The sequence below is a fragment of the Burkholderia sp. KJ006 genome (genome assembly GCF_000262695.1).
Classification (GTDB): Bacteria; Pseudomonadota; Gammaproteobacteria; order Burkholderiales; family Burkholderiaceae; genus Burkholderia; species Burkholderia vietnamiensis.
Window position 1 is genome coordinate 2,505,814 of sequence record NC_017920.1, and the last position, 56,047, is coordinate 2,561,860.

The following is a 56,047-nucleotide window of genomic DNA, read 5'->3' on the forward strand; positions in this document are numbered from 1 at the left end:
ATGGCAGCGCCGCGGCGCGCTCGCGTGGGCGCTCACGCCGTTCGCGTGCGTATTCGGCCTGTGCGCGGCGCTGCGCCGGACCGCGTACACGCAGGGCTGGAAGCAGCCGGTCGACGTCGGCGTGCCGGTCGTCGTGGTCGGCAACGTGACCGTCGGCGGCACCGGCAAGACGCCGACCGTGATCGCGCTCGTCGATGCCCTGCGCGCGGCCGGCTTCACGCCGGGCGTCGTATCGCGCGGCTACGGCGCGAACGTGCAGGCGCCGACCGCCGTCACCGCCGCGTCGCGCGCGAGCGCGGCCGGCGACGAGCCGTTGCTGATCGCCCGCCGCACCGGCGCGCCCGTGTGGGTGTGCCCCGACCGCGTGGCGGCCGCGCAGGCGCTGCGCGCCGCGCATCCGGAGGTCGACGTGATCGTCAGCGACGACGGGCTGCAGCACTACCGTCTCGCCCGCACGGTCGAACTGGTCGTGTTCGACCACCGGCTCGGCGGCAACGGCTTCCTGCTGCCGGCCGGGCCGTTGCGCGAGCCGCTGTCGCGCCATCGCGACGCGACGCTCGTCAACGATCCGTACAGCGGCGCGCTGCCGCCGTGGCCCGACACCTACGCGCTCGCGCTCACGCCGGGCGCCGCATGGCATCTAGACCAGCCGACGCTGCGCCGTCCGCTGTCGCAGTTCGCGAACGAGCGCGTGCTCGCCGCGGCCGGCATCGGCGCGCCCGAGCGCTTCTTCGCGACGCTGCGCGCGGCCGGCCTCGCGCCGGCGACGCGCGCGCTGCCCGACCATTACGCGTTCGCCGACAATCCGTTCGTCGACGACGCCGTCGACGCGATCCTGATCACCGAGAAGGATGCAGTAAAATTGGGCGCTTCCTGGCGCGACGCTCGGCTGTGGGTCGTCCCCGTCGAAGCCGCGCTCGATCCTCGCCTCATTGCCCTCGTTGTGGAGAAACTCCGTGGACGCTCGCCTGCTTGAAATTCTTGTGTGCCCTATCTGCAAAGGCCCGCTCCACTATGACCGTGCCGCGCAGGAGCTGATCTGCAACGCGGACAAGCTCGCCTACCCGATCCGCGACGGCATCCCCGTGATGCTCGTCGACGAAGCGCGCCAGACCGTCGAAGGCACGCCGGTCGATCCGGCCGGCCCCGCCGGCAGCTGAACGCCGCTACGGCGCACGACCGCGGCCCTCCGCGGTCGTACGCGCCGAACCCTGCCGGGCCGCCCGCATTCGACGCGCCGCCCGCCCCGCTCTTCTCTTCGCCCCGTTCCGATGACTCATCCGCAGCCCTTCATCGCCGTCATTCCTGCCCGGCTCGCGTCGACGCGCCTGCCGAACAAGCCGCTCGCCGACGTCGGCGGCAAGCCGATGGTCGTGCGCGTCGCCGAGCGGGCCCGCGAAGCCGGCGCCCAGCAGGTGCTCGTCGCGTCCGACACGCAGGCCGTCCTCGACGCCGCGCGCGATCACGGTTTCGACGCGGTGCTCACGCGCGCCGACCATCCGTCCGGCACCGATCGGCTCGCGGAAGTCGCGGCGACGTTCGGATGGCGTGACGACACGGTCGTCGTCAACGTGCAGGGCGACGAACCGCTGATCGACCCGACGCTGGTGCGCGACGTAGCGTCGCACCTGGCCGCGCATCCGGACTGCGCGATCGCGACCGCCGCGCATCCGATCCACGATGCGGCCGACGTGTTCAACCCGAACGTCGTGAAGGTCGCGCTCGACGCGCGCAGCGTCGCGATGTACTTCTCGCGCGCGCCGATTCCGTGGAGCCGCGACGCATACCAGCCGCACTGGCCCGACGTCGCGGCGATGCCCGCACCGGCCTTTCCGGTGTATCGGCACATCGGTCTCTACGCGTATCGCGCGCGCTTTCTGCGCACCTATCCGTCGCTCGCGCAGGCGCCGATCGAGCAGGCCGAGCAGCTCGAACAGCTGCGCGCGATGTGGCACGGCGAACGCATCGCGGTGCTGATTACCGAGCGCGCACCCGAAGCCGGCGTCGATACGCCGGCCGATCTCGCACGCGTGCAGGCCCTTTTTCGGCCGAGTTCAAAATAACCCGTGGCATAATCAGGCGATTGTGCGAGCCGTCCGCGACCCGCGCGTCCTCGCTTGACCCCGCCGCGGCCCGTGCCGGCAGCCGCGCGTCGCCATCGCCGACGCGCCGCGTCAGACCGGTCCGCCGCGCGCCAGGCAAGCCCCGCGCACGTTATCGCCGACGCTTGAGCGTCTCGCCACACGAATCTACATACCGGAGATATCACCATGCGTTTGATCCTGTTGGGCGCGCCCGGCGCGGGAAAGGGCACCCAGGCAAACTTCATCAAGGAAAAATTCGGCATCCCGCAAATCTCGACGGGTGACATGCTGCGTGCGGCCGTCAAGGCCGGCTCGCCGCTCGGCGTCGAGGCGAAGGGCTACATGGATGCCGGCAAGCTCGTCCCCGACGCGCTGATCATCGGCCTCGTGAAGGAACGCCTGAAGGAATCCGATTGCGCCAACGGCTACCTGTTCGACGGCTTCCCGCGCACGATCGCGCAGGCCGACGCGATGAAGGAAGCCGGCGTCGCGATCGACTACGTGCTCGAAATCGACGTGCCGTTCTCGGAAATCGTCGAGCGCATGAGCGGTCGTCGCACGCACCCGGCATCGGGCCGCACCTACCACGTGAAGTTCAATCCGCCGAAGGTCGAAGGCCAGGACGACGTGACGGGCGAGCCGCTGATCCAGCGCGACGACGACAAGGAAGAAACCGTCAAGAAGCGCCTCGAAGTGTACGAAGCGCAGACCAAGCCGCTGATCACGTATTACGGCGACTGGGCGCAGCGCGGCGAGGAAAACGGCCTGAAGGCGCCGCAGTATCGGAAGATCTCGGGCCTCGGCAGCGTCGAGGAAATCCGCGAGCGTGCGTTCGAAGCGCTGAAGTAAGCAGCGCGATCGGCCGTGAGCCGCAAGCCGCCCCGTCGGGGCGGCTTTTTTTTGGTTCATCGTAGGAAACCGTGGAGGGTTTTAGAGCGATTGCGTAACCTGACGCCTGACTTTAAGGACGTCAGGAGAAGCAATTGCTCGATCGCAAGGCACTTCAGGCACTGGGCTGCTGGACGGGTTACCGGTTGGAGCGTGTGGAATGGCCGGAAGGCGACGGCCGCACGCTGTCGCTGTATTTGAAGCCGATCAGCAAGGTCATGTATTGCGAGCAATGTGGTGCACGCTGCCAGCAAATCCACGAGACAACGGTTCGCCGGGTGCGTGACCTGCCGTTGTTCGAATACCGGGTGGTGCTGCACGTTCCGCGCCGCCGAGTCTGGTGTGAACGCTGCGGCGGCCCGCGACTGGAGAAGCTGGCGTGGCTGGGCCGCTACCAGCGAGTGACGGAGCGCTTCGCCAAGGCCTGCGAGAAGCTGCTGCAAGCGGCCAGCGTGCAGGCCGTGGCGGCCTTCTACGACCTGGGCTGGCACACGGTCAAATCGATCGACAAGATGCGTCTGCGGGCGCGTGTGCGCGAGCCCGACTGGTCAACGATCCGCTATCTGGCGATGGACGAGTTCGCGCTGCATAAAGGCCATCGCTACGCCACGGTGGTGGTCGAGCCGATGAGCCGGCAGGTGCTCTGGATCGGACAGGGCCGCTCGCGCGAGACTGCCCGTGCCTTCTTCGAGCAGCTTCCCGAAGGCGTTGCCAAGCGTATTGAAGCGGTGGCGATCGACATGACCACGGCGTATGAACTCGAAATCAGGGAACAGTGTCCGCAGGCGGAGATCGTCTTCGACCTGTACCACGTCGTGGCCAAGTACGGCCGCGAAGTGATAGATCGGGTGCGAGTGGACCAGGCCAATCAACTCCGACATGACAAGCCGGCCCGCAAAGTTCTGAAGTCCAGCCGCTGGTTGTTGCTGCGCAACCGCCACAACCTCAAGCCAGATCAGGCCGTGCACCTGAAGGAGTTGCTGGCGGCCAATCAGTCGCTGTTATGCGTCTACGTGTTACGCGACGAGCTCAAGCGGCTCTGGTTCTATCAGAAGCCAGCCTGGGCGCAAAAGGCTTGGGAACAATGGTTCGAGCAGGCTCAGCAAAGCGGGATCGCCGCCCTGCAAAAGTTCGCCGAGCGCTTGCAGGGCTACTGGCACGGAATCGTGACTCGCTGCCGCCATCCGCTCAATACCAGCGTCGTCGAAGGCATCAACAACACCATCAAGGTCATCAAGCGTCGGGCTTACGGGTACCGTGACGATGAATACTTCTTCCTCAAGATCCGCGCCGCCTTCCCCGGTAATCCTCGATGAACCTTTTTTTTCGACCGCGGCGGCCGGCATCAGGCCGCGATGCGCGGCGTGCGGCGTGCCACGTTGTGCGCGCTACCGTTCTACGCAGCCGAGCGGGCGCGTGCAGCGTCAGTCTTCGCCGTCGCGCTGCATGCGCTGCCGCAGCTCGCTCACCTGCGATTCGACGACGGTCGCGTCGTCGGCATCGGGCCGTTCGCCGAGATACTGCTCGAGATCCTCGAGCGCCGGGCGCAGGTAATCGAGCCGCGCATACGCGAAACCGCGATCGCGCACCTCGTCGAGCTGTTCGGGCAGCAGGATCACGAGCCGCTGCTGCACCGCGAGCAGCCGCTGCCAGCGTTCGGTCTGCAGATAGATCGTCTTCAGGTTGCGCAGCATGCGCGCGATGATCTCGCGGCTCGTCGCCGGCTGCAGCAGCGCGCGCAACGCGCTGTCGACCGCGCCCGCCGCCCGCGCGACGTACGGCTCCAGCATCTCGACCATTTCGGCTTCCGACAGCGAATGGCCATTGGTCGGATCGATGATCAGGTCGCCGTCCGGCAGCGTCACGCGCAGCAGGAAATGGCCGGGAAACGATACGCCGCGCGCCGGCACGCCGATTTGCTCGGCGAGCTCGAGATACAGCACCGACAGCGAGATCGGAATCCCGCGGCGGCGTTTCAGCACCGCGTTCAGGTGGCTGTTATCGGGGTCGTAATAATCGTTGTGATTGCACGCAAAGCCGAGTTCGCGAAAGAAGAACTCGTTGAGCGCGGCGACACGGTCCTTCAGCCCCGTATCGTCGGTGAGCCGACGGCGCAGCCGCGCGGCGAGCATGTCGATCTCAGCCAGCGTGCCTTGCAGGTCGAGGTCCGGATACGCGTCCTGGGCGAGCGACAGCGCGGCTTCCGTGACGGGCAGACTGTCGTCGTCCGCCACGAGCGTGCTGAAGTAATCAAGGACGCGGGTCATTGCGGTGGTCACTTGGCGCGCCTTTTGAAGTAAGCGTATTTGAAGCCCATCACCCACAACATACCGAAATATAGTGCAGCGAACAGCACGAGGCACGCGGCCATCAGCGCGATGCGATCGAGTGGCTGCGCGCGCATGCCGGTCCAGTCGAAATTGATCGCGCACCAGTGCATGAGGCCCGCGAGCACGAGCGCGGCGCCCGTCAGTTGCACGAAGAACCGCAGCCAGCCCGGCGACGGCTGATAGATGCCGCGCTTGCGCAGCCCGAAAAACAGCAGCAGCGAATTCAGGCACGCGCCGACGCCGATGCTCAGCGTCAGACCCGCATGGCCGATCAGCGGCACGAACACGTAGTTCGAGATCTGCGTGACGATCAGCACGATGATCGCGATCTTCACCGGCGTCTTGATGTCCTGCTTCGCGTAGAAGCCCGGCGCGAGGATCTTGATCAGGATGATGCCGACGAGGCCGATCCCGTAGGTCGCAAGCGCGCGCGATACCATCGTGACCGTGTGCGCGTCGAACTTGCCGTAGTTGAACAGCGTCGCGGTGAGCGGCGTCGCGAAGAAGAACAGCGCGAGCGCGCTCGGCGCGGCGAGCAGGAACGTGACGCGCAGCCCCCAGTCGAGCAGCGCGGAATATTCGTGCGTATCGGCATCGACGTGCGCCTTCGACAGGCTCGGCAGCAGGATCGTGCCGAGCGCGACGCCGAGCAGCGCGGTCGGGAACTCCATCAGCCGGTCCGCGTAGTTGATCCACGACACCGCGCCCTGCCCGAGCCGCGATGCGATGTTGGTGTTGATGATCAGCGACAGCTGCGCGACCGACACGGCGAAGGTGGCGGGCACCATCTTCGCCAGCACGCGCTTCACGCCGCGGTGACGCAGCGCACGCACCGGGTTGAGACCGATCAGCGGCACCATGTCGATCTTCTTCAGGCCCGGCAGCTGCACGATGAACTGCAGCACGCCGCCCGCGATCACTGCCCACGCGAGCGCGAACACCGGCACCTTCAGGTGCGGCGCGACGAACAGCGCCGCCGCGATGAACGCGACGTTCAGCAGCACCGGCGCGAACGCGGGCAGCGAAAAGCTCTTGTAGGTGTTCAGCACGCCGGACGCGAGCGTCGTCAGCGAGATGAACACGATGTACGGGAACATGATCCGCGTCATCGTGACCGCGAGCGGGAACGCCTGCCCGTCGGCGTGCAGGCCGGACGCGACCGCGAACACGACCCACGACGCGCCGGCGATGCCGAGCACCGACAGCGCGGCGAGCGCCCACGCGAGCACGGTCGACATCGCGTCGACGAGCGCCTTGGTCGCGTCGTGCCCCTGCTGGTTCTTGAACTCGGCGAGGATCGGCACGAACGCCTGCGAGAACGCACCTTCGGCGGACAGGCGGCGCAGCAGGTTCGGAATGCGGAACGCGACGTAGAACGCGTCGGTGTATTGACTGGCGCCGAACGCACGGGCGATCAGCGTCTCGCGGGCCAGTCCGGTCACGCGCGACAGCAGCGTGAAGCCGCTGACCGTCAGCAGGGCTCGGAATAGATTCATGGGGCGCTTATTATACGGGGCTTGTGTGTGCCGGCACGGACGGATGCGGAAAAGCGCATGCCGCGCGCGGCCTCTCTCGGGCGGCAGTCACTTCCGGCTTGCCACGCGCTTGATTTTGTTGCTATAATCGCCGGTTTCTGAGCCTGTTACATGCACGGCGCCTGTCGTTTTCATGTCTCGGCCTCGGTTAAAATCACCGTTTTTTTATGCGCCCCTGGGCAATCGTTCTCAGGGGACGGATCGAAAAGCAGCGCTTGGCCGTCAGGCTCCAAGCTCTGGAAACAGGACAGGATAAGGAACCGTCATGGCTAACTCCGCACAAGCACGCAAGCGCGCCCGCCAGGCCGCGAAGGCAAATTCGCACAACTCGGCGCTGCGCTCGAAATTCCGCACCGCGATCAAGTCGGTTCGCAAGGCTGTTGAAGCCGGCGACCAGGCAAAGGCTGCCGAGCTGTTCAAGGCTGCCGTGAAGACGATCGACACGATCGCCGACAAGAAGATCGTTCACAAGAACAAGGCCGCTCGCAGCAAGAGCCGCCTCGCCGCAGCCGTCAAGGGCCTGCAGGCAGCAGCGTAAATCCGGTGTGCCCGCTTCGGCGGGCGCCCTGTTTCCTGCGATCGTGAAAAAGCCCGCCTAGGCGGGCTTTTTTGCTGTGCGCGCGCCGCGCGCGTCGGGCCGCATGGGCACCACGCGCAAGCAGGCGTCGCGCGCCTCGCTCACTTCTTGTCGTTGTAGTCCGGCAATTCGCAGGCTTCGGTCACGACGAGGTTGTTGTCCTTCGCGAAGTTGAGCACGAAATCGAATGCCATCGGCTCGATGTCGCGCAGCCGCGAATCGAGAATCACGCATTTCAGATCGCCGAGCATCGTCGGGCGCACGTACAGCGAGTACTTCAGCCGTGCATTCGGTCCGCTTGCACCGGGCCCGAAACAGGCCATCACGCCGGCCAGACGCTCCGACCAGTCGCTCGGGCGAAACTTTTTCCCGTCTTTCGTGATGCCCTGGATGAAGAATTCGGTCGGAGGGGTTTCAGCCATGTGGTTACCCAAGTGACGGCCCGGCAATGCCCAGGCGACGCTGCCTGGAGATGCGAACACGAGCTGGAGTGGACGGCGGCGCAGATGCTCCGACATCCCGAAAAGAGGCCGTCGCGCCATGCCGCCAGCGCGCCGCACCGGATTTGTGCAGCGCACCCGCTTGTGTCCGGCAGTACGCGAAGAGGCTTGTCTGCCGGGCTGGAGAAAACTTTTGAATTATACCGCAGCGCGCCATCGCGCGTCGTGCCGAACCCCACTGCCCGACTCGCGGCCCGTGCGCGCGACGATCGCTCCCCGCTTTTCGCCACGGCTCGTCAAAGCACAGAAAATCCATTATGCTGCTTTGAGTTATCCACATCCGACGGCGGCGCCGTCCGGCTCCGCTGCCGGGTGAGACCCGCCGTATTTCGTTTCATGACCGCCAAAACCATTCGTCACTACCTGCAGTTCAAGGATTTCTCGCTGGAAGACTACGAGTACGTGCTCGAACGCACGGGTATCCTGAAGCGCAAGTTCAAGAACTACGAGACCTACCATCCGCTGCACGATCGCACGCTCGCGATGATCTTCGAGAAGAGCTCGACGCGCACGCGGCTGTCGTTCGAAGCCGGCATCTTCCAGCTCGGCGGCCACGCGGTGTTCATGAGCACGCGCGACACGCAGCTCGGCCGCGGCGAGCCGGTCGAGGATTCCGCGCAGGTGATCTCGCGGATGGTCGACATCATCATGATCCGCACGTTCGAGCAGGACGTGATCACGCGCTTCGCGCAAAACTCGCGCGTGCCGGTGATCAACGGCCTGACCAACGAATACCATCCGTGTCAGGTCCTCGCCGACATCTTCACGTACTACGAACACCGCGGCCCGATCGCCGGCAAGACGGTCGCGTGGGTCGGCGATGCGAACAACATGCTGTACACGTGGATCGAAGCCGCGCAGATTCTCGGCTTCAAGCTGCGCCTGTCGACGCCGCCGGGCTATGCGCTCGACACGAAGCTCGTGTCGCCCGACAGCGCGCCGTTCTACGAAGTGTTCGACGATCCGAACGAAGCGTGCAAGGGCGCCGATCTCGTGACGACCGACGTGTGGACGAGCATGGGCTTCGAAGCGGAGAACGAAGCGCGCAAGCAGGCGTTCGCCGACTGGTGCGTCGACGAGGAAATGATGGGCTATGCGAACGCGGACGCGCTGTTCATGCACTGCCTGCCCGCGCACCGCGGCGAGGAAGTGACGGCCGGCGTGATCGACGGGCCGCAGAGCGTGGTGTGGGACGAGGCGGAAAACCGTTTGCACGTGCAGAAGGCGCTGATGGAGTTCCTGCTGCTGGGCCGCCTCAAGCACTGAACGCAGCCGCCGCATCGCCGCGCAATGCGGCACGTGCGAACGAAGAAGCGCCGATCGTCGATCGGCGCTTTTTTTCGCCGCGACAGCCCACGCGCCGCGCGACCCGAGGCCGCGCTACAGGCAGACGGGTTCGGGTTCCAACTCCACGCCGAAGCGCACGCGCACGTCGTGCTGGATCGCCCGCGCGAGCGCGAGCACGTCGGCGCCGGTCGCGCCGCCGCGATTCACCAGGACGAGCGCCTGCCGCTCGTGTACGGCCGCCGCGCCCAGCGCGCGCCCTTTCCAGCCGCACTGGTCGATCAACCAGCCGGCCGCGAGCTTCACCTGGCCGTCCGGCTGCGGATACGACACGACGTCCGGCGCACGCGCGCGCAATGCGTCGAATTGCGCGGCGTCGATCACCGGGTTCTTGAAGAAGCTGCCGGCATTGCCGAGTACGCCCGGATCGGGCAGCTTCGCGCGGCGAATCGCGACGACCGCATCGAACACGTCGCGCGGCGTGGCCGCGCCGGGGGCGATGCCGCGCGCGTCGAGTTCGCGCGTGACGTCCGCGTAGCCGAGCCGCGGCGTCCAGCGCTTGGGCAGCCGGAACGTCACCGCGACGATCGCGAAGCGGCCGCGCCCGTCCCGCTTGAAGAAGCTGTCGCGATAGCCGAACGCGCAGCGCGCCGCGTCGAAGCGCTCGCTGCGCCCCGTCGCCAGCTCGACGGCGATCAGCGAGTCGAAGTACGCCTTCATCTCGAGGCCGTACGCGCCGATGTTCTGGATCGGCGCCGCGCCGACGGTGCCCGGAATCAACGCGAGGTTCTCGAGCCCCGGCATCCCCTGCTCGAGCGTCCACGCGACGAACGCGTGCCACGGCTCGCCGCCGCCGGCTTCGACGTACCACGCGTCGTCGTCCTCGCGCACCACGCGGCGGCCGCCGATCTCGTCGAGCAGCACGACGCCGTCGAAATCGCGCGTGAACACGACGTTGCTGCCGCCGCCGAGCACGAGCTGCGGCAGCGACGCGACGCGCGGATCGCGGTGCAGCGCCTCGAACTGCGCGGCGTGCGTGATGCGCGCCGCATAGCGCGCGGTCGCGGCGATGCCGAACGTGTTGTGCGCGGCGAGCGGATGGTCGGGAAGCAGCGACAGCGGGGAATCGTCAGGAGGCATCGGCATTCGCGTGGCGTCAGCCGGGCGGCCGGACGGCCGGCCTTGGGCAAACGCAGGGGCATCGGTAAAATGGCAAACAGTCCGCAATTATAGCGAGTGCCCGCGCGTGAGCCGGGCGCCGCACCTCAAGGGAGAATGCCATGCCATCGTTCGACGTCGTTTCCGAAGCGAACATGATCGAAGTGAAGAACGCCATCGAGCAGTCGAACAAGGAAATCTCGACACGCTTCGACTTCAAGGGCTCGGACGCGCGCGTCGAGCAGAAGGAGCGCGAGCTGACGCTGTTCGCCGACGACGATTTCAAGCTCGGCCAGGTCAAGGACGTACTGATCGGCAAGCTCGCGAAGCGCAACGTCGACGTGCGCTTCCTCGACTACGGCAAGGTCGAGAAGATCGGCGGCGACAAGGTCAAGCAGATCGTCACCGTGAAAAAGGGCGTGACGGGCGACCTCGCCAAGAAAATCGTCAGGCTCGTGAAAGACAGCAAGATCAAGGTGCAGGCGAGCATCCAGGGCGATGCGGTGCGCGTGGCCGGCACGAAGCGCGACGATCTGCAGAGCGTGATCGCGATGCTGCGCAAGGACGTGACCGACACGCCGCTCGACTTCAACAACTTCCGCGACTGAGCGACGTCGCCGGCCGCCAAATCGGCCGGCCGCGCACACCGGCTGCCGCACCGCGCGGCAGCCGCGACGCCTCGACACCGCGCGTCAGACCTTTCCGCCGCCTTGCGCGCCGCCGTCGGCCGCAGCCTTCTTCTTGTCGCCGATCCGGCTCTCCTGCCCCGCCAGCAGCTTCGCGATGTTGCCGCGGTGACGCCACACCAGCAACACGCTCATCGCCAGCACCGCCCAGGCGATCGGATTGTTGCGCGTGCCGAACAGGAACACGTCGAACACCGGCGCGAATACGGCGGCCACCAGCGCCGCGAGCGACGAATAGCGGAAGAAGAACGCGACGATCAGCCAGGTCAGCGCGGTCGCGAGGCCGAGCACCGGATGCACGGCCAGCAGCACGCCGGCAGCGGTCGCGACGCCCTTGCCGCCCTGGAAGCGGAAGAACACCGGATACAGGTGACCGACGAACACGGCGATGGCGACCCATGCGACGGCGACGTCGGGCATCCCGAAGTGCCGCGCGAGCCACACGGCGAGCCAGCCCTTGAACGCGTCGCCGACGAGCGTCAGGATCGCGGCCTTCTTGTTGCCGCTGCGCAGCACGTTGGTCGCGCCGGGATTCTTCGACCCGTACGAACGGGGATCGGCCAGGCCCATCGCGGCGCTGACGATGACGGCGAACGACACCGAACCGATCAGATAGGCAACAAGTGCGGCGAGCAGGATCTGCATGCGGAGAACTCTTCTTTCAACGTATCGATGATGGGGGCGGCCGGGCAGGCACGCGCGCCGCGCGGTGAAGCGCGGCCGCGTTACACACGAGCCGCGGCGGCCGGCCGGGCGGGCCGACCGGCCGAAACGGCGCCCATTCTACCGAACGTGCAGCGCGTGCGACGAAGGTGAAACCCTCAGTCGACGCTCGCGCACTGCACGGGCGTCGCGCCGAGCAGCGTCGTGAGCACCGCCGGCGCGAGGCTCACGAGATAGCCGCGGCGGCCGCCGTTCAGATAGATCGTCGGTAATTCGAGGATGGTCGACTCGACGTAGACGGGCATCGTCTTGCGGGTGCCGAACGGCGACGTGCCGCCGACCAGATAGCCCGAGTGGCGGTTCGCGACGTCCGGCTTGCACGGCTCGACGCGCTTCGCGCCGATCTGCCGCGCGAGGTTCTTGGTCGACACCGTACGATCGCCGTGCATCAGCACGATCAGCGGCTTCGCGTGCTCGTCTTCCATCACGAGCGTCTTCACGACGCAGTGCTCGTCCACGCCGAGCTGGCGCGCCGACTCGCCGGTGCCGCCGTGCTCGACGTAGTCGTACGGATATTCGTCGAACGCGACGCCGTGGCGGCGCAGCAACTGGGTCGCGGGGGTTTCGGACACGTGTCTGGATTTGCTCATCGCCGCATTTTAATGGCGAACGACCGGCATGCGCGCCATTGCGCCATTGCGCCATTGCACGATCGCGTGCGGACGTCGGCGGTATACTCGCGGCCCGCTGGCGCGGCCCAGCCGACCGGCCGCTGCGCCATCATTGCGGACATCGCGACGCGCTATTGACCGAACGGCCGATTGTGGCGGCCCGGCCGCCATGGCACGATCGTTCGCAACGCTGCCCGCGCCGCTGCCCGTGCCCTTCTTCATGGAGACGTCATGTCCTCGTCCGTTCGCTCATCCGCGCCGCCCGACGTCGCGGCCCTGCTCGCCGCGCTGCCCGCTCGCATCGCCGACGTGCCCGCGCTGCGGGCCGCGCAAGCGCCCACGCACCCGGCGCTGATCGAGGACGCGCGCCGCCTGTCGTACGCCGAACTCGCCGAGGCCGTCGACGCGGCCGCGGCCCGGCTCGTCGCGCTCGGCGTGCGCGGCGGCGATCGCGTGATGATCGTCGCGGAAAACAGCGTCGCGCAGATCGTGCTGCTGCTCGCGGCCGCGCGCGTCGATGCGTGGGCGCTGGTGTCGAACGCGCGCCTGGCAGCGAGCGAACTCGACGCGATCGTCGCGCATGCGCGCCCGAAGCTGATCGCGTTCGCGACCGAAGCCTCGCCCGATGCGCGCGCGCATGCCGCGCGCTACCGCGCCGCGCCCGCCGACGCGCTGCCGATCGACATCGGCGCGTGGTCGCATCACGTCGACGCCGACGCGCCGGCCGAGCCGGTCGCGGCCGACGGCGCCGCTCAGTGCGCGGCGCTGATCTACACGACCGGCACGACGGGCGCGCCCAAAGGCGTGATGCTGTCGCATCGCAACCTGCTGTTCGTCGCCGCGACGTCGAGCGCGCTGCGCCGCGTGTCGCCCGACGACGTCGTCTATACGGTGCTGCCCGTGTCGCACGTGTACGGGCTCGCGTCGGTCTGCCTCGGCAGCCTGTACGCAGGCGCGACGCTGCGCCTCGCGCCGCGCTACTCGCCCGAAGCGGTGCGCGTCGCGCTCGCGGACGAACGCGTGACGATCTTCCAGGGCGTGCCCGCGATGCATGCGAAGCTGCTCGAGCACCTGCACACGCACAGGCACGCGTGGCGCGCGCCGCGGCTGCGCTTCGCGTATTCGGGCGGCTCGCCGCTCGACGCCGACCTGAAGGCGCGCGTCGAGCGCGTGTACGGCGTGCCGTTGCACAACGGCTACGGAATGACCGAAAGCAGCCCGACGATCACGCAGACGCCGCTCGACGCGCCGCGCGCCGACTGCTCGGTCGGTACGCCGATTCCCGGCGTCGAGATGCGGATCGTCGCGCCGGACGGCGCCGACGTGCCGCGCGGCGAGGTCGGCGAAATCCGCGTGCGCGGGCCGAACGTGATGCTCGGCTACTACCGCAACGCGGACGCGACGCGCGCGGCCGTGTCGCCGGACGGCTGGCTGAGCACCGGCGATCTCGCCCGCCAGGACGCCGACGGCGCGGTGACGATCGCGGGCCGCAGCAAGGAGCTGATCATCCGCTCGGGCTTCAACGTGTATCCGGTGGAGGTCGAACAGGTGCTGAACGCACATCCGGACGTCGTGCAGGCGGCCGTCATCGGGCGCGCGGTCGATGGCAACGAGGAAGTGCTCGCGTTCGTCGAGCTCGCGCCCGGCGCGACGGCGGCCGACGCCGAACTGCATGCGTGGTGCGCGCAACGCCTCGCGCCGTACAAGCGCCCGGCCCGCATCCGCGTGCTCGACGCGCTGCCGGCCGCCTCTACCGGCAAGGTGCTGAAACACCGGCTGCGCGACCTCGCGTAGCGCGCGGCGCCGGCGCTAGCCGCGCGGATGGTGCTGCGCGTGCAGCGTCCTGAGCCGCTCGCGCGCGACGTGCGTATAGATCTGCGTGGTCGAGATGTCGCTGTGGCCGAGCAGCAGCTGCACGACGCGCAGGTCCGCGCCGTGGTTCAGCAGGTGCGTCGCGAACGCGTGCCGCAGCGTGTGCGGCGACAGGTGCGCGCGCACGTCCGCGCGCTGCGCGTGACGCTTGATGATGTTCCAGAACTGCTGGCGCGTCATCCCGTCGCCGCGCGCGGTCACGAACAGCGCGTCGGCCGCGCGCGCGCCGAGCAGCGCCGGCCGCGCGTCGCGCAGATAGCGCTCGATCCAGCCGTGCGCGACTTCGCCGAACGGCACGAGGCGCTCCTTCGAGCCCTTGCCCATCACCCGCACGACGCCCTCGTTGAGCCCCACCTCGACGGTCTTCAGCGTGACCAGTTCGCTCACGCGCAGCCCGCTCGCGTACATCAGCTCCAGCATCGTGCGATCGCGCAGCCCGAGCGGCGTGCCGATGTCCGGTGCGCCGAGCAGCGCCTCGACCTGCGCCTCCGACAGCGTCGACGGAAACCGCGCGCCCTGTTTCGCGGACGCGATCCGCAACGTCGGGTCGGCGCTCGCGCGATGCTCGCGCACGGCCCAGCCGTAGTAGCGACGGAACACCGACAGCCGCCGGTTCGACGACGTCGCCTTGCCGTCGCTGCGCGCGGCGATATAGCCGGTCACCATCGCTTCGTCGGCGGAGTCGAGCGCCGCGTGGTGGGTGGCCGCGAGCCATTGGGAAAACAACGTCAGGTCGCGCCGGTACGCATCGAGCGTATTGCGCGACAGTCCGTGCTCGAGCCACAGCGCGTCGCAGAACAGGTCGATCGACGCGCGGCTCGCGAGCTGCGCCGGCGAAGCGGCGAGCGGATCGCCGGCGGCATCGGCATCGGAAGCGGGGGAAAGCAACGGTTCGTTCATCGGTACGGCACGCCTTCATGCGCGAGCAGCCAGCGCTTCACTGTCTGGAAATAACCGCCGTCGTCGTGGTTCGCGAAACCGCCGAGGCCGCCCGCCGCGACGACGCGGTGACACGGAATCACGAGCGGAAAGTAGTTCGCGCCGCACGCCTGGCCGACCGCGCGCGGCGCGCTGCCGATGCGCTTCGCGACCTGCCCGTAGGTCAGCACCGTGCCCGGCGGAATGTCGCTGATCACGTCCCACACGCGCTGCTGGAACGCGCTGCCCACCGGCGCGAGCGGCAGGTCGAAGCGTGCCGACGCCCGCTCGAAATAGCGCTCGATCTGCTCGACCGCACGCTCGGCGAGCGGCGAATCGGGCGCGACCGACCCGACCGATTCGGGCAGATAGACGATCTCGCGCACCACCGCGGCGTCGGTGCGGATGCCGACCTTGCCGAACGGTGCGTCGATCACTGCGTTGAACATCATTCTCCTCCCGGTGAAACGCGCGGCGCCGCCGCGCCGACGACACTTTACGCCGCGTTCATGCGGCGCGCAGCGCCCATTCGACGTGCTCGCGCACGACCGGCGACGGATCGTCCGCTCGCGCGCGCAGCGCGGCGACGATCGCGTCGCGCGCAGCGGGCGCGAACCGCCCGGCCGGCGCACGCAGCGCGTTGCCGAGCCCGACCGCGAGATTGCGCAGCCAGCTTTCGTGGCCGATGCGCCGGATCGCGCTGCCCTGCATCCGCGTGTCGAAGGTTTCGGCGTCCCAGCCGAACAGCTCGACGAGCGTCGCGCGATCGAGCCCGTGCCGCACGTCGAAATCGGCGACCGGCGCGGCCTGCGCGAACTTGTTCCACGGGCACACGAGCTGGCAGTCGTCGCAGCCGTACACGCGATTGCCGATCAACGGCCGCAGCGGCTCCGGAATGCTGCCCTTCAGCTCGATCGTCAGATACGAAATGCAGCGGCGCGCGTCGACGCGATACGGCTCGACGATCGCGCCGGTCGGGCACGCGCCGAGGCAGCGCGTACAGCTGCCGCAGTGCGCGCCGGGCGTTTCGGGCGCCGCATCGGGCGCCGTCTGCGCATCGGTCGGCAGCGCGACGTCGACGTAGATCTCGCCGAGGAAGAACAGCGAGCCCGCGTCGCGCTGCAGCAGCAGCGTGTGCTTGCCGCGCCAGCCGACGCCGGCCTTCTGCGCGAGTTCGACCTCGAGCACCGGCGCCGAATCGGTGAACACGCGGTAGCCGTATGCGCCGATCTCGCGCTCGATGCGCTCCGCGAGCGTCTGCAGCCGGTTGCGCAGCACCTTGTGATAGTCGCGGCCGCGCGCGTAGATCGACACGACGGCCGCCTGCGGATCGTCGAGCCGGGCGCGCTCGCGGGCGCGCCAGTCGTGCGGCGCGGACGACGCGTCGGGCGCGTCGGCGGCGAGCGTCGCGGCCGGCAGATAGGCGAGCCGCGCGGAGATCACGCGTCGCGTACCGGCCACAAGTTCGGCCGGCCGCGCGCGTTTCATCCCGTGTTTCGCCATATAATCCATTTCGCCGTGGTACCCGGCTTCCAGCCAGGCGGCGAGGCCCGCTTCGGCATCCGAGAGATCGGTATCGCTGATGCCGATCGCCCCGAAACCCAATTCGCGCCCCCACGCCCTGATGCGCGCGGCGAGCGCAGTCAACGCCGCATCGTCGAGCGCGCACGGCGCCGCGCCCTCGGCACGAGCCGAAGGGCCGTCGGATGCGGCGAGTTCCGGTAAGCGGTTCATCGCACTATTTTACGAGAATGCCAGCCACGCCCCATCCGCCTCATGCAGACACGCTGCCCGCTCCGCTCGCGCAGCGCGTGATCGCACTCGCCGACGAAGCGGCGACCGAGGCCTTCGGCGCCCGCTTCGCGCATGCGCTCGACGCCGCACGCACCGAGCTGGCGCGCACCCACGCGTTCGCGGGGCTGCAGATCCAGCTGATCGGCGATCTCGGCGCGGGCAAGACGACCCTCGTGCGCGCGATCCTGCGCGGCCTCGGCCACACGGGGCGCGTGCGCAGCCCGACCTACACGCTCGTCGAACCATACGCGTTCGCGCGCGACGACGGGGAACTCGAGGTCTATCACTTCGATCTGTATCGATTCAACGATCCGGCCGAATGGTCCGACGCAGGCTTTCGCGAATATTTCAATTCGAGCGCGATCTGCCTCGTCGAATGGCCGCAACAGGCAGGCGCGCTACTCGGCGTGCCCGATCTGGTTTTCTCGCTCGACGTGGACGGCGACGGCCGCGCCCTCACCGTCCGGGCGTTCAGCGCTTCAGGAAAGGCATGTCTCGAAAGATGTTGATCAAACCGTTCCGCTCGATCGAATCGGCGGCCACCGCGACGCACAACTGGCGGCGCCGCCAGATCCTGCGCGCCGGTGCGTCGACGCTGGTGCTCGGTCTCGTCGCGCCGCGCGTCGCGCACGCATCTTCGGTGCTCGGCGTGCGCGTCTGGCCCGCGCGCGACTACACGCGCGTCACGATCGAATCCGATCAGCCGCTGCAGAACAGCCAGCAGCTGCTGCAGGGGCCGGACCGCCTCGTCGTCGACCTGAACGGCCTCGATCTCGACCAGGCGCTGCGCGACCTCGTGTCGAAGATCGCGCCAAACGATCCGCAGATCCAGTCGGTGCGCGTCGGCCAGTATCAGCCGCACGTGGTGCGGATGGTGTTCGACCTGAAGGGGTCGGTGAAACCGCAGGTGTTCACGCTGCCGCCGGTGGGCACCTACAAGTACCGGCTCGTGTTCGACCTGTATCCGGCGGTCGCGCCCGATCCGCTGACCGACCTGATCGCACAGACCGAACGCAAGGAGCAGGCGCTGAACGACAGCGCGCGCGCGCAACAGATGCAGCCGCCGTCGAGGCTCACGGGCCCGGCCACGCCGCCCGCCGCGGCCGACAACAGCGACGCGTTCTTCCAGCGCTTCGCGCAGAACACGCCGGCCGCGCCGCGCACGCCGCAGGCCGCGCCTTCGACGCCGGCGAAGCCGGCCGTCAAGCCGCCGCCCGTCATCGCGCGCCGCGACGACAGCGACGACGACGCCGACACCTACAAGTTCACCGCGCCGAAATCCGGCAAGGGCGGCACGATGCGGCTGCTGACGGTCGCGATCGATCCGGGCCACGGCGGCGAGGATCCGGGCGCGATCGGCGGCGCAGGCACCTACGAGAAGCACGTCGCGCTCGACATCGCGAAGAAGCTGCGCGCGAAGATCGACGGCGCGCCCAACATGCGCGCGATGATGACCCGCGACGCCGACTTCTTCGTGCCGCTGAACGTGCGCGTGCAGAAGGCGCGCCGCGTCGGCGCGGACCTGTTCGTGTCGATCCACGCGGACGCGTTCACGACGCCGTCCGCGAGCGGCTCGTCGGTGTTCGCGCTGTCCGACCACGGCGCGTCGAGCGCCGCCGCGCGCTGGCTCGCGAACAAGGAAAACGCATCCGACCTGATCGGCGGCATCAACATCAAGACGCAGGACGCGGCCGTGAGCCGCGCGCTGTTCGACATGTCGACCACCGCGCAGATCCGCGATTCACTGCGCTACGGCAACTACGTACTGAAGGAAGTCGGCGGCATCAACAAGCTGCACAAGGGCTCGGTCGAGCAGGCCGGGTTCGCGGTGCTGAAGGCGCCCGACATTCCGTCGATCCTGGTCGAGACCGCGTTCATCAGCAACCCGGACGAAGAACGCAGACTCAACGACGACAGCTATCGCGAGGAAATGGCCGACGCGATCTTCCGCGGCATCAAGCGCTACTTCGCGGCCAATCCGCCGCTCGCGAAGAACCGGATGGCCTGACGTACGGCCGGTGCGAGCGGCACGGCCCGCTCGTCCTGGCCGACCTTTCCCGCGCCTGCACCGGCTTCGCAGCCCCTCTGCCTTTCCCGCCGCCGGCACGCGCCGCGTGCCGGCGCGTCACGACGCCGCGAAGCGGCGCAACAGCTTCCCGCCGAACACGTTCACCACGAGCCCGCCCATCACGAGTGCGGCGCCGACCAGCTGCATGCGGCTCAGGTGCTCGTCGAGCAGCAGCGCCGACGACGCGAGCCCGACGATCGGCACCAGCAGCGAGAATTGCGCGACCTGCGCGGCCGGATAGCGCGACATCAGACGGCTCCACAAGCCGTAGCCGACGAGCGTCGCGACGAACGCCAGATAGACCACCGCGAAGATCGACGTACCGTTCAGTCCGGCCAGCGCGGCGGCGATCCGCTGCGGCCCCTCGAACCACAGCGACAGCAAGAAGAACGGCAGCGGCGGCACGAGGCTCGCCCACACGACGAGCGACACGAGGTTCGCGCGGCCGACCTTCTTCGTGACGATATTGCCGAACGCCCACATCACGGCCGAGCCGATGGTCAGCAGGAAGCCGGCGAGCGTCATCGCGGCGCCGCCCTGCACCGCGATCACGACGAGCCCGGCCGCGGCGATCGCGAGCCCCGCGAGGTTCTCGGCGCGCAGCCGCTCGCCGAGAAACAGCATCGCGAACACCAGCGTGAAGAACGCCTGCGACTGCAGCACCAGCGACGCGAGGCCGGCGGGCATCCCGACGTACATGCCGGTAAACAGGAATACGAACTGGCCGAGCTGGATCGTCGCGCCGTACAGGATCAGCATGCGCCACGGGATCTGCGGCCTGCGCACGAAGAACACCGCGGGCACCGCCGCGAGCGTGAAGCGCAGCGCACCGAGCAGCATCGGCGGCATGCCGTGCAGGCCGACCTTGATCACGACGAAGTTCACGCCCCATGCGAGGATCACGATCAGCGCAAGCAGCAGGTCCTTCGGGGCCATCATGGGAAGTCTCCTCGATAATCGGCCGGGCTGCCGAGCCGGCCAGTCTACCGAATTTCGCGGCGCGATCCGCGACCCGCGCGGCGCGCATCGGATCGCGCCGTGCCGCGACGAGCGGTGCGGCGCATCGTGCGTGCCCGCGAGGTGACATCGTTTCGCGGGCGATTCGGCTGCGCTTGGTCACGGCTTCACTGCCGATTCGCCGTCGATTCGCCGTCGATTCGCCGCGACATCCGCACCGCTTTCCCACCGCTTCGCCGTCGGGCGGCGGGTGGCCGGCCGGGCCACGCCTGGCCGCACTGCACCCGCGCCGCCACCGCCCCAGTACAATGACCGGCACCGCGCCGCTCCCCACGAGACCCGTCATGACCGATTCGATCAAAGCCCTGCTGAAACCGCACTTGCGCGACATCGGCAACCTGCAGGTGCGCCGCACGCTTCCCGCACTCGCCGCCCGCCTCGTCGGCCCGTTCATCTTCTTCGATCACATGGGGCCCGCGGCGCTGCCGCCGGGCACCGGCCTCGACGTGCGCCCGCATCCGCATATCGGGCTCGCGACCGTCACGTATCTGTTCGACGGCGCGATCCTGCACCGCGACAGCCTCGGCTCGCTGCAGGAAATCGTGCCGGGCGACGTCAACTGGATGACGGCCGGCCGCGGGATCGTCCACTCGGAGCGCACGCCCGACGCGCTGCGTGAGAGCGGCCATACCGTGCACGGGATCCAGACCTGGGTCGCGCTGCCGGTCGCGCACGAAACCACCGAGCCGTCGTTCGAGCACCATGCGGCCGACACGCTACCGACGCGCGACGAAGGCGGCGTGTCGCTGACGGTGATCGCCGGCGACGCTTTCGGCCTGCGCTCGCCGGTCACGACGTTCTCGCGCACGCTGTACGTCGCCGCTCGGTTCGCGGTCGGCAGCCGTCTCGAGCTCGACGCGTCGCACGAGGAGCGGGCCGTCTACGTCGTCGACGGCGACCTCACGATCGACGGCACGCCGGTGCCGGCGCAACAGATGGCCGTGCTCGTGCCGGGCACGACCGTCACGCTCGCGAGCAGCGGCGGCGCGCGCGCGATGCTGCTCGGCGGCGACAAGCTCGACGGCGAGCGCTTCATCGAATGGAATTTCGTCGCGAGCAGCCGCGATGCGATCGAGCAGGCGAAACAGGCGTGGACGAAGCAGGAAATGGGCAAGGTGCCCGGCGAAACCGAGTGGATTCCGTTGCCCGCAGCGAAGCCGCGTTGAAAAACGCGCGCGCCGCCCCCATCCTGAACACATTCGAACTGCAGAGAACGACATGGACACCACGCTTGCCACTTTCGAGAAAGACGTCATCGAGGCGTCGCTGGACACGCCCGTGCTGGTCGACTTCTGGGCGCCGTGGTGCGGCCCCTGCAAGACGCTCGGGCCGTTGCTCGAAAAGCTCGAAGCCAATTACGCCGGCCGCTGGAAGCTCGTCAAGGTGAACGTCGACGAGAACCAGGAGCTTGCCGCGCACTTCCAGACGCGCAGCATCCCGCACGTGATCGCGTTCGCCGACGGGCGCCCGGTCGACCAGTTCATCGGCGTGCTGCCGGAAGGCCAACTGCGCGAGTTCCTCGATCGGCTGCTGCCGGCGCCCGACGAAGCCGAACGCCGCGCCGCACAATACGCGCTCGCCGAGTCGCGCTTCGACGACGCGCTCGCGCACCTCGAAGCGGCCCTCGCGTTGAACCCCGGCTTCGACGACGCACGGCTCGACCTGATCGAACTGCTGCTCGCGAACAACGAGGTCGACGCGGCGCGTGCCGAGGCCGAGCGCCTGTCGCCGCAGACGCTGCAGGCCGATCCGCGCTACCAGGCGATCAAGACCCGTTTCGACGCGCTGGACGCGACGGCCGACCTGCCGCCGACCGACGCGCTCGAAGCCCGCATCGCCGCGAATCCCGGCGATCTGGACGCGCGCTTCGACCTCGCGCAGAGCCTGATCGCGCGCCGCGCGTACGAAGGCGCGCTCGAACAGTTGCTGGAGATCGTGTTGCGCGACCGCGCGTACGGCGACGACCTCGGCCGCCGCACGATGATTTCGGTGTTCGAACTGGCGGGCGACCGCCCCGAGCTGGTTGCCGCGTGGCGGCGCAAGCTGAGCATGGCGCTCAATTAATGGAGGAGGCGGGGGCTGGCTGGTTGGGTCTAGCTGATCGGGTCTAGCTGGTTGGGCCTAGCTGGTTGAGTCTCGCCGGTTGGGCCTCGCTGGTTGGGCCTCGCTGGTTGGACCTCGCTGGTTGGACCTCGCTGGTTGGACCTCGCTGGTTGGACCTCGCTGGTTGGGCCTCGCTGGTTGGGCCTCGCTGGTTGGGCCTCGCTGGTTGGGCCTCGCTGGTCGGGCCTCGCTGGTTGGGCCTCGCTGGTCGGGCCTCGCTGGTCGGGCCTCGCTGGTCGGGCCTCGCTGGTTGGGCCTCGCTAATCGGGCCTCGCTGGTCGGGCCTCGCTGGTCGGGCCTCGCTGGTCGGGCCTCGCTGGTCGGGCCTCGCTGGTCGGGCCTCGCTGGTCGGGCCTCGCTGGTCGGGCCTCGCTGGTCGGGCCTCGCTGGTCGGGCCTCGCTGGTCGGGCTTCACCGGTCGAGCCTCACTTAGTTGAGCCTAGCTGAACGAGGCTCGCTGATATACCTCGTTGGTGGGTCCTCGATGCGCGAGCTGCGACGACCACCGCTCCCTGCCCAGGCCACAACGATCCAACCAGCGCCCCCACCCCCCACCGCACAACGCTCGTCAGCCGCGCCACTTCACCAAAGGCGCACCCGCCAGCCACCGATTCCCGATCAGCGCACGGCCCGCGCCGCAATCGCCCGCAACGCATGCGCGGCGGCCGCGAAGCCGAAGCTCGCGGTCACGCACACGCTCGATCCGAACCCCGCGCAATTGAGCCCCGCGACGTGCGCGGCGGCCGACGGCTCCGCGCCGTCCTCGAGGTCGCACGCGGCAGCTTCCGGATAGATCAGCGGCTCGTCCGAATACACCGCGCTGACCTTGAAGCGCGCCTTCGGGCCGCGCGCAAAGCCATGCTGCTTGCGCAACTGCGCGCGCACCTTCGACAGCAGCGGGTCCTGGATCGTCAGCGCGAGATCGTCGATGCGGATCCGGGTCGGGTCCAGTTGCCCGCCCGCGCCGCCGACCGTCACGAGCGGCTGCCCTTTCGCGACGCACCATGCGATCAGCGCGACCTTCGTGCGCACGCTGTCGATCGCGTCGATCACGTAGTCGAAGCCGCCGCCGAGCAGCGCATCGAAGTTGTCGGCCTCCACGAAATCCTCGACCCGGTTCACGCGACACGCGGGATCGATCAGCGCGATGCGCTCGGCCATCGCGTCGACCTTCGGCTTGCCGAAATTGCCGTCGAGCGCGTGGATCTGCCGGTTCGTATTGCTTTCGGCGACGTTGTCGAGATCGATCAGCGTCAGCGTGCCGACCGCGCTGCGCGCCAGCGCCTCGGCCGTCCACGACCCGACGCCGCCGATGCCGATCACCGCCACGTGCGCGCGCTCGAACGCGGCGAGCGCCGGCGCGCCGTACAGCCGTGCGATACCGCCGAAGCGGCGCTCGCGATCCACGTCAAGCTGGATCGGCGGGCTCGCGGTAAGATCGGAGGAACTGGGCAGGGCAGCGTCGGCAGCGGGCATGGCAGCAAGGAAAACGTAAGTCGTGCGGCCCTCTATTTTGCCTGAACTCCCCCGCCTTTCCTCGCGACGGTGTACGCACGATTCTCGCGCGTTCGCTATACTGGCCCCCGATTGAAGCGTTTGCATAACATGACGACACTCGCCGATCTCCGCATCAACTATTCGCGTGCTTCGCTCGACGAGGCCGACGCCGCCCCCGACCCGTTCGTCCAGTTCGACCGCTGGTTCAAGGAGGCGCTCGCCGCCAAGCTGCCCGAGCCGAACACGATGACGGTCGCCACGGTCGGCGACGACGGCCGGCCGTCGGCCCGAATCCTGCTCATCAAGGCCGTCGACGAACGCGGGTTCGTCTTCTTCACCAATTACGAAAGCCGCAAGGGGCACGACCTCGCCGTCAATCCGCATGCGGCGCTGCTGTTCTACTGGATCGAGCTCGAGCGCCAGGTGCGCATCGAAGGCCGGATCGAGAAGACCAGCGCCGACGAAAGCGACCGCTATTTCGCCTCGCGCCCGCTCGGCTCGCGCATCGGCGCATGGGCGTCCGAGCAGAGCACGGTGATCGACAGCCGCGCGACGCTCGAGGCGCGCGAGAAGGAAGTCGCCGCCCGCTACGGCGAGAACCCGCCGCGCCCGCCGCACTGGGGCGGCTACCGCCTCGTGCCCGACGCGATCGAATTCTGGCAGGGCCGCCCGTCGCGGCTGCACGATCGACTGCTCTATACGCGCGACGACGCCGCGGCGACGGGCTGGTCGATCTCGCGCCTGGCACCGTAAGCGACGCCGCAGCAGCGCCGGCGCCGGCCGTATCTCGTGTTGCAACCGGGCGCCCGCATCGCAAGATGCGGGCGCCCGGCCAGAAAACCTGGCTGTATTCGATTCAACGAACAAACGGAGATTCCAAATGTTCTGGGAAAAGAAGCTGGCACAGTGGGCGGACGAAGTACGGACGAAGGCGAACTTACCGGCGCGCCTCGTGTTGTGGAACGGCGAGCAACTCGATTTCGGCACGTTCAGCGCGCCGCAGGTCACGCTGAAGGTCAACAGCGCATCGGCGTTGCCGCTGCTGCTCGAGCCGAGCCTCGACAACCTCGGCGAGGCGTACGTGAAGGGCAAGATCGACATCGAGGGCCGGCTGTCGGACATCATCAACATCAGCTACTCGCTCGCGCGCAGCACGGTCACCAGCGCGAGCAAGCTCGCGCGCGTGCGGCGCTACTTCAATCACACGAAGAGCACCGACAAGAAGGCGATCCAGTACCACTACGACGTGTCGAACGAGTTCTACAAGCTGTGGCTCGACGAGAACATGGTGTACTCGTGCGCGTACTTCGAGAACGGCGATGAAGATCTCGCGACCGCGCAGATCAAGAAGATCGACCATATCCTGACGAAGATCCAGCTCGAGCCCGGCCAGCGGCTGCTCGACATCGGCTGCGGCTGGGGCGCGCTCGTGCTGCGCGCCGCGCAGAAGTTCGGCGCGACGTGTCTCGGCGTGACGCTGTCGCAGAACCAGTTCGATCTCGCCACCGCGCGCGTGAAGGCGGCCGGCCTCGAGGACAAGATCGAGATCCGCCTGCAGGACTATCGCGAAATCGACGGGCAATTCGACCGCATCACGAGCGTCGGGATGTTCGAGCACGTCGGCCGCAAGAATCTGCCGCTCTACTTCTCGCGCGTGCGCGAGCTGCTCGCCGACGACGGCATCGCGATGAACCACGGCATCACGTCGACCGACGCGGAAAGCGGCGAAACGGCGCTCGGCGGCGGCGAATTCATCGATCGCTACGTGTTCCCGGACGGCGAGCTGCCGCACATCAGCCTCGCGCTCGAAGCGGCGCAGCGCGGCGGGCTCGAGGCGGTCGACATCGAGAGCCTGCGGCGGCACTATGCGCGCACGCTCGAAATCTGGACGGAGAATTTCGAGGCGAACGCCGAACAGGCGCGCGGGCTCGTCGACGACGAAAAATTCCGCATCTGGCGCGTGTATCTCGCCGGCTGCGCGTATGCGTTCGAGCACGACGACGTGTCGATCTTCCAGATCGTGTGCCGCAAGGCCGGCCGCAGCGCGAAAACGTTGCCGTGGTCGCGGCGCTACATGTACGAACACGCGCTGCCGCGCTAGGCGGCGCTTCACGCTGGGCATGCATGGGTGACGGCAGCACGCGGCGCAACGCGCGACCGCAACGACAGCAGCGCGACGGGACGCCGGGACCGGGTGCCGACGCGCAATTCGACCTGTTCGGCGCGTCCGCCGACGATGCATGCGCGGGCCCGGGCCCCGGTGCCGCCGGCAAACCCGAACCGGCCGGCGAGCACGCGGCGCCGCAAGAACGACGCCCGGCGCGCGCCGATCGAGCGTCGCCGCGCGCTACCGACGACCCCGAACCGCCCTCGCCTGAATCCGGCCTGCTGTGGGACGAGCCGCCTCCGCCGGCCGCACCGCCGAAGCGCACGCGGCGCGGGCGCGGCGTGCCGCCTGCGCCGGTGTCCGCCGAGGTCGCCGAACTGGCGGCCGCGCTGCCGCCGAACGTGCGGCTCGGCACGTCGTCGTGGTACTTCCCCGGCTGGAACGGCATCGTCTTCGACGGCGACTTCGCGCAGTCGAAGCTGTCGCGCGAAGGGCTCGGCGCGTATGGCGCGCATCCGCTGCTCCGGAGCGTGAGCCTCGACCGGTCGTTCTACGGCCCGCTGTCGGTGGCCGACTATCTGCGCTACGCGCAGCAGGTGCCGGACGATTTCCGCTTCGTCGTGAAAGCGCCGGCGTCCGTGACGGACGCCGTGGTGCGCGGCCGGCGCGGCGAACCGTCGGGACCGAACCCGACGTTCCTCGACGCCGCGCTCGCGATGCATGAATTCGTGCAGCCGTGCATCGATGGTCTGGGCAAAAAGGCCGGCGTGCTGGTGTTCCAGTTTTCGCCGATGCCCGATCAGTTGCTCGCCGACCCGGCCGCGCTGATCGAGCGGCTGGCCGCGTTCTTCGCGGCGTTGCCGCCGCTGCCGCCGGAGCCGGACGGCACGCGCTACGCGATCGAGATCCGCGACGCCTGCCTGCTCACGCCGCGCTTCATCCGGACGCTTGCGGCGCTCGGCGTTCGCTACTGCGTCGGCCTGCATGCGCGCATGCCGGACCCGCTGCGCCAGGCGGCCGCGCTCGCGCTGCTCGACGGCGATGCGCCCGGCCCGCTGATCGTGCGCTGGAGCCTGCACGGCGGTTTCAAGTACGAACAGGCGAAGGCGAAGTACGAGCCGTTCGACCAGCTCGTCGACGAGGACCCGGCCACGCGTTCGGCGCTCGCCGAGCTGGCCGCGCGCTACGCGCTGGCCGGCCAGCCGGTGATCATCACGATCAACAACAAGGCGGAAGGCTCGGCGCCGCTGTCGTGCATCGCGCTCGCGCGGGAGATCGTCGCCGCGTGTGCGCGGTGGAGCGGCGAAGCGGCGTAGCGTCGGACGGCGAGCCGCCGCCGAGTGACGCGCTCCTCACGCGCCCCTCACGTACCACTCACGCGCCGCGCTGCGACTTCAGCCGATGCGCGAACTTCTGCCGGAATTTCGCGAGCTTCGGGCCGATCACGACCGAGCAGTACCCCTGCTCCGGATTGCGCGCGTAATAGTTCTGGTGATAATCCTCGGCCGGCCAGTAGTTGCCGTCGAGCGGCACGACCTGCGTGACGATCGGCTGCCCGAACACCTGCTCGCGCTCGAGCTCGGCGATCACGTCGAGCGCGGTGTCGCGCTGCGCATCCGAATGCGTGAACACGACGGAACGGTATTGGGTGCCGACGTCGTTGCCCTGCCGGTTCAGCTGGGTCGGATCGTGCGTCGCGAAGAAGATCTCGAGGACCTCGCGATAACCGATGCGCGCGGGATCGAACGTCACGTTCACCACTTCCGCGTGTCCGGTGTCGCCGTCGCACACGTCGCGATAACCGGGATTGCGCGTGTGGCCGCCCGCATAGCCCGACTGGACGGCCGTCACGCCGTCGACGTCGAGAAACACGGCCTCCGTGCACCAGAAGCAGCCGCCGCCGAGCGTCGCGGTTTCAAGCATCTCGTTCACCATGAAGTTGAGTACCTCGTTGAAGGTAGCGGCCGGCACGCGCGCGTGCCCGGCTCGCCGGTCCGTATCGCCGCTGCCCGGTCGCCCGGCGCGCAGCGGCACGCGTTCCAGTATCTCACTCGCACGAAAATCCGGCAGGCAGGCACGCGCGCGCCGCGCCCGACCCGCCGCGCATTTCTCGTCTACACTTAGGCACGCTGCGCCGCGACGGCACCCCGCCGCGGCCGCACGCAGCGCCGATGCATGCCCGCCCCGATGCCAACATCATCCGCCGGAACATCGATATGCACGCCTTAGCAGATACCGTCCGCCTCGCAGGCGCACCGACCGACGCGCATTGCGCCGCGTCGTTCATCCGCTCGCATTGCGACGCAACACGCGTGCGTGAGCGGCGCGCGTCGGATGCCGCACCTTTCCGCACCTTTCCGCACCGTTTCCACCTGACGTACCGCAGCGCGCGCCGCGCCGGTGCGTGCGGGCGGCGGCGCGTTCGCCTCGCGCAGCGCTTGCCCACGCACGGCCGGACCGCGGCGCACCCGTGATTCGACACCACCGACAGGAGGCACCACGATGAACATGCGGCCCGACCCGACCTTTCACGCCTCACCCGAGCTTGCGATGCAGGCGCCGCCCGAGGCGTTCGCCTATACGTTGTTGCTGAGCCCTGATTTTTCCAGCCCCGACGCGCTCGCCGTCATCGACGTGAAGCCCGGCTCGGCGACCTACGGGAAGATCGTCCACACGGTGACGATGCCGCACACCGGCGACGAGTTTCACCACTTCGGGTGGAATGCGTGCTCGTCGTCGCTGTCGCCGCTGACGGGCCACGCCTTTCTCGAGCGCCGCTTCCTGATCATTCCGGGCCTGCGCTCGTCGCGCATCTACGTGATCGACACGAAGCCGCATCCGACGCAGGCGCGCATCCACAAGATCATCGAGCCCGACGAAGTGTTCGCGAAGACCGGCTACTCGCGGCCGCACACGGTCCACTGCGGCCCGGAAGGCATCTACGTCAGCACGCTCGGCGGCGCAGGCAAGGACGGCACCGACGGCGCGCCCGGCATCTTCATCATGGACTGCGAGACCTTCGACGTGCTCGGCCGCTGGGAAATCGACCGCGGCCCGCAGGACAAGCACTACGACTTCTGGTGGAACCTGCCGCGCGACTACATGGTGTCGAGCGAATGGGCGCTGCCGCCGCAATTCGAAAACGGCATCGTGCCGGAAGACCTGCTCGCCAACCGCTACGGTCACCGTCTGCACTTCTGGGACTTGCGCGCGCGTCGCAACGTGCAGACGATCGACCTCGGCGCGCAGCACCAGATGGCGCTCGAAGTGCGGCCCGCGCACGATCCGGCGCGCGAATACGGGTTCGTCGGCGTCGTGGTCGATACGGCCACGCTCGAAGGCTCGATCTGGACCTGGTGGCGCGAAGACGGCAGGTTCCACGCGAAGAAGACCGCGACGATTCCGCCGGAGCCGGCCGCGGCCGACGAATTGCCGCCGCTGCTGAAAGGCTTCGGCGCGGTGCCGCCGCTCGTGACCGACATCGACCTGTCGCTCGACGATCGCTTCCTGTACGTGTCGTGCTGGGGCACCGGCGAGATGCGCCAGTACGACGTGTCCGATCCGCATCGGCCGGTGCTCGCGGGCTCGGTGCGCATCGGCGGCATCGTGCGGCGCGCGCCGCATCCGAACGGCCGCGCGTTCGCGGGCGGCCCGCAGATGGTCGAAGTCAGCCGCGACGGCCGGCGCGTGTACTGGACCAACTCGCTGTACTCGACCTGGGACGACCAGTTCTATCCGGACGGCGTGCCGGCCGCGCAGGTGCTCGCGCACGCGGGGTCGGACGGCGGCCTCACGCTCGCCGACGACTACTGGGTCGAGTTCCCCGACGGCTATCGCGCGCATCAGATCCGGCTCGACGGCGGCGACTGCTCGACCGATTCCTTCTGCTACCCGTCGGTCAGGCGTTGAGCGCCACCCTGCCTGCGTCGCTCGCGCTGTGGGCGGCCGTGCTCGCGAGCGGCGTCTACCATGGGCTGAACCCCGCGATGGGCTGGCCGCTCGCCGTGTCGAACGCGCTGATGACGCGCCGCGTCGACGCGCTCGTCGCGGCGCTCGGCTATCTCGCACTCGGCCACGCGCTCGCCGTGTTCATGGTGATGCTGCCGTTCGGGCTGCTCGCCGCGTTGCTCGCGTGGCAGCCGGCGATCCGGATCGGCGCGAGCGTGCTCGTGATCGGCTTCGGCGCGGCGCTGCTGATCCGGCGCCGGCACCCGCGCGCGCTCGCCCGCATCGCGCCGGCGCGGCTCGGGCTGTGGTCGTTCGCCGTCGCGCTCGCACACGGCGCGGGGCTGATGCTGGTGCCGATCTATCTCGGGCTCTGCGGGCCGGACCGGGATGCCGGCCATCGCGCGGCCGCCACGCTGATCGACGCGCATCTCGGCACGGCGCTCGTCGTCGCGGCCGTCCATGCGGCGGCGATGGTCGGCGCGGGCGGCGTGCTCGCGTGGCTGGTCTACCGTTATCTGGGGCTGAAATTCGTCGCGCGCAGCTGGTTCAATCTCGATGCCGTATGGGCGTCGAGCCTGATACTGACCGGGGCGCTGTCGCTCGGGCTCGCCGCGGCGCGGTAGGCGGATGGCTGCGGTATGGCGGGAAGGGCGCTGGCGGTGAGCTGGCTGCGCGGCGTCGTGGATGTCGGCGTTGCCGTGGATGCCGCAGTTGGCGTGGTTGCCGTTGCCGCCGTTGCCGCGGTTGCCGCGGTTGCCGCCGTTGGATGCCCTGGATGCCGAATGCCGCCGGCCGATTCGGTGTCGCGAATGCTGCGGATGCCCCGATGGCGCCAACGCCCCCCACCAATGTGCGCTACCTCACGCTCGCCCCGCGCTGGGCGTGGCGCGGAGGTCCGCCCCGCGCGATTCCGCTAGAATCGCGCCATGCGCACCACTTTCGAACCGATCGCCCCGGCCCCGTCGCCATTCGTCCGCCGCGCCCGTCGCATCCGCCGCGCGCCGCGCCCGTCCGTTTCGTCGTGGATGGCGGCCCGATGAAGCACGCCACTCCGCCCGATTTCGACTCGGCCGCATTTCGTCAGGCGCTCGGCCAGTTCGCCACCGGCGTCACCGTCATCACGACGCGCGCGCCGTCCGGGCAACTGATCGGCATCACCGCGAGCTCGTTCAACTCGGTGTCGCTCGATCCGCCGCTGGTGCTGTGGAGCCTCGCGCACAAATCGGCGTCCACGCCCGTATTCCGCAGCAACAGCCATTACGTGGTGAACGTGCTCGCGGCGTCGCAACTCGACCTGTGCAAGCGTTTCTCGACCTACAAGGGCGATCGCTTCGAAGGGATCGCGCACGCGGCCGGCAACTCGGGCATGCCGGTGCTCGACGGCGCGCTCGCCTGGTTCGAATGCCACAACCGCAGCCGCTACGACGAAGGCGACCATGTGATCTTCGTCGGCGAAGTCGAGCGTTGCGGCGTGCGCGCCGCAGCCGACGCCGCGCCGCCGCTGGTGTTCCACGGCGGCGGCTTCCACGGGCTCACACCGCTTTGATCGCCCCCGTGCGCGCCAGCCCGACCGGCGCGCCCGCTTCGTCCTTCAGCGTCTGCAGCACGATGTTCGAGCGGATGTCCATCACGCCGGGCGCCTTGTACAGGCGGTTCAGCACGAAATCCGAATAGTGCTTGAGGTTGTGCGCGAGCACGCGCAGCAGGTAATGGCTTTCGCCGGTCACGACGAACGCGCCGACCACCTCCGGCCATTCGCGCAGCGCTTCCGCGAAGCGCTCGTGCCACTGGTTTTCCTCGTTGCGCATCGACACCTGCACGAACGCCTCGAGCTCGAAGCCGAGCTTCTCGCGGCTCAGGCACGCACGGTAGTGTTCGATGACCCCTTGCTCCTCGAGCAGCCGCATCCGGCGCAGACAGGCCGACGGCGAAAGCGAGATGCGTTCGGCCAGGTCCAGATTGCTGATTCTGCCTTCCTCCTGCAGTACGGCGAGAATCCGGCAGTCGGTGGCATCGAGCGTGATCGCATGCATTTTTGGTCCCCCTTTTCCCTCTGAGTCGAATTATCTGCCAATCCGGCGGATTGTCCATGGTTATTTCGCAAGCACTTTCTGCGAGCGTCCACCTATCATTCGAAGGATCGATTCACCGATTCGTCATGCCATGGACACACTCTGGGACATCTCGCCGCCGCTCAGCCCCGCCACGCCCGTGTGGCCGGGCGACACGCCGCTGTCGGTCGAGCGCGTATGGCAGATGGAGGCCGGCTCGCCGGTCAACGTCGCGCGCCTGACGCTGTCGCCGCATACCGGCGCGCACTGCGACGCGCCGCTGCATTACGACGCCGACGGCGCGCCGATCGGCGCCGTGCCGCTCGACGCGTATCTCGGCCCGTGCCGCGTGATCCACTGCGTCGGCGCAGCGCCGCGCGTGCAGCCGGCCGACGTCGAGGCCGCGCTCGATCGCGTGCCGCCGCGCGTGCTGCTGCGCACCTGCGCGCACGCGAGCGTCGAGCGGTGGGACAGCGATTTCTGTGCGGTCGCGCCGGAGACGATCGACCTGCTCGCCGCGCGCGGCGTGAAGCTGATCGGCATCGACACGCCGTCGCTGGACCCGCAGGAATCGAAGACGATGGATGCGCATCACCGCGTGCGCGCGCACCGGATGGCGATACTCGAAGGCATCGTGCTCGACGACGTCCCGGCCGGCGATTACGAGCTGATCGCGCTGCCGCTGAAGTTCACGACGCTCGATGCGAGCCCCGTGCGTGCGGTGCTGCGTGCGCTGCCCGGCCATTCCTCCTGATTACCGAACCCCTCATCGACATCATGATCAAGACCCGTGAAGACGCGCTCGCCCTCGACCGCGACGATCCGCTCGCCGCGCTGCGCGGCCAGTTCGCGCTGCCCGACGGCGTGATCTATCTCGACGGCAATTCGCTCGGCGCGCAGCCGCGCGCATCGGCCGCCCGCGCGCAACAGGTGATCGGCGCCGAATGGGGCGAAGGCCTGATCCGCAGCTGGAACACCGCCGGCTGGTTCGCGCTGCCGCGCCGCCTCGGCGACAAGCTCGCGACGCTGATCGGCGGCGCAGCCGGCGAAACGGTCGTGACCGACACGATCTCGATCAACCTGTTCAAGCTGCTGTCGGCGATGCTGCGCCATCAGGCCGAGCGCGCGCCGCAGCGCCGCGTGATCGTGTCCGAGCGCTCGAATTTCCCGACCGACCTGTACATCGCGCAAGGGCTGATCGAGCAGCTCGGCGGCGGCTACGAGCTGCGTCTGATCGACGATCCGGCGGAATTGCCGGCCGCGCTCGGCGACGACACGGCCGTCGCGATGATCACGCACGTGAACTACCGCACCGGCTACATGCACGACATGCCGGCCGTCACGCAGCTCGCGCACGACGCGGGCGCGCTGATGCTGTGGGATCTCGCCCACTCCGCCGGCGCGGTGCCGGTCGACCTGAACGGCGCGCGTGCCGACGGCGCGGTCGGCTGCACGTACAAATACCTGAACGGCGGCCCCGGCTCGCCGGCGTTCGTGTGGGTGCCGCATCGCCATCACGCGCATTTCTCGCAGCCGCTGTCCGGCTGGTGGGGCCACCGCGCGCCGTTCGCGATGCAGCCGGCGTTCGCGCCGGACCCGGGCATCGCACGCTTTCTGTGCGGCACGCAGCCGATCGTGTCGATGTCGATGGTCGAATGCGGGCTCGACGTGTTCCTGCAGACCGACATGCAGGCGATCCGCCGCAAGTCGCTGGCGCTGACCGACGCGTTCATCGCGCTCGTCGAAGCGCGCTGCGCGGGGCTGTCGCTGAAGCTCGTCACGCCGCGCGCGCATCACCAGCGCGGCTCGCAGGCGAGCTTCGAGCATCCGCACGGCTATGAAGTCATGCAGGCGCTGATCGCGCGCGGCGTGATCGGCGACTACCGCGAGCCCGACGTGCTGCGCTTCGGCTTCACGCCGCTCTATACGCGCTTCGTCGACGTCTGGGACGCCGTCGACACGCTGCGCGACATCCTCGCCACCGACGCGTGGAAGGCGCCCGAGTTCGCCGAGCGCGGCGCGGTGACCTGATCCGTTACGCCCGGCGCGCCGGGCCCCGTCATGCAAATCTGGAGAAAGTCGTGAATTCTGGTCATATGCAGCCTCCCGGCGGCGACGCGCCGGCCGGCTGCCCGTTCTCGGGCACGCGCGCCGCGCCGTCCGCTCATCAGGCGCCGGGCGATGCCGCGGGCGAACCGGGCTGGCACAACGCGCAGCTCGATTTCTCGAAGTCGATGAGCTACGGCGATTACCTGTCGCTGAATTCGATCCTCGACGCGCAACATCCGCTCTCGCCCGATCACAACGAGATGCTGTTCATCATCCAGCATCAGACCAGCGAGCTGTGGATGAAGCTCGCGCTGTTCGAGCTGCGCGGCGCGCTCGACGCGGTGCGCGGCGACGCGCTGCCGCCCGCGTTCAAGATGCTCGCGCGCGTGTCGCGGATCCTCGAGCAGCTCGTGCAGGCGTGGAACGTGCTGTCGACGATGACGCCGTCCGAGTATTCGGCGATGCGCCCGTATCTCGGCCAGTCGTCGGGTTTTCAGTCGTACCAGTACCGGCAGCTCGAATTCCTGCTCGGCAACAAGAACGTGCAGATGCTGCAGCCGCATGCGCACCGGCCCGAGATCCTCGCCGAGGTGCGCGCGACGCTCGAAGCGCCGTCGTTCTACGACGAAGTCGTGCGCCTGCTCGCGCGGCGCGGTTTCCCGATCGCGCCGGAGCGGCTCGAGCGCGACTGGACGCAGCCGATGCGCCACGACGAGACCGTCGAGGCCGCGTGGCTCGAGGTCTATCGTCACCCGCAGCAGCATTGGGAGCTGTACGAGATGGCCGAGGAGCTCGTCGATCTGGAGGACGCGTTCCGTCAGTGGCGCTTCCGTCACGTGACGACCGTCGAGCGCATCATCGGCTTCAAGCAGGGCACCGGCGGCACGAGCGGCGCGCCGTATCTGCGCAAGATGCTCGACGTCGTGCTGTTCCCCGAGCTCTGGCACGTGCGCACCACGCTGTAGCGCACGCGCGGCTCACGCGGCCCGCGCGTCGTGACGACGAGCGGGCCGCATCATATGCGCGCGGCAAGGCCGGCGCGGGCGGTCAGACGACGCTCGACGCGTTCCTCCGCCACCGTGGCGCGCCGGTGCAGCCGCTTCGGCACGCTGCCGCTATCTGCGCCGCCGCGCCGGTCTGATTCACCACCTGATTCGCCGCCTGATTCACCGTCCGATTCACCGTCCGATTCGCCGTCCGATTCGCTGCCTGATTCGCCGCCTGATTCGCCGCCCGCTTCCCTGCCCCACCCCGCCGCACCGCACCATCGAAATGCCCCGTCCCCGCCTTGACTTTCGCTCGCCCCAATACGATCATTCGCTCACACGCAGAGCAAATGATCGTATTCGACAGCGCGGATCGCCAGCTTCCCTGCCAGGCCGGCATCCGATCGCGACAGGAGACACCGGATGACCGCATCGCCTTCCGAGCACCCGCCCGTGCTGCTGCATATCGGCGCAGGCTCGTTCCATCGCGCGCACCAGGCGTGGTATCTGCACCGCGTGAACGCGGCCGTGCCGGCCGGCGAGCGCTGGACGCTGACCGTCGGTAACATCCGTGACGACATGCGCACGACGATGGACGCGCTCGCCGCCCAGCACGGCGCCTACACGCTCGAAACCGTCACGCCGCAAGGCGAGCGCGCGTACGAGACGATCCGCGCGATCTCGCGCGTGCTGCCGTGGTCGCCCGATCTGGCCGCGCTGATCGATGCCGGCGCCGATCCGGCGTGCCGGATCGTGTCGTTCACGGTCACCGAAGGCGGCTACTACCTCGACGAGCACAACCGCCTCGACCTCGCGAACGCCGATCTCGCGGCCGATCTGCAAGGCGCGCGCACGACGCTCTACGGCGCGCTCGCCGCGCTGCTGGCCGAACGCGTCGCGCGCGGCGCGGGCCCGCTCACGCTGCAGAGCTGCGACAACCTGCGCAACAACGGCGCGCGCTTTCGCGCCGGGATGCGCGCGTTCCTCGAGCAGCGTGGCGAAACCGCGCTGCTCGCGTGGTTCGATGCGCACGTGGCGACGCCGAGCGCGATGGTCGATCGCATCACGCCGCGCCCGACCCCGGACGTGCGCGAACGCGTGCGCGTGGCGACCGGCATCGACGACGCCTGCCCGGTGATGGCCGAATCCTTCATCCAGTGGGTGATCGAGGACCGCTTCGCGGCCAGCCGGCCGCGCTGGGAGCTGGCCGGCGCGGAGCTGGTGGACGACGTGCACCCGTACGAGGAAGCGAAGATCCGCATCCTGAACGCGACCCACAGCTGCATCGCGTGGGCCGGCACGCTCGCGGGCCACACGTATATCCACGAAGGCACGCACGACGCCGGGATCCGCCGCTTCGCGCACGACTACGTGACGCAGGACGTGATCCCGTGCCTCACGCCGAGTCCGCTCGACCTCGAACGCTACCGCGACGTCGTGCTCGAGCGCTTCGGCAACCCGTACGTACTCGACACCAACCAGCGCGTCGCGGCCGACGGCTTCTCGAAGATCCCCGGCTTCATCGCGCCGACGCTCGCCGAATCGTTCGCGCGCGGCGCCGCGCCGATCGCCACCGCGGTGCTGCCCGCGCTGTTCCTGCGCTTTCTGGAGCGCTGGGCGCGCGGCCGGCTGCCGTATGCGTACCAGGACGGCGTGATGGACGAAGGCGCCGCGCGCGCGATCGTCGCCGCCGACGACCCGGTGCTCGCCCTGTGCGCATCGCGCGCGCTGTGGGGCACGCTCGCCGGCAACGCGGCGCTGCTCGACGCGCTGCGCACCGCGCTCGCGCGCGTGGACGCATGGCTCGCGCAGCGCTGATCGCGCCCCGCGCCGCCGCGGCCGCGGCCGCGGTCACCACGGCAGCACGCAAACACCCGCGCATTCGGGCGAACCTGCGTTGGCATGCACGCATGCGTGCGGCTAAAGTAGCGGCTCCTCACTGACGGAGCGGATCGCTCATGTATCTCGGCATCGACCTCGGCACCTCGGAAGTGAAGGTGCTGCTGCTCGCCCCGGACGGCACCGTGGTCGGCACCGCCGGCACGCCGTTCAGCGTGTCGCGGCCGCATCCGCGCTGGGCGGAACAGCATCCCGACGACTGGTGGCAGGGCACGCTGGCCGCGCTCGCGGCGCTGCGCGCGCAGCACCGCGACGCGTTCGCCCAGGTGCGCGGAATCGGCCTGTCGGGCCAGATGCACGGCGCGGTGCTGCTCGGTCGCGACGACCGCGTGCTGCGCCCCGCGATCCTGTGGAACGACATGCGCAGCGCCGACGAATGCGCGCTGCTCACCGAGCGCGCACCCGACCTGCACACCCTCGCCGGCAACCTCGCGATGCCCGGCTTCACCGCGCCGAAGCTGCTGTGGGTCGCGAAGCACGAACCCGACGTGTTCGCCGCGACGGCCTGCGTGCTGATGCCGAAGGACTACCTGCGCTTCCGTCTGACCGGCGCGAAGGTGTCCGACCCATCGGATGCGGCCGGCACGCTGTGGCTCGACGTCGCGCGCCGCGACTGGTCCGACGCGCTGCTCGCCGCCTGCGACATGACGCGCGCGCAGATGCCGCGCATCGTCGAAGGCAACGCGCCGTCGGGCATGCTGCGCGCGGACGTCGCGCGCGAGCTGGGACTGTCCGAAGCAGTCGTCGTCGCGGGCGGCGGCGGCGACAACGCGACCAGCGCGCTCGGCATCGGCGCGATCCACGCGGGCGACGGCTTCGTGTCGCTCGGCACGTCGGGCGTGCTGAGCGTCGTCGGCGACCGCTTCATGCCGAATCCGGCGTCGGCCGTGCACGCGTTCTGCCATGCGATCCCCGACCGCTGGCAACTGATGAGCGTCGTGCTGTCCGCGGCGAGCTGCCTGCGCTGGGTCTGCAAGCTGACGGGCACCGACGAGCCCGCGCTGCTCGCCGAGATCGAGGCGCTCGACGCGGACGCGCTCGCGACGGCGCCGCTGTTCCTGCCCTACCTGTCCGGCGAACGCACGCCGCACAACGATCCGTATGCGCAAGGCGTGTTCTTCGGGATGACGCATGCGACCGAGCGCGCGCATCTCGGCTACGCGGTGCTCGAAGGCGTGACGCTCGGCCTCGCCGACGGCCTCGACGCGCTGCATGCGGCCGGCGTCGAGACCGACCGGCTGTCGCTGATCGGCGGCGGCGCGCGCAGCGCGTTCTGGGCGCAGCTGATCGCCGACGCGCTGAACGTGCGCACGCGCCGGCACGGCGGCGGCGAAACCGGTGCGGCGCTGGGCGCCGCGCGGCTCGGCTGGCTCGCCGTCGGCGGCGATCCGCAGACGGTGCTGACCAAGCCGCCGGTGCGCGCCGAATACACGCCCGACGCCGCGCGCCATGCGCTGCTGCGCGAGCGCCTCGACGCGTTCCGCGCGCTGTATCGCCACGTGCGTCCGCTGTACGAGCCGTCGCGCGCGCGGCTCGCGTGAGCGCCGCGGCGGCGCGCCCGGCATGCGTTACAGTGGATGCCGCCGCGCCGCCCGACGGCCTGCCCAGATCCGAACCGAATCGCTATCGTGTCCAAGTCCTCAGAAAAACTCGATCTCGCCACGCGCGCCGCGTGGCTCTACTACGTCGCCGGCGACACGCAGAACGAAATCGCCGAGAAGCTGCAGGTGTCGCGCCCGGTCGCGCAGCGGCTGGTCGCGTTCGCGGTCGAGAAGAACCTGATCCGCGTGCGCGTCGATCACCAGCTCGCCGACTGCCTGGACCTCGGCGCGCAGCTGTCGAAACGCTACGGGCTCACGATGTGCGAAGTCGTGCCCGTCGATGCGGATGCGCCCGAGGCGATCGACCGCAAGCTCGCGGTCGCCGGCGCGCAGGTGATGGAGCGGTATCTGAACGAGACGCGGCCGATGGTGATCGCGGTCAGCAGCGGCCGCACGCTGAAGGCGGCCGTCGCGCAGATCGCGCAGATCGACCGGCCGCAGCACCGGCTCGTGTCGATGGTCGGCGCGATCGCCGCCGACGGCTCGTCGAACCGCTACGACGTCGCGCAGTACATCTCCGAGAAGACCGGCAGCAAACACTTCCTGCTGCCGGCGCCGCTGTTCGCCGACAGCGATGCCGAGCGCGCGCAATGGTGCAATCACCGGCTGTACCGGATCGTCGACGCGCTGTCGGCGCAGGCCGACGTCGCGTTCGTCGGCGTCGGCAACATCGGCCCGCACTGCCCGCTCTACGAGGACGGCTTCATCACCGAACAGGAACGCGACGAGATGACCGCGCGCGGCGCGGTGGCCGAACTGCTCGGCGTGCCGATCGATGCACAGGGCAAGCTGGTCGACGTGTCGACGAGCGCGCGCGTGACGAGCGTCGCGCTCGACACGCCGCCGAAGCGCCCGACGATCGCGTTCGCGGGCGGCACGAAGAAGCGCGACGCGGTGATCGCGGCGCTGCGCGGCGGCTGGCTGTCGGGGCTCGTCACCGACGAGAGCTGCGCGCGGGCGGCGCTCGACGCGTGATGGGCGGCGGTCATCGCGACCGCTTCGTGATTTCAGGCGATCGCTAGCGAAGCATGTGGTGAACGAGCGCGCGCTCGGCCGTCGTCGTTGCGCCATGCGTGCGCATCGTCGGCCGATGTGCGTCGCGGATCGTTGCTGCTAGGCGCGCCGCCGTGCAATACAACCTCGCCAACAACCCCGCCCCAAGCCCCCGCACCCGCTCACGCCGCCTTCGCATGCGCGGCCAGGCGCCGGAACGCGTGCCCCTGTTCGTCGAACAGATGGCAATGCCCGGCCTGCGCATGCAGATGCAGCGACTCGCCGCTGCGGTACGTATCGAGCGGCGGAATGCGCGCGATCAGCCCGTCCGGCGCGACCGGCGACTCCGCATACAGATACGCGGCGTCGCCGAGCGATTCGACGGCCATCGTCCGCGCTGCCACGCCGTCGGCCGCGTCGCCCACCAGCAGATGCTCGGGCCGCACGCCGACCGTCACGGCCGCACCGCGCTGCAGTCCGGCCGCGTCGACGGCGACGCGCTGCGTCGCGCCGCTGTCGAACCGCACCAGCACGCCGCCCGCATCGGCCGACTCGACCGTGCCCTTCAGGAAATTCATCTTCGGCGAGCCGATGAAGCCCGCGACGAACTGGTTCGACGGCGCGTGATACAGCTCGTTCGGCGTGCCGACCTGCTGCACCGCGCCGCCCGACAGCACGACGATCTTGTCGGCGAGCGTCATCGCCTCGACCTGATCGTGCGTCACGTAGATCATCGTGGTCTTCAGCTCGTCGTGCAGCCGCGCGAACTCCAGCCGCATCTTCACGCGCAGCGCGGCGTCGAGGTTCGACAACGGCTCGTCGAACAGGAACACCTTCGGCTTGCGCGTGATCGCGCGGCCGATCGCGACGCGCTGCCGCTGGCCGCCCGACAGCTGCTTCGGCTTGCGGTCGAGCAAGTGATCGATGTGCAGGATCTTCGCGGCCTGCTTCACGGCCTGGTCGATCTCCGGCTTCTTCGCGCCGGCGAGCTTCAGCCCGAACGCCATGTTGTCGAACAGCGTCATGTGCGGATACAGCGCGTACGACTGGAACACCATCGCGATGCCGCGCTTCGCGCTCGGCACGTCGTTGACCTTCGCGCCGTCGATCAGCAGCTCGCCGCTCGAGATGTCCTCGAGCCCGGCGATCATCCGCATCAGCGTGGATTTGCCGCAGCCGCTCGGCCCGACGAACACGACGAATTCGCCGTCGGCGATGTCGAGGTTCACGTTGCGCAGCACTTCGGTGTCATCGTAGCGCTTCGCGATGTTGCGCAGGTGCACGCTTGCCATGATCTGTCTCCGTTCGTTCGTGATGCGCCGCGTTCGCCGCGGCGCGCAATCGTTGCTAGTTCGGCAGCACGGCGCCCGTCGCCTGCCAGCGCGCGACGTAGCCGGGCAGCTCGTGCATGTCGTCGAATACGTGGCGCGCGCCGATCCCGCGCAGCGCGTCGATCTGCGCGGCCGACGCGTGGCCGCCGCCGACGAAGCCGAGCACGGTCATGCCCGCCGCCGCCGCCGCGGTGATGCCCGTCGCGCTGTCCTCGACGACGAGGCATTGCGCGGGCGCGACGCCGAGCGTGCGCGCGGCCGCGAGATAGACGTCGGGCGCGGGCTTCGGCCGCGCGACCGCGTCCGCGCAGAACAGCCGGTCGCCGAAGAAGCGCGTGAGCCCGGTACGCGCGAGCGCCGCCTCGACGTACGCGCGATAGCTGTTGCTCGCGCACGCGGTGGTCAGCGCGATCTCGGCCAGCGCCGCATCGATGCCGTCGACCATCGGCGCGTTGACGGCCGCCGCTTCGACCGCGCGCCGGATCGCTTCGACGTCACCGTCCGTCAGCGCGCGGCCGAGCGCGCCGGCCGCACCGGCCAGCACGCGCTCGATGCGCAGGCCCAGCAGCGGCATCACGGCCGGCCGCGCGTCGACGCCGGGCCAGCGCGCCTCGAGCTCGCGCACGAGGACGTCGGCGGCGACGGCTTCGCTGTCGATCAGCACGCCGTCGCAATCGCAGATCAGCACGCTCGGTTCATGGCCGGCCGCCGTCATTTGACGGCCCCGAACGTGAGCCCGCGCACCAGCTGCTTCTGCGACAGCCAGCCGACGATCAGGATCGGCGCGACCGCGAGCAGCGAAGCGGCCGACAGCTTCGCCCAGAACAGGCCCTCGGGGCTCGAATACGACGCGATGAACACGGTGAGCGGCGCCGCGTTCGAGCTCGACAGGTTGATGCTCCAGAACGCCTCGTTCCACGACAGGATCACGAGCAGCAGCGCGGTCGACGCGAGGCCCGGCAGCGCCATCGGCATCAGCAGGTAGACGATCTCCTGCCACGTCGACGCGCCGTCGATGCGGCCCGCTTCGAGGATGTCCTTCGGGATCTCGTTGAAGTACGTGAAGGTCATCCACACGGCGATCGGCAGGTTGATCAGCGTGTAGACGATCACGAGGCCCGACACGGTATCGAGCAGCCCCGCGTTCTTCCACAGCAGATAGATCGGCACCAGCACGCCGACCGACGGCATCATCTTGGTCGACAGCATCCACAGCAGCACCTTCTGCGTGCGGCGGTTCGGGAAGAACGCCATCGCATACGCGGCCGGCACCGCGAGCAGCAGCGAGATCACGGTGACGCCGGCCGAGATCAGCACCGAGTTCCACGCGAACGCGAAGTAGTCGCTGCGCGCGAACACCTCGCGGAAGCTGTCGAGCGTCGGCACGAACAGCAGCGTCGACGCATACGCCTGCTGCTCGGTCTTGAACGCGGTGATCGCCATCCAGAAGATCGGAAAGAACAGCAGCAGCGCGATCAGCCAGGCGAGCGCGCCGGGCAGCGCGCGGCGCACGAGCGCGAACGGGGCCGGCGCAGGCCGGCTTGCGAAAGTCAGGTCGCTCATTTCTCGTACTCCCCTTTCAGGTTGCGCGCGAGCATCCGCACCAGGAAGAACGACACGACGTTCGCGACCACGACGGCGATGATCCCGCCCGCGGACGCGAGGCCGACGTCGAACTGCTGCAGGCCGAGCGCATAGATCAGGTACGACAGGTTGGTGGTCGCGTTGCCTGGGCCGCCGCCCGTCGTCGTGTAGATCTCCGCGAAGATCGACAGCAGGAAGATGGTCTCCATCATCACGACCACCGCGATCGCGCGCTTCAGATGCGGCAGCGTGATGTAGAAGAACATCGCGATCGGGCCGGCGCCGTCGATGCGCGCGGCTTCCTTCTGCTCCTGGTCGAGCGACTGGATCGCCGTGAACAGGATCAGGAACGCGAACGGCAGCCACTGCCACGCGACGATCGCGATCACCGCGGTGAGCGGGTAGTCGGCGAACCAGTCGACCGGCGTCATCCCGAGCGCGCGCATCGCGTTCGCGACGAGCCCGTACACCGGATGCAGGATCATGTTCTTCCAGATCAGCGCGGCGACCGTCGGCATCACGAAGAACGGCGCGATCGCGAGCAGCCGCGCAACGCCCTGCCCGTAGAACTTGCGGTCGAACAGCACGGCCATCAGCACGCCGCCGACCACGGTGATCGCGAGCACCGCGCCGATCAGCACGAGCGTGTGCCAGATGGCCGGCAGGAACGACGGATCGGTCGCGAGAAAGCGGTAGTTGTCGAAGCCGGCGAAGCCCTTCACGTCCGGGTTCAGCAGGTTGTAGCGCGAGAACGAATACCAGATCGTCATCGCGAGCGGGATCGACATCCACAGCAGCAGCACCGCGACGGACGGCGACACGAGCCAGCTCGCGCCGCCGCGCGCGCGGCGCGGCGCACCGGGCGGCGTCGCCGCGTCGCCGACCGACGGCGCGTGGCTCAGGGGAAGACGTAGATGACGCATGATCGGATTCCTCCGGTTGATGCGCGGGCAGATGCGGCCTGCCCGCGCTTGCGCTGCGCCGGGCCGCGGCGCACGCGACGTGCGCGCCACGGCGCGGCGCGAGCGGCCTGCGTTACTTCCGGTAGCCGGCCTGGCGCACCGCGCGGTCGGCCGCCGCCTGGCCGGCCGCGAGCGCCTGGTCGACCGACATCTGCCCGGCCACCGCACCGGCGATCGCCTGCCCGACCACCGTGCCGAACGACTGGAATTCAGGGATCCCGACGTACTGCACGCCCGTGTACGGCACCTTCTTCAGCGACGGATCGTTCGGGTCGGCCGTCTCGATCGCCTTCAGCACGAACTCCGAGAACGGCGCGGCGGCCTTGTACTCGGCGCGCTGGTACGTCGACGTGCGCGTGCCCGGCGGCACCGACGCCCAGCCTTCGTCCTTGCCGACCATCTCGATGTACTGCTTCGACGTCGCCCACGCGATGAACTTGCGCGCGGCGTCCTGCTGCTTCGACGTCTTCGGGACCGCGAGCGCCCACGCCCACAGCCAGTGCGAGCCCTTCGGCGTGACGGCGACCGGCGCGGCCGCGAAGCCGATCTTGTCGGCGACCTGCGACTGCTGCTTGTTGTAGAGCATCCCGGCCGCGACCGTCGCGTCGATCCACATCGCGCACTTGCCCGACGCGGTCAGCGTCAGGTTTTCGTTGAAGCCGTTCGAGCTCGCTCCCGGCGGGCCGTCCTTCTTCAGCAGGTTCACGTAGAAGCCGATCGCCTTCTTCCATTCGGGCGACGTGACCTGCGCGTTCCAGTTCTCGTCGAACCAGCGCCCGCCGAACGTGTTCACGACCGTCGACACGTACGCCATGTTCTCGCCCCAGCCGGCCTTGCCGCGCAGGCAGATCCCGTAGATGCCCTTCGACTTGTCGGTGAGCTTGTCGGCGAACTCGGCGACCTGGTCGTAGGTCGGCTGATCGGGCATCTTGAGCCCCTTCGCCGCGAACAGGTCCTTGCGGTAGAACGTCATCGAGCTTTCGACGTAGAACGGCAGCGCGTACAGCTGGCCGTTGTACGACAAGCTGTCGCGCGCGGTCTTCACGATGTCGTTGAGGTCGTAGTCGGCGGGCAGCCCGGTCATCGGCGCGAGCCAGCCGCGCTTGCCCCACTGCGGCGTCTCGTAGGTGCCGATCGCCATCACGTCGAACTGGCCGCTGCCGGTCGTGATGTCGGTGGTCGCGCGCTGGCGCAGCACGTTCTCCTCGAGGATCACCCAGTTCAGCTTGATGTCCGGGTTCGCCTTCTCGAACGCCGGCGACAGCTTCTTCAACTCGATCATGTCCGGGTTGTTCAGCGTCGCGATCGTCAGCGTGCCGGCCCACGCGGCGCACGCAGCCGTCGCGAGCGCGGCTCCGGCGAAGCAGCGTACGGCGGCATCGAGCGTCTTTCGTTGCATGGCATGTCTCCTGTGATTGTTCGAACTGTCGTCGGTGGTGCGTGTTGCGTTGGTGGTGCGTGTTGTTGCGTCTTGCTGTATCCGTCGTGCTGCGCTTCGTTCGCAGCCGGTCACACCGGCCGCTGCATCCCGCACGCGCGCGCATAGTGCGCGATCACGTCGCGGATCCGGTGGCGCACCCACGCGCGCGGCGCCTTCGCGAGCACGCCCGCGCGGCACGCCGCGTACACGTCCGGCAGCCACTGCGCGACGAGCGTCTCGGGCACCGGCTGGCGCGCGAGGTTGTCGAACAGCTGCTCGACCGCCGCCGCGACGGCCGGCTGCAGCCAGTAATAGCGGATCCGGTCGCTGTAGCCGAACTGACGCGCGAGCCGCTGCTCGGCCTCGTCGCCGCGGTAGTACGGCGCCCAGTGTTCGGGCTGCGCGCGCATCGCCGCGTCGACCACGTCGCGCAGCCGCGAGCGCAGCGCAACGTCGCCGATCAGCGCGTCCTCGATGAAGCTGAGCGCGAACAGCGCCTCGCGCAGCGCGAAGGTCAGCGCGGGGCCGACCTTCAACACCGCGAAATGATCGCGCACGAGCGCGGCGAGCGCGTGCTCGGTCTGATAGTCGGTCGAATGCGCTTCGAACACGAGGCGCGGCACGCGCAGGATGCTCGCGCCGAGCGCCGCGGCCTTCGCGCTGTCGTAGTCGAGCACGTGGCGATCGTCGAAGTCGACGCCCGGCTGCGCGACGACCGCGACCACGCGCGTCCATGCGTCGTCGAGCCCGGCCGCCGCGAACGCGCTGCGATGCGCATCGAGCGTCGCGCCGATGCTGTCGCTGCGCGTGACGGCGATGCGTGCGATGGCCGCACCGTCGGCGTCGCCGTCGGCCGACACCTCGCCGCCGGGCGTCGGCACTTCGGTGCCGATCACGTAGACCGGCGCGAGGCCGGCGCGCGACGCGGCGCTCTCGGCCGCGCGGCACAGCTGCGCCGCGCGCGCGGCGATCGTGCGATCGTCGAGCCGCGCCGGATCGTCCGCGCACGCCATGCTCGCATCGAGGTGGATCTTCTCGAACCCGGCTTCGACGTATGCGGCGACCATCGCGGCCGCCTCGCGCATCGCGTCGGCCGCGCGGCGGTGCCGCCACGGATTCGGCCCGAGATGATCGCCGCCGAGCACCAGCGCCGACGGCGCGAGCCCGCAGCGTTGCGCGATCGCATCGACGTCGCGCCGGAAATCGGCCGGCGTCATCCCCGTATAGCCGCCGACGTGGTTCACCTGGTTGCAGGTCGCCTCGATCAGCAGCGGCGAGCCGTCCGCGCGCGCGGCCTCGCACGCGGCCTCGAGCACGAGCCGGTGCGCGCTGCAGACCGAATAGATGCCGCGCTGCGCGCCGCCGCGGTTCGCGTCGAAGATCATCCGCAGCACGGTGTGCGCGTGCGCGGTGCGCGGCGGCTCGACCGTGCTCGTCAGGCCGGGCATGCGACACCCCGCTCGGTCAGGAACCGCTCGATCTCGGCCGCGTCGCTGTTGCCCTCCATCGGGCCGCGCCGCGTGACCGCGATCGCGCCGGCCGCGTTGGCGCGGCGCAGCGCGGCGTCGATCGGCATGCCGGCGACGAGGCCCGCGACCAGCGTGCCGCCGAAGCAGTCGCCGGCGCCGGTCGGATCGAGTTCGTCGACGGGCCACGCGGCCGCGTCGACGCGGCTCGTCCGGTCGAATGCGGCGCTGCCGGCCGCGCCGCGCTTGAGCACGACGCGCTCGAGCAGCGAATGCGTGGCGAGCAGCCCGGCGATCGCGCGCTCGGCCGGCTGCGGCCCGCAGAAGAACGGCAGATCGGCGTCGCTCGGCAGGAACAGATGGCAGGCGGCGAGCATCGCGTCGAGCGCCGCGCGCAGCGGCGGGAAGCTCAGCATCTCGGGCCGCACGTTCGGATCGAACGACACCTTCGCGCCCGCGCGCGCCGCCTCGATCACGCCGCGCTGCACCGCCGCGATCGCCGCCTCGCTCGTCAGCGACGAGCCCATCACGTGGAAGTAGCGGCAGCCGTCGAACATCGCGGCATCGACGTCGGCGGCGTCGATGCAGGCGGCCGCGCTGGTCGCCAGATTGAACACGAAGCTGCGCGAGCCGTCGTCCCGATACGCGACGAACGCGGTGCCGGTCGGGCGCTCGACGCGGCGGATGCGCGTGATGTCCACGCCGTCGCGCTCGAGCCGCGCGACGATCGCATCGCCGAACGCGTCGCGGCCGACGCAGCCCGCATAGGCGACGCGTGCGCCGAGCCGCGCGGCCTGGTCGGCGAAGATCGCCGGCGCGCCGCTCGGGAACGGGCCGGCGAACAGGCCCGGTGCGTCGAAGCCCTGACCGCGTTCGAGCGCGACGAATTCGGCGAGCAGTTCGCCGACGATCACGATCTCGGCCATCATGCAGGCCCTCGTGCGACGGCGGCCGCGTGCGGCGGCTGCGTCAGGCTGGCGCGTGCGAGCGGCGGCATGTCAGCTCATCCAGTTGCCGCCGTCGACGTTCAGCGTCTGGGCGGTGATGTAGTCGGCGTCGGCCGACGCGAGGAACAGCGCGGCGCCCGTCAGGTCGCCCGGCACGCCCATGCGGCCGAGCGGCACCGCTTCGCCGACGAGCCGCTTCTTCTCGCCGAGCGGGCGGTTTTCGTAGCGTGCGAAGAGCGCGTCGACCTGCTCCCACATCGGCGTGTCGACCACGCCCGGCGCGATGCCGTTCACGTTGATCCGGTGCGGCGCGAGCGCGAGCGCGGCCGATTGCGTATAGCTGATCACGGCCGCCTTGGTCGCGCAGTAGTGCGACACGAGCGCCTCGCCGCGACGCCCGGCCTGCGACGACATGTTGATGATCTTGCCGCCGCGGCCCTGCTCGACCATTCGCTGCGCGACGGCCTGCATCAGGAAGAACAGCCCTTTCACGTTGACCGCGAACAGCCGGTCGAACACGTCCCACGATTCGTCGAGGAGCGGGCGCATGTCGAACAGCGCGGCGTTGTTGAACAGGATGTCGACGCCGCCGAAACGCTCAACCGCGGTGGCGACGATGCGCTCGATGTCGTCACGCCGCGTGACGTCCGCGGTGACCGCCGCCGCGCGGCCCGGATGCGCTTCGATCAGCCGCGCGAGCGAGCCGCTGGCCGGCTTCAGGTCCACCAGCACGCAGCGCGCGCCCTCGTCCAGATAGCGTTGCGCGACCGCCTCGCCGATGCCGCTTGCCGCGCCCGTCAGGATCGCGACCTTCTGTTCCAGTCTCACTGGGTGTCTCCGGTTCGTTCTGCTGCATGAAGGCCGCGAGGTGAGCGAACGCTCGCCAGCCGATCAATTGCTCTGTTTGTGGTCGAATGATCGGATACGCGATTCGCGCTGTCAAGGCGACGCGGCGGCTTTCGATGATGCGCTGCGGCACGCCGATGCGCGGCAGCGGCCGTCCATGCCCGTCCGGCAAAGGCGCGCGGGTTCGGTGCAGCGCGGCTGAGGCGCGGCGCGTGCGGCGGCGCGCATCGGCGACGCCGCAAGAGCGGTGCAAATCGGCGAGATACGTTATATCATCGCGGTACTCCGTCACCTTGCCTGCTTGCTGCCATGGCTACCTCAACGCCCATCGACGCCCGCCTGTCCCGGGCCGACGCATTCGCCGCCGAGCACGGGCTCGCGTGGACGCCGCTGCGCCGTCAGGTCTACGAACGCGTGCTGGCCGCGCAGCGGCCGATCGGCGCGTACGACCTGCTCGCGGAGCTCGAGCCGCAGCGCGGCCGCGTCCCGCCGACCACCGTCTATCGCGCGCTGGATTTCCTCGTCGAGCACGGCTTCATCCATCGGATCGAATCGAAGAACGCGTTCTTCGCGTGCTGCGAGATCGGCGTGCCGCACGAAGGCCAGTTCCTGATCTGCGATTCCTGCGGCGAAACCGTCGAAATTCCGGGCAGCGACCTCGCGAAGCAGCTGTCCGCGAGCGCGCCGGCGCACGGTTTTGAAGTCCATCACCAGGTCGTCGAGCTGAACGGCCTGTGCGGGCACTGCAAGGGCAAGCCCGCGTCACGCTGATCCCGCATCGGGCGGCGTGACGCGCCGCCCCTTCCTACGAGGAGTTCCATGTTCATTGCCCTGAAGCGCGCGCCGCGGCGCCCCCGGTCGCTTGTCCGCCTGCTCGGCGTGGCGGCCGCCGCGCTGTCGATCGCCACGCCCGCGCTCGCGCAGAGCGCGACCGTCAACGTCGTCGCCGCCGAAAATTTCTATGGTGACGTCGCGTCGCAGATCGGCGGCCGCCACGTCGCGGTCACGAGCATCCTCAGCAATCCCGACCAGGATCCGCATCTGTTCGAAGCGAGCCCGAAGACGGCGCGCGCGCTGCAGCACGCGCAGATCGTCATCTACAACGGCGCGAACTACGACCCGTGGATGGCCAAGCTGCTCGGTGCTTCGACGCAGGCGCGGCGCGCGACGATCGTCGTCGCCGATCTGGTCGGCAAGAAGGCCGGCGACAACCCGCACCTGTGGTACGCGCCGGCGACGATGCCGGCCGCCGCGCGTGCGCTCGCGGCCGAGCTCGGCCGCGCCGATCCGGCGCACAAGGCCGACTACGACGCGAACCTGCAGAAGTTCGTCGCGTCGCTGCAGCCGATCGACGCGAAGGTCGCCGCGCTGCGCGCGCAGTACCACGGCGTGCCGGTGACGGCCACCGAGCCGGTGTTCGGCTACATGTCGGATGCGATCGGCCTCGACATGCGCAACCAGCGCTTCCAGCTCGCGACGATGAACGACACCGAGGCGAGCGCGCAGGACGTGGCCGCGTTCGAGAACGACCTGCGCAAGCGGCAGGTGCGCGTGCTGATCTACAACAGCCAGGCCGAAGCGCCGATGACCAAGCGCCTGCTCAAGCTCGCGCGCGACGGCGCCGTGCCGACCGTGAGCGTCACCGAGACGCAGCCGGCCGGCAAGACGTTCCAGCAATGGATGGCCGGCCAGCTCGATGCGCTCGCGGCCGCGCTGGCCGCCGGCAAGCAATGATCGCGATCACGCCATGAACGCCACTCCCCCCGCACTCGCACTCGAGGGCGTCACGCTCGAACTCGGCGGACGCACGATCCTGCGCGACGTCAGCTTCTCGATCGAACCCGGCGAATTCGTCGGCGTGCTCGGCCCGAACGGCGCGGGCAAGACGACGCTGATGCGCGCGGTGCTCGGCCTCGTGCCGCTCAGCGGCGGCACGCTGTCGGTCGGCGGCGTGGCGCTCGCGCGCGGCAACGCGTCGATCGGCTACATGCCGCAGATCAGGAGCGGCCTCGCGAATCGCCGGATGCGCGGCTACGACTTCGTCGCGATGGCCGCCGACGGCCACCGCTGGGGGCTGCCGCATACGAGCGCCGCGACGCGGCGCGACGTCGACCGCGTGCTCGAGCTGGTCGGCGCGACCACGCTCGCGCGCCGGCCGCTGTCCGAGCTGTCGGGCGGCGAGCGGCAGCGGCTGCTGCTCGCGCAATGCCTGCTCGGCAATCCGAAGCTGCTGCTGCTCGACGAGCCGCTGATCAGCCTCGACCCGAACCATCAGCGCGGCGTCGTCGAACTGGTGCGCAACGTGCAGCGCGAGCTCGGCATCACCGTGCTGTTCTCCGCGCACGAACTGAATCCGCTGCTGAACGCGCTCGACCGCGTGCTGTATCTCGGCAACGGCGTCGCGGCGCTCGGCACCGTCGACGAGGTGATCACGAAGCCGGTGCTGTCGCGCCTGTACGGTTCGCCGATCGACGTGATGCGCGTGAACGGCAAGATCTTCGTGATGTCGGGCGACGTCGAGATCGAAAAGCACGACCACGAACACGAGCACGACGATGGCCACGCGCACGGCGGCGGCGCACATGCTCATCAACACCACGGACACGCTCATCCCGGGCATTCGCACGATGTTTGAATACGATTTCATGATCAACGCGTTCGCCGCGGCGGGGATCGTCGCGGTGCTCGCGGGCATCGTCGGCTACTTCCTCGTGCTGCGCGGACAAACCTTCGCGGGCCACGCGCTGTCGCACGTCGGCTTCACCGGCGCGACCGGCGCGGTGCTGCTCGGCATTTCGCCGATCTGGGGGATGGTCGGCTTCACGCTCGCGGCCGGCATCGGGATGGGCGCGCTCGGCGAACGGCTCGCGGGCCGCGACGTCGCGATCGGCGTGATCCTGTCGGGCGCGCTCGGCTTCGGCTTGCTGTTCCTGCATTTCTACACGTCGTTCGCGACGCAGGTCACCGCGCTGCTGTTCGGCAACGTGCTGGCGGTCAGCCGCGACACGCTCGCGGCGCTCGCCGGCATCGGCGCGGTGAGCCTCGTCGCGCTGGCGCTGATCGCGCGGCCGTTGCTGTTCGCGTCGCTGCAGCCGGAACTCGCCGAAGCGAAGGGCGTATCGCTGCGCACGGTGTCGGTGCTGTTCCTCGCGGTGTGTGCGCTGGCGGTGGCGGCGGCGACGCAGATCGTCGGCGTGCTGCTGGTGTTCACGCTGCTGGTCGGGCCGGCGGCGGCCGCGCAGAACCTGTCGACGCGGCTGTCGACCGGCGTGCTGCTCGCCGCGCTGTTCGCGCTGTTCGAAGCGTGGGTCGGCATCGCGCTCGCGTATTACACCGACTGGCCGACGAGCTTCTGGATCACGGCGCTGTCCGCGCTCGTGTACGGCGCAAGCCTGCTGCGACGGCATTGAGCGTCGCGCGACGAGGCGCGCAACGCCGGCTTGCCGTCGCGCATGCCGGCGTTTTCTTATGCGGCATGCGCGCGCGACGTGCGGCGCGCGCCGCAGGTCACGCAGCGGGGACGAAGCTCACGGATTCAGCACGCGCGCATGATGCGCGATGTGATCGGCGATGAACGTCGAGATAAAGTAGTAGCCGTGATCGTAGCCGGGATGGCGGCGCAGCGTCAGCGGCTGACCGGCCTTCTCGCACGCGGCTTCGAACACATCGGGGTTCAGCTGGTTCGCGAGGAACTGATCGGCCAGCCCCTGATCGATCAGGATGCCTTCCTCGAACTTCGGCGCATCCGCGCGCGCGACCAGTTCGCTCGCGTCATGCTGCTTCCACGCTTCGCGATCGGCGCCGAGATAGCCGGTGAACGCCTTCTCGCCCCACGGGCAACGCGACGGCGCGGCGATCGGCGCGAACGCCGACACCGACCGGTACAGGCCCGGATGACGCAGCGCGAGCGTCAGCGCGCCGTGACCGCCCATCGAATGGCCGAAGATCCCGAGCCGCGTGCCGTCGATCGGCAGCTCGGCCGCGACCAGCGCGCGCAGCTCGTCGGTCACGTACGACTCCATCCGGTAATGGGTCGACCACGGCGCCTGCGTCGCATCGACGTAAAAGCCCGCGCCGACGCCGAAATCCCACGCGTCGGTCTCGCCCGGCACGCCTGCGCCGCGCGGGCTCGTATCGGGCATCACGAGCGCCAGCCCGTACTGGGCCGCGTACTGCTGCGCGCCGGCCTTGATCGCGAAGGTCTCGTCGGTGCACGTGAGCCCGGCGAGGTAGAACAGCGCCGGCACGCGACCGTGCGACGCCTGGCGCGGCAGGTACACCGAGAACTTCATCGGCAGGCCGATCGCCTTCGAATCGTGGCGATAGAAGCGTTGCTCGCCGCAGTGGCAAGCATGCGAAGAAATGAGTTCGAGCATGGGATTCCCTTCCGTTCAATACTGCGTGACCGGGCGAATCGATTCGCCCGCGTTCATCGGTTGAAGCCGTCGGCGGGCTTCGTGCGCGGTGGCGTGCGCGCGGGGCGGCGTCGTGCGGTGGCGTGTCGCGCGGTTCGAGAGCCTGGCGGATCGCGAAACGCTCGACGTGGCGTCGGATGCGGTGCGGGGCGATCGAAATCGCTACCGCTAACGCAACTGCGACTGCGACTGCAACCGTGATCGCAACTGCAACCGTCACCGTCACCGCAACTGCGACCGCAAAGGCAACTGCAACTCCAACCGCAACCGAAACCGCGACTGCAACGGCGACTGCAACTTCAACCGCAACAGAGATTGCGACCTCAACGAGACCGCCCCGGCAACCGTCCCCGCAACCCGATCGTGGCCGCCATGATCCTCGATTGCGCCGACTGCCGCACGCGTGAATCGGCCGCCCGCTTGCCACGACACGTCATCGCCAGCATGGGCCGGCTCGCGCCGGCATGTGCGCGAGTTTAAACGCCGCTCGTGAACCACGTGTCGGTTCGCGCATACAGATCGATGAAGCGCGCATACCGCGCGGCCAGCGCGCGATCGTCGCGCGGCGCCGCGACCGGCGACGCTGCCGGCGCGAGTGTGCGCAGCGCGTCCTCGCGCCAATGCCCGAGCGCGACGCCCGCGAGCAGCGCCGCGCCGCGCGTCGCCGCGTTCGGACAATCGACCGCCTCCAGCGACGCACCGAGCGCATCGGCGAGCAACTGGCGCCAGCGCGGGTCGACGGAGCCGCCGCCCGCGAGCCGCAACGTCGCGACCGGATCGGCCGGATTCGCGTCGCGAATCGCATCGAGCCCCGCGCGCAGCGCGAACGCGACGCCCTCGAACGCCGCGCGCATCATGACGCCGCGCGTGTCGCCGAGCCCGAGACCGAGCCAGCCGCCGCGTGCGTCGGGGTTCATCCACGGCGAGCGCTCGCCGCTCAGGTACGGCAGGAAGCCAAGCCGCTCCGACGCCGGCTGCGCGAACGCGTCGTCGTAGGCATCGGCCCAGTGCGCATAGCCGAGCCAGCCGCGCACGGCCTCGAGCGCGAGGCCGACGTTCTGCATCGCGGCCATCGTGTAGTAGCCGCCGCCGGCCGCCGTGCGATAGCGATGCAGCCCGCGCCGCGCGGGCGGCAACGCGTGTGCGAGCACGACGATCTGGCCGCCGCTGCCGGTGGTCAGCAACGCGTCGCCGGCCGCGACGAGGCCGCTGCCGAGCGCCGCGCACGCGGTGTCGGCCGCGCCCGTCGCCAGCGGCACGCCGGTCGGCAAGCCGAGCGCGGCCGCGGCCTTCGCGTCGAGCACGCCGCAGCGCGCGCCCGACGGCCGCAGCGGCGCAAACGCGTCGAACGGCAGCCCGAGCGCGTCGATGCGCGCCGTCTCCCATGCGCCGTCCGGCGTCGCGAGCGCGGTCGCGCAGGCGTCGCTCGGATCGGCGGCGAGCTCGCCGCCGAGCGCGGTGCGCAGCCAGTCCTTCGGCTGCACGGCGTGGCGCGCGGCGCGCAGCGACTGCGGCTCGTGCACGGCGAGCCATCTCAGCAGCGGGCCGGCCATCCCCGGCGCGACGGGGTTCGGCGCGTCAGGCCACGCAGACGCATCGGCTTCGCGCACCGCGCGCGTGTCGGGCCACAACAACGCGGGCCGCACCGGCCGGCCGGCGGCGTCGAGCAGCACGACGCCGTGCATCTGTCCGGAGAAGCCGATCGCGGCGACCTGCTCGCGTTCCGCCGACGGCAGCCGCGCAGCGGCGCGCACCAGCGCCTGCCACCACGTGTCGGGCGCGATTTCGGCCCAGCCGGGCCGCGGCGACGACAACGCATAAGGTTCGCTCGCGACCGCGCGCTCGACGCCGTCGGCATCGAGCGTGACGAGTTTGACGGAGCCGGTGCCGAGGTCGATTCCGAGCAGGCGCATGACGGGACGCAGTATTCGAATGAACGGATGTCGATGATAGCGGGATCGCGCCGCGCGCCCCGCTTCGCCGCGGTTTTTTCGATGCCACGGCAACGCGACACGGCCGCAACGCGACGCCAACGCGCGCGCATGCTGCGCGTCCCGTGCCGTGCCGGCAAAAAGACCTGCGCGCGGGTTAACCCGGCGCGATTTCCGCCCGGTCGTTTTTGCCACTATGCCGGCGCGGCGATACAGACCATAAGGCCGGCCATATTTGACATGGGGGTCCGCGCTATTTTGAACGGCTATAAAAGTGGGAAACCTTGCTCCCGCGTGAGTTTCCCGATGATCGACACCCAATCGCCCGCCGTAACGGCATATCGAACCAGCAAAGAACGGAATAGAACCCAGTGCTCTTGTTGCGATGGTGCATTCCGCATAACTTCGTACCACCCCGAAAACAAGATCATGGAGTGAGACAGATGCAATCGAACACGGTCCATCCGTGCGATGAGGTGCTGCCGACCGGCAAGCTGGTAACGCTTGGTCTGCAGCACGTCCTCGTCATGTACGCCGGCGCCGTCGCCGTGCCGCTTATCGTCGGCGGCGCGCTGAAGCTGCCGAAAGACCAGATCGCGTTCCTGATCAGCGCCGATCTGTTTTCGTGCGGCATCGCGACGCTGATCCAGACGCTCGGCCTGTGGATCTTCGGCATCCGCCTGCCCGTCATCATGGGCTGCACGTTCGCGGCGGTCGGCCCGATGATCGCGATCGGCACCAACCCCGGCCTCGGCATGCTCGACATCTTCGGCTCGACGATCGCGGCCGGCATCATCGGCATCGTGCTCGCGCCGACGATCGGCAAGCTGCTGCGGTTCTTCCCGCCGGTCGTGGTCGGCACCGTGATCGCGGTGATCGGGCTGTCGCTGATGGAGGTCGGGATCAACTGGGCGGCCGGCGGCGTCGGCAACCCCGACTACGGCAGCCCCGTGTATCTCGGCCTGTCGCTGCTGGTGCTCACGCTGATCCTGCTGATCAACAAGTACGGCCGCGGCTTCATCGCGAACATCTCGGTGCTGCTCGGCATCGTCGCCGGCTTCGCGATCGCGTTCGCGATCGGCCGCGTCAATACCGATGGCGTCGCGCACGCGCCGTGGGTCGGCTTCGTGATGCCGTTTCATTTCGGGATCCCGCACTTCGACCCACTGTCGATCGCGACGATGGTCACGGTGATGTTCGTCACGTTCATCGAATCGACCGGCATGTTCCTCGCGGTCGGCGACATGGTCGATCGGCCGGTCGATCAGGAGCGCCTCGTGCGCGGGCTGCGCGTCGACGGCCTCGGCACGCTGATCGGCGGCATCTTCAACTCGTTTCCGCATACGTCGTTCTCGCAGAACGTCGGCCTGATCGGCGTGACGGGCGTGAAGAGCCGCTACGTATGCGCGACGGGCGGCGTGATCCTGGTGCTGCTCGGGCTGTTCCCGAAGATGGCGCAGGTCGTCGCGTCGGTGCCGCCGTTCGTGCTCGGCGGCGCGGGCATCGTGATGTTCGGGATGGTGGCCGCGAACGGCATCAAGGTGCTGTCGAAGGTCGACTTCGTGAACAACACGCACAACCTGTTCATCGTCGCGGTGAGCGTCGGCATGGGCCTCGTGCCGGTCGTGTCGCCGCACTTCTTCTCGAAGCTGCCGCCCGCGCTCGCACCGATCCTGCACAGCGGCATCCTGCTCGCATCGGCTTCCGCCGTACTGCTGAACATCGTGTTCAACGGCGTCAAAGGCGAGAAGGACGCGCGCTGCGAAATTCGCCGCGCCGGCCACGACTTCGACGGACGCCCGGCCGACGTGCATCACTGACCGGCTCCGGCCGGCAGCGCAGAACGCCACGGCTTGCCGTGGCGTT

The 56,047-nt window shown here is 69.1% G+C and carries 54 protein-coding genes (1 of these 54 cut by a window edge); 31 read left to right on the top strand and 23 right to left on the bottom strand.

Annotation, left to right across the window (positions count from 1 at the left end):
• From lpxK to MYA_RS11315, 5 genes are all read left to right on the top strand, one after another.
• Positions 1-976: the 3' portion of a tetraacyldisaccharide 4'-kinase gene (gene lpxK, locus MYA_RS11295; protein ID WP_011885810.1), read on the top strand. Its footprint begins 53 nt before the window's first position; the window shows 976 of its 1,029 coding nt (coding positions 54-1,029); its start codon lies beyond the left edge, outside the window; it ends in the stop codon at positions 974-976.
• Positions 957-1,160: a Trm112 family protein gene (locus MYA_RS11300; protein WP_006750935.1), complete on the top strand. Its 204-nt coding sequence runs from the start codon at positions 957-959 to the stop codon at positions 1,158-1,160. The genes lpxK and MYA_RS11300 overlap by 20 nt, the downstream gene beginning before the upstream one ends.
• 111 nt (positions 1,161-1,271) lie before the next feature.
• Complete coding sequence (gene kdsB, locus MYA_RS11305) at positions 1,272-2,063, top strand: 3-deoxy-manno-octulosonate cytidylyltransferase (protein ID WP_014723514.1); 792 nt, start codon at positions 1,272-1,274, stop codon at positions 2,061-2,063.
• A gap of 207 nt (positions 2,064-2,270) precedes the next feature.
• Positions 2,271-2,933: an adenylate kinase gene (gene adk, locus MYA_RS11310; protein ID WP_014723515.1), complete on the top strand. Its 663-nt coding sequence runs from the start codon at positions 2,271-2,273 to the stop codon at positions 2,931-2,933.
• Between the two features lie 134 nt (positions 2,934-3,067).
• Positions 3,068-4,288, top strand: a complete 1,221-nt coding sequence (locus MYA_RS11315) for an ISL3 family transposase (protein ID WP_014723161.1) — start codon at positions 3,068-3,070, stop codon at positions 4,286-4,288.
• Between the two features lie 108 nt (positions 4,289-4,396).
• On the opposite strand, the gene MYA_RS11320 is transcribed toward MYA_RS11315, so the two are convergent.
• Entirely contained in the window at positions 4,397-5,239 is an 843-nt protein-coding gene (locus tag MYA_RS11320; RefSeq protein ID WP_011885813.1) for a SirB1 family protein, read from the bottom strand.
• Positions 5,240-5,247: 8 nt separating this feature from the next.
• A complete protein-coding gene (gene murJ / locus MYA_RS11325) occupies positions 5,248-6,798 on the bottom strand; it encodes a murein biosynthesis integral membrane protein MurJ (RefSeq protein WP_011885814.1) in 1,551 nt (516 codons plus the stop codon).
• 304 nt (positions 6,799-7,102) lie between these two features.
• Between murJ and rpsT the strand changes: the two genes are divergently transcribed.
• On the top strand, positions 7,103-7,375 hold the full coding sequence (gene rpsT, locus MYA_RS11330) for a 30S ribosomal protein S20 (RefSeq protein WP_006482211.1): 273 nt from the start codon (positions 7,103-7,105) through the stop codon (positions 7,373-7,375).
• Positions 7,376-7,515: 140 nt separating this feature from the next.
• Here the strand turns inward: rpsT and MYA_RS11335 are convergent, their stop codons facing one another.
• Positions 7,516-7,836, bottom strand: a complete 321-nt coding sequence (locus MYA_RS11335) for a DUF3579 domain-containing protein (RefSeq protein WP_011885815.1) — start codon at positions 7,834-7,836, stop codon at positions 7,516-7,518.
• A gap of 414 nt (positions 7,837-8,250) precedes the next feature.
• Between MYA_RS11335 and argF the strand changes: the two genes are divergently transcribed.
• A complete protein-coding gene (argF, locus tag MYA_RS11340; protein WP_014723517.1) occupies positions 8,251-9,180 on the top strand; it encodes an ornithine carbamoyltransferase in 930 nt (309 codons plus the stop codon).
• A gap of 114 nt (positions 9,181-9,294) precedes the next feature.
• On the opposite strand, the gene murB is transcribed toward argF, so the two are convergent.
• Positions 9,295-10,344: a UDP-N-acetylmuramate dehydrogenase gene (gene murB, locus MYA_RS11345; protein ID WP_041493881.1), complete on the bottom strand. Its 1,050-nt coding sequence runs from the start codon at positions 10,342-10,344 to the stop codon at positions 9,295-9,297.
• Positions 10,345-10,478: 134 nt separating this feature from the next.
• Here murB and MYA_RS11350 point away from each other — a divergent pair, with 134 nt between their 5' ends.
• Positions 10,479-10,964: a YajQ family cyclic di-GMP-binding protein gene (locus MYA_RS11350; RefSeq protein WP_011885818.1), complete on the top strand. Its 486-nt coding sequence runs from the start codon at positions 10,479-10,481 to the stop codon at positions 10,962-10,964.
• Between the two features lie 84 nt (positions 10,965-11,048).
• Here MYA_RS11350 and plsY read toward each other — a convergent pair whose 3' ends face one another.
• Both plsY and ybaK read right to left on the bottom strand, forming a co-directional pair.
• On the bottom strand, positions 11,049-11,687 hold the full coding sequence (plsY, locus tag MYA_RS11355; protein WP_011885819.1) for a glycerol-3-phosphate 1-O-acyltransferase PlsY: 639 nt from the start codon (positions 11,685-11,687) through the stop codon (positions 11,049-11,051).
• A gap of 176 nt (positions 11,688-11,863) precedes the next feature.
• Positions 11,864-12,355, bottom strand: coding sequence for a Cys-tRNA(Pro) deacylase (ybaK, locus tag MYA_RS11360; protein WP_011885820.1), 492 nt, complete (start codon positions 12,353-12,355; stop codon positions 11,864-11,866).
• A gap of 252 nt (positions 12,356-12,607) precedes the next feature.
• On the opposite strand from ybaK, the gene MYA_RS11365 reads away from it, so the two are divergent.
• Positions 12,608-14,170, top strand: coding sequence for a class I adenylate-forming enzyme family protein (locus MYA_RS11365; RefSeq protein ID WP_014723520.1), 1,563 nt, complete (start codon positions 12,608-12,610; stop codon positions 14,168-14,170).
• A gap of 15 nt (positions 14,171-14,185) precedes the next feature.
• Here the strand turns inward: MYA_RS11365 and xerD are convergent, their stop codons facing one another.
• The 3 genes from xerD to queG are packed head-to-tail and all read right to left on the bottom strand — an operon-like array spanning position 14,186 to position 16,900.
• Positions 14,186-15,148, bottom strand: a complete 963-nt coding sequence (gene xerD, locus MYA_RS11370; RefSeq protein ID WP_014723521.1) for a site-specific tyrosine recombinase XerD — start codon at positions 15,146-15,148, stop codon at positions 14,186-14,188.
• A complete protein-coding gene (locus MYA_RS11375; protein ID WP_011885823.1) occupies positions 15,145-15,615 on the bottom strand; it encodes a methylated-DNA--[protein]-cysteine S-methyltransferase in 471 nt (156 codons plus the stop codon). The genes xerD and MYA_RS11375 overlap by 4 nt, the downstream gene beginning before the upstream one ends.
• 58 nt (positions 15,616-15,673) lie before the next feature.
• Positions 15,674-16,900 carry a tRNA epoxyqueuosine(34) reductase QueG gene (gene queG / locus MYA_RS11380; RefSeq protein WP_014723522.1) on the bottom strand — a complete coding sequence of 409 codons (1,227 nt, stop codon included), beginning with the start codon at positions 16,898-16,900 and terminating at the stop codon, positions 15,674-15,676.
• Between the two features lie 17 nt (positions 16,901-16,917).
• On the opposite strand from queG, the gene MYA_RS11385 reads away from it, so the two are divergent.
• Both MYA_RS11385 and MYA_RS11390 read left to right on the top strand, forming a co-directional pair.
• Positions 16,918-17,469, top strand: a complete 552-nt coding sequence (locus MYA_RS11385; protein ID WP_014723523.1) for a bifunctional tRNA (adenosine(37)-N6)-threonylcarbamoyltransferase complex ATPase subunit type 1 TsaE/phosphotransferase — start codon at positions 16,918-16,920, stop codon at positions 17,467-17,469.
• On the top strand, positions 17,451-18,968 hold the full coding sequence (locus MYA_RS11390; protein WP_011885826.1) for an N-acetylmuramoyl-L-alanine amidase: 1,518 nt from the start codon (positions 17,451-17,453) through the stop codon (positions 18,966-18,968). The genes MYA_RS11385 and MYA_RS11390 overlap by 19 nt, the downstream gene beginning before the upstream one ends.
• Before the next feature lie 117 nt (positions 18,969-19,085).
• Here MYA_RS11390 and MYA_RS11395 read toward each other — a convergent pair whose 3' ends face one another.
• On the bottom strand, positions 19,086-19,964 hold the full coding sequence (locus MYA_RS11395; protein ID WP_172820464.1) for an EamA family transporter: 879 nt from the start codon (positions 19,962-19,964) through the stop codon (positions 19,086-19,088).
• Positions 19,965-20,329: 365 nt separating this feature from the next.
• Between MYA_RS11395 and MYA_RS11400 the strand changes: the two genes are divergently transcribed.
• Complete coding sequence (locus tag MYA_RS11400) at positions 20,330-21,211, top strand: pirin family protein (protein WP_014723524.1); 882 nt, start codon at positions 20,330-20,332, stop codon at positions 21,209-21,211.
• Between the two features lie 52 nt (positions 21,212-21,263).
• Positions 21,264-22,109 (top strand): thioredoxin, encoded by an 846-nt coding sequence (gene trxA / locus MYA_RS11405; RefSeq protein ID WP_014723525.1) that lies wholly within the window; start codon positions 21,264-21,266, stop codon positions 22,107-22,109.
• 657 nt (positions 22,110-22,766) lie between these two features.
• On the opposite strand, the gene tcdA is transcribed toward trxA, so the two are convergent.
• Positions 22,767-23,624: a tRNA cyclic N6-threonylcarbamoyladenosine(37) synthase TcdA gene (gene tcdA, locus MYA_RS11410; RefSeq protein WP_034192646.1), complete on the bottom strand. Its 858-nt coding sequence runs from the start codon at positions 23,622-23,624 to the stop codon at positions 22,767-22,769.
• 129 nt (positions 23,625-23,753) lie between these two features.
• Between tcdA and pdxH the strand changes: the two genes are divergently transcribed.
• The 3 genes from pdxH (at position 23,754) to MYA_RS11425 (ending at position 27,068) form a co-directional block, all read left to right on the top strand.
• The gene (pdxH, locus tag MYA_RS11415; RefSeq protein ID WP_014723527.1) at positions 23,754-24,398 is read left to right on the top strand and encodes a pyridoxamine 5'-phosphate oxidase; all 645 of its coding nucleotides are present in this window, start codon (positions 23,754-23,756) and stop codon (positions 24,396-24,398) included.
• Positions 24,399-24,525: 127 nt separating this feature from the next.
• A complete protein-coding gene (locus tag MYA_RS11420; RefSeq protein ID WP_014723528.1) occupies positions 24,526-25,746 on the top strand; it encodes an SAM-dependent methyltransferase in 1,221 nt (406 codons plus the stop codon).
• A gap of 23 nt (positions 25,747-25,769) precedes the next feature.
• Positions 25,770-27,068 (top strand): DUF72 domain-containing protein, encoded by a 1,299-nt coding sequence (locus MYA_RS11425; protein ID WP_014723529.1) that lies wholly within the window; start codon positions 25,770-25,772, stop codon positions 27,066-27,068.
• A gap of 58 nt (positions 27,069-27,126) precedes the next feature.
• Here the strand turns inward: MYA_RS11425 and msrA are convergent, their stop codons facing one another.
• Positions 27,127-27,687, bottom strand: a complete 561-nt coding sequence (gene msrA / locus MYA_RS11430) for a peptide-methionine (S)-S-oxide reductase MsrA (protein WP_041493982.1) — start codon at positions 27,685-27,687, stop codon at positions 27,127-27,129.
• A gap of 236 nt (positions 27,688-27,923) precedes the next feature.
• Between msrA and MYA_RS31015 the strand changes: the two genes are divergently transcribed.
• The 4 genes from MYA_RS31015 to MYA_RS11445 all read left to right on the top strand — a co-directional run bounded on the left by MYA_RS31015 (position 27,924) and on the right by MYA_RS11445 (position 31,246).
• Positions 27,924-28,226, top strand: coding sequence for a hypothetical protein (locus MYA_RS31015; protein WP_148278552.1), 303 nt, complete (start codon positions 27,924-27,926; stop codon positions 28,224-28,226).
• 28 nt (positions 28,227-28,254) lie between these two features.
• Positions 28,255-29,661 carry a selenium-binding protein SBP56-related protein gene (locus MYA_RS11435; RefSeq protein WP_014723532.1) on the top strand — a complete coding sequence of 469 codons (1,407 nt, stop codon included), beginning with the start codon at positions 28,255-28,257 and terminating at the stop codon, positions 29,659-29,661.
• Positions 29,658-30,323 (top strand): hypothetical protein, encoded by a 666-nt coding sequence (locus MYA_RS11440; RefSeq protein WP_014723533.1) that lies wholly within the window; start codon positions 29,658-29,660, stop codon positions 30,321-30,323. The genes MYA_RS11435 and MYA_RS11440 overlap by 4 nt, the downstream gene beginning before the upstream one ends.
• 413 nt (positions 30,324-30,736) lie before the next feature.
• Complete coding sequence (locus MYA_RS11445) at positions 30,737-31,246, top strand: flavin reductase family protein (protein ID WP_011885865.1); 510 nt, start codon at positions 30,737-30,739, stop codon at positions 31,244-31,246.
• Here the strand turns inward: MYA_RS11445 and MYA_RS11450 are convergent.
• On the bottom strand, positions 31,233-31,733 hold the full coding sequence (locus tag MYA_RS11450) for an Lrp/AsnC family transcriptional regulator (protein WP_006477992.1): 501 nt from the start codon (positions 31,731-31,733) through the stop codon (positions 31,233-31,235). The two genes, MYA_RS11445 and MYA_RS11450, sit on opposite strands and share 14 nt — an antisense overlap.
• A gap of 130 nt (positions 31,734-31,863) precedes the next feature.
• Here MYA_RS11450 and kynB point away from each other — a divergent pair, with 130 nt between their 5' ends.
• The 6 genes from kynB (at position 31,864) to MYA_RS11480 (ending at position 39,261) form a co-directional block, all read left to right on the top strand.
• Entirely contained in the window at positions 31,864-32,505 is a 642-nt protein-coding gene (gene kynB, locus MYA_RS11455; RefSeq protein WP_014723534.1) for an arylformamidase, read from the top strand.
• A 26-nt stretch (positions 32,506-32,531) separates the two neighbouring features.
• On the top strand, positions 32,532-33,782 hold the full coding sequence (gene kynU / locus MYA_RS11460) for a kynureninase (RefSeq protein ID WP_085954491.1): 1,251 nt from the start codon (positions 32,532-32,534) through the stop codon (positions 33,780-33,782).
• A 65-nt stretch (positions 33,783-33,847) separates the two neighbouring features.
• Positions 33,848-34,765, top strand: a complete 918-nt coding sequence (kynA, locus tag MYA_RS11465) for a tryptophan 2,3-dioxygenase (RefSeq protein WP_014723536.1) — start codon at positions 33,848-33,850, stop codon at positions 34,763-34,765.
• 444 nt (positions 34,766-35,209) lie between these two features.
• Positions 35,210-36,604, top strand: coding sequence for a D-arabinitol 4-dehydrogenase (gene dalD, locus MYA_RS11470; protein WP_014723538.1), 1,395 nt, complete (start codon positions 35,210-35,212; stop codon positions 36,602-36,604).
• Between the two features lie 140 nt (positions 36,605-36,744).
• Positions 36,745-38,226 carry a xylulokinase gene (xylB, locus tag MYA_RS11475; RefSeq protein ID WP_014723539.1) on the top strand — a complete coding sequence of 494 codons (1,482 nt, stop codon included), beginning with the start codon at positions 36,745-36,747 and terminating at the stop codon, positions 38,224-38,226.
• Positions 38,227-38,262: 36 nt separating this feature from the next.
• The gene (locus tag MYA_RS11480; RefSeq protein WP_011885871.1) at positions 38,263-39,261 is read left to right on the top strand and encodes a sugar-binding transcriptional regulator; all 999 of its coding nucleotides are present in this window, start codon (positions 38,263-38,265) and stop codon (positions 39,259-39,261) included.
• A gap of 200 nt (positions 39,262-39,461) precedes the next feature.
• Here the strand turns inward: MYA_RS11480 and MYA_RS11485 are convergent, their stop codons facing one another.
• The 8 genes from MYA_RS11485 to MYA_RS11520 form a co-directional block, all read right to left on the bottom strand.
• Complete coding sequence (locus tag MYA_RS11485) at positions 39,462-40,571, bottom strand: ABC transporter ATP-binding protein (protein WP_014723542.1); 1,110 nt, start codon at positions 40,569-40,571, stop codon at positions 39,462-39,464.
• Positions 40,572-40,626: 55 nt separating this feature from the next.
• Positions 40,627-41,325 (bottom strand): HAD family hydrolase, encoded by a 699-nt coding sequence (locus MYA_RS11490; protein ID WP_011885873.1) that lies wholly within the window; start codon positions 41,323-41,325, stop codon positions 40,627-40,629.
• Complete coding sequence (locus MYA_RS11495) at positions 41,322-42,173, bottom strand: carbohydrate ABC transporter permease (protein ID WP_014723543.1); 852 nt, start codon at positions 42,171-42,173, stop codon at positions 41,322-41,324. The genes MYA_RS11490 and MYA_RS11495 overlap by 4 nt, the downstream gene beginning before the upstream one ends.
• Complete coding sequence (locus MYA_RS11500; RefSeq protein ID WP_041493882.1) at positions 42,170-43,117, bottom strand: carbohydrate ABC transporter permease; 948 nt, start codon at positions 43,115-43,117, stop codon at positions 42,170-42,172. Before MYA_RS11500 ends, MYA_RS11495 begins: the two co-directional genes overlap by 4 nt.
• A 112-nt stretch (positions 43,118-43,229) precedes the next feature.
• Positions 43,230-44,555 carry an ABC transporter substrate-binding protein gene (locus MYA_RS11505; RefSeq protein WP_014723545.1) on the bottom strand — a complete coding sequence of 442 codons (1,326 nt, stop codon included), beginning with the start codon at positions 44,553-44,555 and terminating at the stop codon, positions 43,230-43,232.
• Between the two features lie 110 nt (positions 44,556-44,665).
• On the bottom strand, positions 44,666-46,024 hold the full coding sequence (locus tag MYA_RS11510; RefSeq protein WP_014723547.1) for a D-tagatose-bisphosphate aldolase, class II, non-catalytic subunit: 1,359 nt from the start codon (positions 46,022-46,024) through the stop codon (positions 44,666-44,668).
• Positions 46,012-46,968 carry a sugar kinase gene (locus tag MYA_RS11515; protein WP_041493883.1) on the bottom strand — a complete coding sequence of 319 codons (957 nt, stop codon included), beginning with the start codon at positions 46,966-46,968 and terminating at the stop codon, positions 46,012-46,014. The genes MYA_RS11510 and MYA_RS11515 overlap by 13 nt, the downstream gene beginning before the upstream one ends.
• 72 nt (positions 46,969-47,040) lie before the next feature.
• Positions 47,041-47,817, bottom strand: coding sequence for an L-iditol 2-dehydrogenase (locus MYA_RS11520; RefSeq protein WP_011885879.1), 777 nt, complete (start codon positions 47,815-47,817; stop codon positions 47,041-47,043).
• A gap of 327 nt (positions 47,818-48,144) precedes the next feature.
• Between MYA_RS11520 and MYA_RS11525 the strand changes: the two genes are divergently transcribed.
• Genes MYA_RS11525 through MYA_RS11540 form a run of 4 tightly spaced genes read left to right on the top strand, consistent with a single transcriptional unit; the run spans position 48,145 to position 51,245 of the window.
• A complete protein-coding gene (locus tag MYA_RS11525; protein ID WP_011885880.1) occupies positions 48,145-48,606 on the top strand; it encodes a Fur family transcriptional regulator in 462 nt (153 codons plus the stop codon).
• 48 nt (positions 48,607-48,654) lie between these two features.
• Positions 48,655-49,569 (top strand): metal ABC transporter solute-binding protein, Zn/Mn family, encoded by a 915-nt coding sequence (locus MYA_RS11530; protein WP_014723549.1) that lies wholly within the window; start codon positions 48,655-48,657, stop codon positions 49,567-49,569.
• Between the two features lie 13 nt (positions 49,570-49,582).
• Complete coding sequence (locus MYA_RS11535) at positions 49,583-50,470, top strand: ABC transporter ATP-binding protein (protein ID WP_014723550.1); 888 nt, start codon at positions 49,583-49,585, stop codon at positions 50,468-50,470.
• Positions 50,463-51,245 (top strand): metal ABC transporter permease, encoded by a 783-nt coding sequence (locus MYA_RS11540; protein ID WP_014723551.1) that lies wholly within the window; start codon positions 50,463-50,465, stop codon positions 51,243-51,245. The genes MYA_RS11535 and MYA_RS11540 overlap by 8 nt, the downstream gene beginning before the upstream one ends.
• 117 nt (positions 51,246-51,362) lie before the next feature.
• On the opposite strand, the gene fghA is transcribed toward MYA_RS11540, so the two are convergent.
• Together fghA and MYA_RS11550 are read right to left on the bottom strand one after the other, a co-directional pair.
• Positions 51,363-52,211 (bottom strand): S-formylglutathione hydrolase, encoded by an 849-nt coding sequence (gene fghA, locus MYA_RS11545; protein WP_014723552.1) that lies wholly within the window; start codon positions 52,209-52,211, stop codon positions 51,363-51,365.
• 515 nt (positions 52,212-52,726) lie between these two features.
• Entirely contained in the window at positions 52,727-54,163 is a 1,437-nt protein-coding gene (locus tag MYA_RS11550) for a xylulokinase (RefSeq protein WP_014723554.1), read from the bottom strand.
• Positions 54,164-54,624: 461 nt separating this feature from the next.
• Here MYA_RS11550 and MYA_RS11555 point away from each other — a divergent pair, with 461 nt between their 5' ends.
• Positions 54,625-56,001, top strand: a complete 1,377-nt coding sequence (locus MYA_RS11555; protein ID WP_011885887.1) for a nucleobase:cation symporter-2 family protein — start codon at positions 54,625-54,627, stop codon at positions 55,999-56,001.
• The last annotated feature ends 46 nt before the right edge of the window (positions 56,002-56,047 follow it).

Bases quoted from the DNA above. Each gene is read 5' to 3' on its own strand.
- kdsB (WP_014723514.1), top strand. From the start codon at position 1,272: ATGACTCATCCGCAGCCCTTCATCGCCGTCATTCCTGCCCGGCTCGCG.
- adk (WP_014723515.1), top strand. From the start codon at position 2,271: ATGCGTTTGATCCTGTTGGGCGCGCCCGGCGCGGGAAAGGGCACCCAG.
- MYA_RS11320 (WP_011885813.1), bottom strand. From the start codon at position 5,239: ATGACCCGCGTCCTTGATTACTTCAGCACGCTCGTGGCGGACGACGAC.
- murJ (WP_011885814.1), bottom strand. From the start codon at position 6,798: ATGAATCTATTCCGAGCCCTGCTGACGGTCAGCGGCTTCACGCTGCTG.
- rpsT (WP_006482211.1), top strand. From the start codon at position 7,103: ATGGCTAACTCCGCACAAGCACGCAAGCGCGCCCGCCAGGCCGCGAAG.
- MYA_RS11335 (WP_011885815.1), bottom strand. From the start codon at position 7,836: ATGGCTGAAACCCCTCCGACCGAATTCTTCATCCAGGGCATCACGAAA.
- argF (WP_014723517.1), top strand. From the start codon at position 8,251: ATGACCGCCAAAACCATTCGTCACTACCTGCAGTTCAAGGATTTCTCG.
- murB (WP_041493881.1), bottom strand. From the start codon at position 10,344: ATGCCGATGCCTCCTGACGATTCCCCGCTGTCGCTGCTTCCCGACCAT.
- MYA_RS11350 (WP_011885818.1), top strand. From the start codon at position 10,479: ATGCCATCGTTCGACGTCGTTTCCGAAGCGAACATGATCGAAGTGAAG.
- plsY (WP_011885819.1), bottom strand. From the start codon at position 11,687: ATGCAGATCCTGCTCGCCGCACTTGTTGCCTATCTGATCGGTTCGGTG.
- ybaK (WP_011885820.1), bottom strand. From the start codon at position 12,355: ATGAGCAAATCCAGACACGTGTCCGAAACCCCCGCGACCCAGTTGCTG.
- MYA_RS11365 (WP_014723520.1), top strand. From the start codon at position 12,608: ATGTCCTCGTCCGTTCGCTCATCCGCGCCGCCCGACGTCGCGGCCCTG.
- xerD (WP_014723521.1), bottom strand. From the start codon at position 15,148: ATGAACGAACCGTTGCTTTCCCCCGCTTCCGATGCCGATGCCGCCGGC.
- MYA_RS11375 (WP_011885823.1), bottom strand. From the start codon at position 15,615: ATGTTCAACGCAGTGATCGACGCACCGTTCGGCAAGGTCGGCATCCGC.
- queG (WP_014723522.1), bottom strand. From the start codon at position 16,900: ATGAACCGCTTACCGGAACTCGCCGCATCCGACGGCCCTTCGGCTCGT.
- MYA_RS11385 (WP_014723523.1), top strand. From the start codon at position 16,918: ATGCCAGCCACGCCCCATCCGCCTCATGCAGACACGCTGCCCGCTCCG.
- MYA_RS11390 (WP_011885826.1), top strand. From the start codon at position 17,451: ATGTCTCGAAAGATGTTGATCAAACCGTTCCGCTCGATCGAATCGGCG.
- MYA_RS11395 (WP_172820464.1), bottom strand. From the start codon at position 19,964: ATGGCCCCGAAGGACCTGCTGCTTGCGCTGATCGTGATCCTCGCATGG.
- MYA_RS11400 (WP_014723524.1), top strand. From the start codon at position 20,330: ATGACCGATTCGATCAAAGCCCTGCTGAAACCGCACTTGCGCGACATC.
- trxA (WP_014723525.1), top strand. From the start codon at position 21,264: ATGGACACCACGCTTGCCACTTTCGAGAAAGACGTCATCGAGGCGTCG.
- tcdA (WP_034192646.1), bottom strand. From the start codon at position 23,624: ATGCCCGCTGCCGACGCTGCCCTGCCCAGTTCCTCCGATCTTACCGCG.
- pdxH (WP_014723527.1), top strand. From the start codon at position 23,754: ATGACGACACTCGCCGATCTCCGCATCAACTATTCGCGTGCTTCGCTC.
- MYA_RS11420 (WP_014723528.1), top strand. From the start codon at position 24,526: ATGTTCTGGGAAAAGAAGCTGGCACAGTGGGCGGACGAAGTACGGACG.
- MYA_RS11425 (WP_014723529.1), top strand. From the start codon at position 25,770: ATGGGTGACGGCAGCACGCGGCGCAACGCGCGACCGCAACGACAGCAG.
- msrA (WP_041493982.1), bottom strand. From the start codon at position 27,687: ATGGTGAACGAGATGCTTGAAACCGCGACGCTCGGCGGCGGCTGCTTC.
- MYA_RS31015 (WP_148278552.1), top strand. From the start codon at position 27,924: ATGCATGCCCGCCCCGATGCCAACATCATCCGCCGGAACATCGATATG.
- MYA_RS11435 (WP_014723532.1), top strand. From the start codon at position 28,255: ATGAACATGCGGCCCGACCCGACCTTTCACGCCTCACCCGAGCTTGCG.
- MYA_RS11445 (WP_011885865.1), top strand. From the start codon at position 30,737: ATGAAGCACGCCACTCCGCCCGATTTCGACTCGGCCGCATTTCGTCAG.
- MYA_RS11450 (WP_006477992.1), bottom strand. From the start codon at position 31,733: ATGCATGCGATCACGCTCGATGCCACCGACTGCCGGATTCTCGCCGTA.
- kynB (WP_014723534.1), top strand. From the start codon at position 31,864: ATGGACACACTCTGGGACATCTCGCCGCCGCTCAGCCCCGCCACGCCC.
- kynA (WP_014723536.1), top strand. From the start codon at position 33,848: ATGCAGCCTCCCGGCGGCGACGCGCCGGCCGGCTGCCCGTTCTCGGGC.
- dalD (WP_014723538.1), top strand. From the start codon at position 35,210: ATGACCGCATCGCCTTCCGAGCACCCGCCCGTGCTGCTGCATATCGGC.
- xylB (WP_014723539.1), top strand. From the start codon at position 36,745: ATGTATCTCGGCATCGACCTCGGCACCTCGGAAGTGAAGGTGCTGCTG.
- MYA_RS11480 (WP_011885871.1), top strand. From the start codon at position 38,263: ATGCCGCCGCGCCGCCCGACGGCCTGCCCAGATCCGAACCGAATCGCT.
- MYA_RS11485 (WP_014723542.1), bottom strand. From the start codon at position 40,571: ATGGCAAGCGTGCACCTGCGCAACATCGCGAAGCGCTACGATGACACC.
- MYA_RS11490 (WP_011885873.1), bottom strand. From the start codon at position 41,325: ATGACGGCGGCCGGCCATGAACCGAGCGTGCTGATCTGCGATTGCGAC.
- MYA_RS11495 (WP_014723543.1), bottom strand. From the start codon at position 42,173: ATGAGCGACCTGACTTTCGCAAGCCGGCCTGCGCCGGCCCCGTTCGCG.
- MYA_RS11500 (WP_041493882.1), bottom strand. From the start codon at position 43,117: ATGCGTCATCTACGTCTTCCCCTGAGCCACGCGCCGTCGGTCGGCGAC.
- MYA_RS11505 (WP_014723545.1), bottom strand. From the start codon at position 44,555: ATGCAACGAAAGACGCTCGATGCCGCCGTACGCTGCTTCGCCGGAGCC.
- MYA_RS11510 (WP_014723547.1), bottom strand. From the start codon at position 46,024: ATGCCCGGCCTGACGAGCACGGTCGAGCCGCCGCGCACCGCGCACGCG.
- MYA_RS11515 (WP_041493883.1), bottom strand. From the start codon at position 46,968: ATGGCCGAGATCGTGATCGTCGGCGAACTGCTCGCCGAATTCGTCGCG.
- MYA_RS11525 (WP_011885880.1), top strand. From the start codon at position 48,145: ATGGCTACCTCAACGCCCATCGACGCCCGCCTGTCCCGGGCCGACGCA.
- MYA_RS11530 (WP_014723549.1), top strand. From the start codon at position 48,655: ATGTTCATTGCCCTGAAGCGCGCGCCGCGGCGCCCCCGGTCGCTTGTC.
- MYA_RS11535 (WP_014723550.1), top strand. From the start codon at position 49,583: ATGAACGCCACTCCCCCCGCACTCGCACTCGAGGGCGTCACGCTCGAA.
- MYA_RS11540 (WP_014723551.1), top strand. From the start codon at position 50,463: ATGTTTGAATACGATTTCATGATCAACGCGTTCGCCGCGGCGGGGATC.
- fghA (WP_014723552.1), bottom strand. From the start codon at position 52,211: ATGCTCGAACTCATTTCTTCGCATGCTTGCCACTGCGGCGAGCAACGC.
- MYA_RS11550 (WP_014723554.1), bottom strand. From the start codon at position 54,163: ATGCGCCTGCTCGGAATCGACCTCGGCACCGGCTCCGTCAAACTCGTC.
- MYA_RS11555 (WP_011885887.1), top strand. From the start codon at position 54,625: ATGCAATCGAACACGGTCCATCCGTGCGATGAGGTGCTGCCGACCGGC.